The organism is Gammaproteobacteria bacterium (assembly GCA_029862005.1).
In the GTDB taxonomy this organism is placed as follows: Bacteria; Pseudomonadota; Gammaproteobacteria.
In genome coordinates, this window is the sequence record JAOTYD010000001.1 from 173,015 (window position 1) to 230,685 (window position 57,671).

The window sequence follows — 57,671 nt, forward strand, 5'->3', positions numbered from 1 at the left end:
GAAACTCGATGCCGACTTCCTCGAGAATGGTGTCGGCGTTGTTTTCGATAACTTGCAACCCTTCCTCGTCGAGCACCTCGAAAACGGGGATCTTGCGTTTTATGTATGGCGCACTGACGCTTTCGGTCGTGACACCAGCCCGTCGCGCGTCACGCCCGCCGCGTCCGCGTCGATTCCTGGATGCCCGTCTTGCTTCGCTCATGGTTGGTTCCTCGTAATCCTGTCGAAGGAATTGCGAAATAAACAATCAAGTATGGTTTTTGACCATTTTAAGGGCTGATCTAAGCGCGACCCTGAACTGTTTGCCAGCGCCATATCGGTTTTTGGGAGGGCAGTGTTAGCAGTTGTGGATGCAGCTAATATCGCTAGAATGAGGTTCGAATCCAGAGAAATCAACGGAGGTTGCGGTTATCAGCGATGATCCCGAAATAATCGGTATCCTTTTGATCGAGGGTTACCCGATCATTCCTTTCAGCTGCGTGGTCGATGCTTTGCGTGCGGCCAATCGTTTATCGGGCAAGAAACTTTATCAATGTGAGTACTACGCACCCGATGCCGAACCGGTATCTGCATCCTGTGGTATTACCGTGCCTACCCGGGCACTCGCTGATGTAAAAAATTTGAAAACCCTGATCATTGTCGCACCCAACACCGCACAACATTTTGACGACGCCAATACGATTAAACTGTTGAAGACGATGGATCGGCAGAAAGTGAACCTGGGTTCGGCAAGCTCAGGCAGCTTCATCCTCGCGCGCGCCGGCCTGCTCGATGGATGTCGTTGCACAATACACTGGGAAAACATTCCGGTTTTCAAGGAACTGTACCCCCAGCTCGATGTTAGCTTCACACTTTACGAAATTGCCGAGCGCCGCTTCACTTGTTCCGGGGGTATCGCGGCACTCGATATGACGCTCAAGTTGATTGAAAATCAGTACGGGCGGAAACTCGCCCAGCAGATTTCACAGCAGTTTCAACACGACCGTATCCGTACCGAGATCGATTCGCAGCAAATGGCAGATCGCATGGACCTGGCAATGAATGCGCCGAAACTTATCGATGTTATCAACCTGATGGAAAATAATATTGAAGTGCCGCTGCCGCTGCCTGCAATTGCCGCAAAGTGTAAGCTTTCGCTGCGCCAGATAGAACGCCTGTTTCACAAGTACCGTAATGTAACGCCGAGCCAGTATTATCTGTCGTTGCGCTTGATGCATGCCAAGCAGCTTTTACTCAATACCAATCATAGCGTGATCGATATTTCGCTAGCCACAGGATTTGAAACCCAGTCCTATTTCACTGCTTGCTACCGCAAGCATTTCGGGAGTTCACCGCGTAACCATCGGTCACAGGTGGCTACCGAAATAAAAGATTAGTCACACTGAAATGACCCAGCCCGTCCTAGTACTAGGTGCCGGTATTGTCGGAATCAGCTGTGCGCTCGAGTTGCAGCGGCGCGGTTACCGCGTAACACTCATCGACCGCCGGGGCCCCGGGGAGGAAACATCTTCGGGCAATGCAGGTATTTTAAGTTACAGCAATATCACACCACTGGCTGATCCTTCGCTACTGCCGCGGTTACATCGACTGATCCTGAATCTTGATGCCGATTTTTTGATGCACTATCCCCATCTGATCTCACTGTTTCCGTGGTTGCTGAGATTCGTTTTACGCTGTCGACGGAAAACCTTTTTACACGATGGAGATGCAATGGCCGCTTTGACCCTGGCATCGATAGATCTGCATAAACAATGGATTGCAGAGGCGAATGCACAGGATTTGCTAAATCAGGTCGGCGGCCTGAAACTATATCGACATCAAGTGACTTTTCTGCGCGATGAGTTAGAGCGTGAGTTACTGGAACGTTGTGCGGTAAAGCATACATTACTCAACGCTGATGAGGTCTACGCGCTAGAGCCGTATCTGAAACCTGTTTTCGCACGCGGTGTTTTGATCGATGAATCGGTTTCGATTCGCAATCCCGAGAAACTTTGCAAGGCTTATGCACAAATGTTTGTCGCAGCGGGCGGGCAGATCAGGCGCGCCAATATTCAAACGCTGCGTCAACAGCCCAAGGGCTGGGAGCTGACCAACGACCAGGGTATTGAAACTGTTACCCGGCTGGTTGTCTGTATGGGTGCGTGGACTCCCGAACTGATCGGTCAGCTCGGTTACTCTAATCCACTCGCAATTGAACGCGGATACCACACGGTTTTTGCAGCGGCAGGATCGGCCAGCTTATCCCGCCCAATCTTCGATGTTGATGCGAGCTATGTCATGGCACCGATGGATATGGGTTTTCGGGTCACAACCGGAACCAATCTGACGCGACGTGAAACAGCACCAGACCCGCGCCAGGTCGCGCTGGTTATTCCACGAGTGCGCGAGGCCTTTCCGGTGGGTGACGTCATCATGCGGGATCCGTGGATGGGAAGACGCCCGACGGTACCCGATACCCTGCCGCTGATCGGACCGGCGCCGCATCATGAAAACCTGTGGCTTGCATTCGGGCATTCACACATGGGACTGACGATGGGTCCGGTCACGGGACAGTTAATTGCCAACTTTATCGACGGATGCGATCAACCGATTTCGCCACGAGCCTGTGATCCGGCACGATACCTCCAGGGCTAGTTGAACTTGCTCAAACTTCTGATCGCCGAAGAGCGTCCGAGCATCTGCCGAAACTTCCCGATATCCTCGCGCTTGTAGGCTGTGGCTTCCTCCAGTGCTGCCTGAAATTCTTCGGATTTCAGGATTGAAACATATCGATCCACGACGCGCGAGGCGGGTTCATAAGGTAATTCGCAGGCATGTCTGTACTGGTTAGTCGCTTCACCTGCGATATCCGCGGTCGTTGGGGTATTGTCAACCAGGTCGAATGACATGTGCAGGCTGAAAGGGGCACTCGTTATGCAGCGATGTGGCACACCTGCGCGAAGATAAAGCGCATCGCCCGGTCGCATCGGAATTTCCTGCATCACGGGCCCTAGTTGTTGATCGTTCAGGTCCTGTATCTCGGCATAGCGCCGCTGCTGCGGTTGAAACAATTGCCAGTTCTTTTTACCGGCGAGCTGAACCACGAGAACATCGTCGGCATCGCAGTGACCCTCGTAGGCTTCATTATCCTGCTGTGAAAAAAACACCTCGGCAGTGGTCAGCACACAGGGCAGGGAATTATCGAGCCGGGCGGCAAAATCGTTGATGTTAGAATCGAGCACATCGATCCCTTCAAGTACAACCGCTGCACCTTTGTTGATTTCGTTATTCAGCAGTTCCTTGTCCATGAAATACAATTTCCTGCTCTGCACGGTTTTGTAAAAACAACTCTTTTCCAGTTCCACGCGAATCCCGTCAAGCTTGACGTGTACCCACTCGGGTTTTAGCAATGGATTGTTCAGATGGCGTTGCAGGTCTTCCACTTTAAAAAAACTGGGATTGTTAATAACCCCGGAACGATGAGTGAAGGCTTCGGGCAGGTTATTGCGTTGTTGCAGGTAAAAATCGAGCAATGCCTGAAGTTCTTTATGTAGCTTTTGTTTCATACTGTAAATCTCGCCAGTTTCTAATCACCGATTTGAGGGCTCATCCCGAATTTTGACACCGACAGCCTTGTTTTGCTATTTCTGAAAATGAAAACTTGCCTGTTCGGGCTCCAGTGACTTCTTGCCGAGAATAAAATCCGCGGCACGGGCCGCGATCATTTGTATAGGCGCGTTGAGATTACCGCTGACTATATCGGGCATCACCGAGGCGTCTACCACGCGCAATCCTTCGATGCCATGCACCTTCATCTCCCGATCAACGACAGAATTGTTATCGTCGCCCATGCGACAGCTGCAACTGGGATGAAAATCAGTGGATGCCGTTGCCCGAATCCAGTTCTCGATGTCGGAATGAGACCTGGCCTTGGCGTGGGGCTCTGTGCGTTCACCGCGAAAAGCAATGAATGCGGATTGGGAAATCAGTTCATTAATCTTGTGATAGCCCTCGACCAGTTCACGCAGGTCAGATTCCTCGCCCAGGTAGTTGAAATTTACCGCTGGCTTGTCAGCCGGATTAGCCGAATGCAGCGAAATATGACCCCTGCTGGCCGGCCTTAGCTGGTCGGCTTGCAGCGTGAATCCCTGCGAAAGCCTGATTTTTCGGCCTTCGTAGGTCGCCGCGATCGGTGCAAAATGATATTGCAGGTTTGGATAGTCGACGTCCTGATTGCCTCGAATCAGGCCCCCGGCCTCCCAGATGTTGGAGGCGCCGAAGCCATCTTGAGTCCTAAGCCAACGTAAACCAATCTTGAGCTTGTTCCAGGGACGGGCGACGTGTTGATAAGTGATCGGCCGTGTACATCTCCAGGTGCAGTGAATCTTGAGGTGGTCCTGCAGGTTTTGACCCACCCCCGGCATTACTTGCCGGATTACAATATCGTGTCTCTTTAACTCTTCTGCCGGACCCAGACCCGAAAGCATCAGCAGCTGGGGTGATTTTATCGCGCCGCAGGAAACGATGACTTCGCGGCTGGCACGAATAATCTGTATCTTGCCTCGATGCTGAAACTTGACACCGATAGCACGCTGCTTGTCGAGTAACACCTGATCAACCAGGGCGCATATGACGAGATCCAGATTGGGCCGTGAAAGTGCCGGCTTCAGATGAGCGACCGCGGCGCTGCAGCGACGACCATCGCGGATCGTGCTATCCAGACGCGCCAGTCCCTCCGGTTTATAACCATTGAGGTCGTCCGATTTACCCTGGCCCGAGGTCGAACCCGCTTCCAGGAAAGCGTCGAATAAAGGATTTTCCAGCTTGGCGGTTGATACGCTCAGCGGTCCACTGTCACCACGCCAGGCGCTGGCGCCGCGCTCCGAAGTTTCACCGGCTTTGAAATAAGGCAGGCAGTCGGCGTAGCTCCAGCCGGTCAATCCCAGCGTGTCATTCCAGCGGTCGTAATCTTTAGGATGGCCTCGCATGTAGACCATCGAGTTGATCGATGACGAACCGCCAAGCACTTTACCTCGCGGCAGCTCGACCTGGCGTTGTTGCAGATTCGCCTCGGGCTCAGTTTGGTAATTCCAGTTGATGCTGGGATCCTTGTATACGCTGCTCACGCCGGCTGGAATGTGGATCATTAGCTTGCGATCCATCGGACCGGCCTCGACGATTAACACCGAATACTCGCCACTCTCGCTCAAGCGATTAGCGAGCACACACCCAGCTGATCCCGCACCGAGGATGATGTAGTCATATTCGGGTTTCATGCGCAGAGCATCGCAACTGTTTTACTTGAGGTCAAACCAAATTGATCAATTTGCTTGGATGGCGGAGGGGCTTGTCATATGATCGAAGCGTTCTTAAAAATGCAGGGATAAACATGACTGAAGTGTTTGATTTCGATCGTGAAATCGATCGAAGCGGGAGTCATAGCGCCAAGTGGGAGAAATACCGCAACCGGGATATCCTGCCAATGTGGGTTGCGGACACCGATTTCGCGGTTGCTCCCGAAATTCAACAGGCCTTGCATAAAAGGGCGGATCACCCTGTTTTCGGATACACCGAGACACCTGCACACCTGATAGAGCTTCTCGTTGCGCGCATGCAGCGACTCTATAACTGGACGGTCGATCCCGAGTGGCTGGTGTCTTTGCCAGGTATTGTCGGCGCGCTCTACCTTGCCTGTCGGGCCAACGGTAAAGCCGGAGATCCGGTATACCTCCCTGCCGTCATCTATCCCCCGTTCGCCAAGGCCCCGGGCTTTAACGCCATGGTTAACCAGCCAATCCCGATGTGTCACCGCGAACAGCGCATGATCATCGACATGGACTGGCTTGAGCAGCAACCGCGTCGCCCCGGAGAATTATTGCTGTTTTGCAACCCCCAGAATCCCGGCGCCTCGGTCTACCGAAAGGAGGAACTGCAGCGGCTTGCGGACATCGTTGAACGACAGGCGTTAACCCTGGTGTCGGATGAAATACACTGCGACCTGATTCTCGACAGGGACAAATCGCATATTCCGATTGCCTCGCTCGGTCCGAGTATTGAGCAACACAGCATCACCCTGATGGCGCCGAGCAAGACCTTCAACCTCGCGGGTCTGGGTTGCGCTTTTGCGATTATTCCGAATCCGCGTCTGCGCCGGGGCATGAAGGTAAATCCGTACATCGTTCCGCACGTGAATTTGATGGGTCTCGCCGCAGCAGAAGCGGCTTACGAATTCGGCGACGAATGGAATCGGCAGCAATGTGAATACCTCGCCGCCAACCGGGATTACCTGATCGATGCGATCAACCGCATCCCCGGATTGCAGCTGGGTCCGATCGAGGCAACTTACCTGGCCTGGATCGATGTGTCGGCACTCGGATTGGAGGATCCGATGAAATTCTTCGAAAATGCCGGAGTTGGGATGTCGCCCGGTCGCGATTTTGGTGATGTGAACTACATGCGGCTTAATTTCGGTTGTCCACGGCAGCGCGTGGAGCAGGCCGTCGAACGCATTCGCAAGGCCGTCGAGGCGCTTGTCTAGAAGCGATCATTTTCCTGCTGCGGACTTGATTGGTCATGTCGTTATTGTCTTTTCCGAGGTCGTTCTAGTGCGGCGTTAAACGATCTAATTCGGATAACCTTTGATTAATTAAGCGGAGTACGGCAGCGGTGCTCTATTCGAGCTGGCAACAACAAATACAGCAGGTCAAGTAATGGCAATTCCGACACATGTTAAATATCTCATTATTGGGGCGGGCATCCACGGTCTTAGTACCGCCTATCACCTGGCACAGCAGTTAAGAGCCCAGGGTAAGGGCGACGGAAAGGATATCCTGGTTGTCGACAAGAGTGGTATTGCTGCTGGTGCTTCCGGCATCGCTTGCGGCGTGGTACGGAACAATTACTTTCAACCGGCAATGCGCGAATTGATGGCGCACAGCGTCAGCATCTGGGAAACCGATCCAGAAGGCTATAGCTACCACCCGGTGGGCTATATGCAAATCAGTCCGGAAAGTATGCATGCCGATGTGGCTACCATTGCGCAGCAGCAAAAGGATATCGGTTATGAGTCTGTCTTCATTGAGGGTGAAAAGGAATCGGCGGACTATATGAAGAACATGTTCCATGACTGGCAGGCCCAGGGTATCACCTCGGTACTGCACGAAAAGCGCGGCGGTTATGCCAACAACACCAGGGCGATCTATGCGCTGGCGACCAGGGCCGAGAACGAGGGCGTACGCATCTTGACCGGCTGTACCGTTACTGGTTTCAAGAGTGATTCGGCCGGTGGCGCGATCATGGCGGTCGCGACTGACAAGGGTGAAATAGGTTGCGACCAGGTTGTCATTGGCGCCGGACCCTGGGCCAAGACCGTCTGGGATATGCTCGAACTCCCAAAAGCAATCAGCATCAAGGGCGCGGACGGTCAAATGCACAACAATATACCGATGTGGATTTACTGGTCATTGCAGGAAGGCACGCTCGGCGTCGATCCCGAGCTGCAGAAAACCAACGATGGTCAGTTCCCGCCGGTTATCCATGTCGACAGCAACGCGCCGCTGTATTCGACGTACGATGGCAGCCTGATCACCGACAAGATGTGGGGCATCTATTACAAGCCTGATTTTCACTTCGGCGGCATCCAGGGTGGTGCTGCACCGTACGCGATTGATACCGACCCGGATGATGTCGCGGTCGATCCCTACGGCGTCGATTCCCCCGATTTCGTGGTTGGCGAAGACTTTGCCCACATGTGGGTTTCGGCGCTCGCGCATTGCCAGAAGCGTTTCGAGGGCAAGTTCGAGTTCTACAAGAATGAGCCTTCCGGTGGTATCGGTTCTTTCACCCCGGATAGTTTCCCGGTGTTCGATGTGTTCCGCGAAAACTGCTACCTGATCGCCGATTCCAATCACGGCTATAAGATGCTCGGCGTTGGCAAACTGGTAGCCGAAGAGCTGTGCGGTCAGAAAAGCAGGTTACTGGAACCGTTTCGCTTCTCGCGTTACGCTGAGGGCAGGTTGCACCCGGTATCGAGTAGCCCGTTTCCCTGGAGCTGACGGGTACAGAGGATAGCGGGCAGGATTCAGGCGAAATGCAGCCGGGTACGATTGGCGAAGGCCACCAGCGATAACATGACCGGCACTTCGACCAGCACGCCGACGACGGTGGCAAGCGCGGCGCCCGAGTTCAGGCCGAACAGGCTGATCGCAACCGCCACAGCGAGCTCGAAGAAATTTGAGGTACCGATCAGCGCGGCCGGCGCCGCGGTGTTAAATGGTACCCGCCACAGGTAAGCCCAGCCGTAGGCAACGGCGAAGATTGCGTAACTCTGGATCAATAGCGGGATTGCGATCAGCAGGATAACCATCGGCTTGTCGATGATGGTCTGCGCCTGGAATCCGAACAACAACACGACGGTAGCCAGTAGCCCCATGACCGAGAAGGGTTTGATCTTCGCGGTGAAATCCGCGATGTGCTCGTGGTTACCCGTATTATCCAGCATCTTGCGAGTCATGTATCCTGCCGCCAGGGGGATAACCACGTACAAGATTACCGATAGCAGCAGCGTCTCCCAGGGCACGACTATATCGGTCACGCCGAGTAGCAGGGCCGCGATCGGCGCGAACGCGAACACCATGATGATGTCGTTGATCGAAACCTGTACCAGCGTATAGTTAGCGTCCCCGCGCACCAGTTGGCTCCAGACAAACACCATCGCGGTGCAGGGGGCAACGCCCAGCAGGATCATGCCAGCGATGTATTCCCTGCCGGTTTGGGGATCGACCAGTCCGGCGAAGACATGCTCGAAGAACAGCACGCCGAGTGCGGCCATGGTAAAAGGCTTGATCAGCCAGTTGACCACCAGCGTGATACACAGTCCACGTGGTTTCTTGCCAACACCCTTGATCGACGCGAAATCGACATTCACCATCATCGGGTAAATCATGATCCAGATGAGCACCGCCACCACCAGGTTGACGCTGGCGTACTCGATACCGGCAACCAGTTGAAAAAGTTGCGGTAGCGCAACGCCACAGGCCACACCGGCCGCGATGCAAAGTGCCACCCAGACTGACAGGTAACGTTCGAAGATGCCCATTATTTTTTGGCCGTAAGTCGTGTCGTATTGGTTGAAATCGTTGTTAGCAGCAACTGGAACCGGATTTGTCTTGCGGGCGACCGCAGCAGGCCGAATCAGCATTGGCATTCTTGATGATATCGGTGCCGTAAACCGGGCTTTCACCCAGCGTCAGGAAAGTCTCCCAGGCAATGCTGTCGGGATCGAAGATCCAGCTCTTCTCCGAGTTGGCATAGCAGCAGGTCGTTGCGCCTTCCTCGATCATCGGCGCGCCGGCGGTTTTCAGGCGCGCGTAGACTTCACCGAGTTCGCTGTTGTTCTCGACCTGGATGCCAAGGTGATCGAGGCCCTTGCGCTCACCACGGGTAGTGATGGCAAAGTTGACGCGCGGGTCGTCCAGCATCCACTTGGCATAATCTTCCTTGAGCACGGTGGGCTCGGCGTCGAATAACGAGTTGTAAAAACCGACCGAGGAATCGAGATCGGAAACCGAAATATTAACGTGCAGGCGTTTCATGAGTTTACTCCATTGAGGTTGGTTGGGTCGCAGCAGCGGGGTAGCAGGCTCTCGAGTACCGGCAAGCAGACCTCGGGATTACCCTCGCAGCATTCTTCCATCAGGAACGAAAACAGCGCGCGGGTGCCATCGAAGTCGATGCTGTAGATAATCGAGCGGCTTTCGCGCCTGGAGTTGACCAGGCCCGCGTTGACCAGGGTCGACAGGTGTGTCGACAGGGTGTTATGCGGGATTTCCAGCGCATCGGCAATGCGGCCGGCGGCCAAGCCCTCGCTGCCGCTGCGTACCAGCAGCCGGAAAGCCTTCAGCCTGGATTCCTGCGACAGTGCATTGAGCGCCTTTGCTGCATTAGATATGTCCATATGTCGACGATAATCGACATATGGTTGTAAGTCAAGAATATTTTGATGATCGGGTCGGCTTGTTATTGAAGGCTCGTCCCGCCTACAGTTATAAAGAAAGATTTGCAAATAATGAGCGGCCATTCAAAATAGGATCTCCAGAAATCGCTTAATTCAGACAGCAATTTATGGCACTAACTTTCGATTACATCATCGTCGGCGCGGGCTCGGCCGGTTGCGTACTCGCTAATCGTCTCAGCGAAGACCCGGCGGTCACGGTCGCATTGCTCGAATTTGGAGGTAGCGATAACAGTATCTTTATCCAGATGCCGACCGCGTTGTCGATCCCGATGAATATGGCGAAGTACAACTGGGGTTACAAGTCCGAGCCCGAACCCTATCTCGATAACCGTCGCATGGATTGCCCGCGCGGCAAGGTGCTTGGTGGGTCGTCATCGATAAACGGCATGGTCTACGTGCGCGGCCACGCGCAGGACTTTGACGAATGGGAAAGCCAGGGCGCGAAAGACTGGGGCTATCGCCATTGCCTACCCTATTTCAGGAAAGCCGATAACTGGGCCTTCGGTAGTGACGAATATCGATCCCAGGATGGTCCACTGGCAGTCTGCAATGGCAATAATATGCAGAATCCCCTGTACCGGGCATTCATTGAAGCGGGTGAACAGGCCGGCTACATGAAAACCGCGGATTACAACGGTCGCCAGCAGGAAGGTTTCGGTCCGATGCACATGACGGTAAAGGACGGCGTGCGCTGGTCAACGGCAAATGCTTATTTAAAGCCGGCACGGGAGCGACCCAACCTGGAAGTTATCACCGGTGCCCTGACCCAGCGCATTGTGCGCGACGGCAAGCGCGCTACTGGAGTCGAGTTCATCCGCGCAGGTGGCAAGCAGACCTTGAATGCCGGTCGCGAGGTGATACTCAGCGCCGGCCCGATTGCGTCACCCCATTTGCTGCAACTATCTGGCATTGGCCCGGCCGCGGTATTACAAACGGCCGGTATCGAGGTTGCCCACGATCTGCCGGGTGTCGGTGAAAACCTGCAGGACCACCTCGAATTCTACTTCCAGTTTCGCTGTAACCAGCCCATTACGCTGAACGCCGAACTCAGCCCATGGCGCAAGTTTTTAATCGGTTCCCGCTGGTTGCTGACCAAAAAGGGCCTGGGCGCGACTAACCATTTTGAATCCTGTGCGTTTATTCGCTCGAAGGCCGGGGTGAAATGGCCCGACATCCAGTATCACTTTCTGCCGGGGGCGATGCGCTACGATGGCAATGCCGCCTTCGATGGACACGGTTTCCAGGTACATGTCGGCCATAACAAGCCCAATAGTCGTGGCACCATCAAGGCACGCACGCCGAGTGTTCAGGACAAGCCCGAGATTATTTTTAATTATCTGCAACGCCAGGAGGATATCGAGGCCTATCGTGCCTGCGTGCGCTTAACGCGCGAGATCATTGGTCAGCCGGCGATGGATGCCTATCGTGGCCCCGAAATTCAACCCGGCGAATCGATTCAAACTGATGAAGAAATCGATGCCTTCGTGCGTAGCGCGGTCGAATCGGCCTATCATCCCTCCTGTGCCTGCCGCATGGGTGAAGACGATATGGCCGTGGTCGATTCGAAAACCCGGGTGCGCGGAATCGATGCCTTGCGCGTGGTGGACTCGTCGATTTTTCCAACCATTCCGAACGGCAACCTGAACGCACCGACGATTATGCTGGCCGAGCGTGCGGCGGATATCATCAAGGGCAAGGGCATGCTCGAAGCCTCCGACGCCAATGTCGGTCTTGGCCAGGACTGGGAAACGCTGCAGCGCTCCACCACGACCTAGCAATTCGGGCGTTTATTTAGAGTCGTTTCGGTAAATGAGAACGAATGTCGTCAATACTGTGGTTGACCAGGTCCTTGCTTATCTCGCCCTCGAGCAGCGCGCTGCATTGTTTGTTCATAGAAGAGCGCAGCAAACCCAGGAATTTCGGTGATGCGACAAGGTAAACCCTGCGCAGGTCGCTGCCTTGTCGAAGCCTGTCAATTTCAACACATAATTCATCGGCAAAATTTTTCATCTCCTTGTCGTGAGCCGTTCTTTCATGCCCCATGGAATGTTTACCATATCCCCCTGCATCGGATTCGCTACCGGTTCCATCGCTGACAAGGTCCTGCTCGCGCAGGCGGCTCTCCGGATGAATGAAATCCCTGTCATCGATCAACGGGCTTTGCCCGCTCTCAGCCACCAGAATTCTTGCCTTACTGCCGTCTGCGACCACAACACATATGGACATTTTCGTACCCCCTAGATATTGGATAAATAAATTGACTCTACTATGAAATCGGGAAACGGCTATCGACGCAGATCAATAAAATCCGCGTAAATCCCGGTTTAAGTCCGGCCGACATCAGCCGATAAGGTCTAATATATTCTATGGTCCTTGAATAATCTGATTCTTCCCCGGGGAAGCATAAGCATGCAAAGCAATACTGCAACACTCGACCATTCGGCTCTGAAACGGATTCGAAGTCTGGCGCTATTCAACGATAAACAACTCGACAACCTGGCCGCCAGGCTTGAACTAAAAACTGCCCAGCCGAAGCAGCGCATCATCGGCTTGGGTGATACGGGCGACTACGGTCTGTACCTGTTGAGTGGCGAAGCAATCAGCCAGGACCGGGAAGGCACCCGGTGCAAGGTGGTATCCGAAAGCGATGGTCAGCTACAGCCGATCGCGCAGATTCGGCCGAGTCTTTATGATATCGAAACGCTTTCACCGGTTGTATATCTCGAGATTCCCAACGAACTGCTCACCCAGATGTCATTGCTCGAGGAAACCGCCAGCGCCGGCATGGAAGTCGATATCATAGAGCAATCGGAAGAAGCGAATCGTCTTACCATCAGCCTGTGCCAGGATATCAGCAGCGGCAGCATTTCACTGCCGACGATGCCAGAAGTGGTTCACAAGATCAAGCAGGAATTTGCCGGCGATGACTTTGATGTAGCTAAGATAACGGGGCTGATCCAGTCTGATCCGTCGATAACAGCCAAGCTGCTGAAAGCGGCCAACAGCCCGCTGTATCGAGGTAGCGAACCTATCGAGACCTTGCAGCAAGCCATCCTGCGCATGGGAATGGACGTGATTCGAAAGCAGATCATGATTTACGCGGCGTCGGAACTGTTCCAGTCAAAATCAGCAGGCATGAGAAACCGAATGCAGTCACTATGGAAAAACAGTCGTAAAGTCTCTGCATTCAGCCGTATTCTTGCAGTCAGGTCGGGACATTTCGATCCTGAAATGGCCCAGATGGCGGGATTGATATGCGACCTCGGGATAGTCGCAATACTGGATTATGCGCAAACGCATGGCGATCTCTACGACGATGATGAGGCCCTCGACCAGACCATCCGCGCGATGCATTCCCCTATCAATGGCATGTTCCTTTACCAGTGGAAGTTGGGTGACGATATCGTCACCGTTGGCGAGGAATCCCGTAAATGGTTTCGAAACCATCGCGACGCCGCCGACCTTTGTGACCTCGTGCTTGTTGCTCGCTATTACAGTCTCATCGGTACCCGTGCCCAGAAAGGTCTGCCGGCGCTTGCAAAGATGCCGGCATTTTTAAAACTGCAGCTGGAATTCAGCGCCGAGGACAGTGCCAGCTTTGTCCAGGAGTCCCGAACTGAAGTCGCCGCCATCGAAAGCATGCTTGGATCGGTTTGACAGGTTTGTTTTTCGAAGCTTGATCCAGATAATTTCAACAATTCGCTTTCCGGGTAACCGGCTCCCGTATTTCTTCAGCGAGTGGAAAACAACAACCTCTCCGGATTGACCTTCGGTTCAGCCGACAATCGCGAGCAACACGCCTGCCGCAACGGCCGAGCCGATGACCCCTGCCACATTCGGGCCCATCGCGTGCATTAACAGAAAGTTTTGTGGGTTTGCCTGCAAGCCGATCTTGTTGGCGACACGTGCTGCCATCGGTACCGCTGAAACCCCGGCGGCGCCAATCAGGGGATTAACCGCCTTGCCTGTGACCCGGTACATGATTTTACCCATGATGACACCGGCCGCGGTTCCAATTGAAAATGCGATCATGCCCAATAGCAGAATGCCGAGGGTTTCGGCACTTAAAAACTTGTCGGCAGCTAGCTTGGAGCCAACCGAGAGCCCAAGGAATATAGTCACGATATTGATTAACTCGTTTTGCGCGGTATTGCTCAAACGATCGACCACGCCGCTTTCCTTGAGCAGGTTACCGAAGCAGAGCATCCCGACCAGTGGGGTCGCCGACGGTAACAGCAGCAGCGTTACCAGCAGCAGGATCAGGGGAAATAAAATCCGCTCCAGTTTCGAAACCTTGCGCAGTTGCGTCATTCTGGTCTTGCGTTCTTCCTTGGTGGTCAGCAACTTCATGATCGGCGGCTGTATGATCGGCACCAGCGCCATGTAGGAGTAAGCCGCAACCGCTATCGCGCCGAGCAGGTCCGGTGCCAGGCGCGAACCGACATAAATCGCGGTCGGTCCGTCGGCGCCACCAATAATTGCGATCGCGGCCGCGTCGGCGAGGCTGAACTCGATACCCGGAATCAGGTTCATCGCGATCGCGCCAAACAGCGTAAAGAAAATCCCAAACTGCGCTGCGGCACCCAGTATCATCAGGCTGGGTCTCGCCAGCAACGGGCCGAAGTCGGTCATCGCGCCAACACCCATGAAAATCAGCAAGGGGAACACGCCGGTCTCGATGCCTGCCTGGTAAAGAATACCGAGCAATCCGTCGGGGCCAGCAATGGCGGCGACCGGGATATTGGCGAGAATGCCACCGAAGCCGATTGGAATCAGCAACAGGGGTTCGAAGCCCTTATGGATTGCGAGGAAGATGAGCAAACCACCCACCAGGATCATGATCACCTGGCCGAAGGTGAAATTGTACAACCCGGTCGAAGCCCAGAGTTGCAGTAGGCCTTGCTCCATCTGGTTTAGCCTATGGTCATCAGGGATTGATCGGCCTGGATCGCATCACTCTTCTTGATCGCGATCGAAACAATCTTGCCGCTCGCGTTGGCACGAATCTCGGTTTCCATTTTCATCGCTTCGACGAGGATCACCGGATCACCTTCATTGACGGTGTCCCCGACCGCGACCAGGATATCGATAACGCTGCCGGCCAGTGGTGCCCTGATTTCGGTTCCACCCGCGCTGACGGGTGCTGCAGTTGCCACTGGAGCCGCGGCAGCGGCTGTCGCGACCGGGGTGACTTGGCTGATATCGCCATCTCCTGGGCCCACGACGACGTCGTACTGGGTTCCGTTTACGCTGACACGGTAACTCTCGGTTGTTGCGTCAGCGACAGGCGCTGGCGCCGCCGCGATAGCGGCTGGTGCCGGTGCCGCCACCGGTTCGCTTCCCGGTGCGGGCTCGAAGGCGTCTGGATTGCCGCGATTTTTAAGGAAGTTAATGCCAACCTGCTGAAACAGCGCGTAAATTAAAACATCATCAATTTCGTCTGCGGCCAGCTTGATGTTTTCGGCCTTGGCGATTTCGCGTAGCTCCGCGCTGAGCTTATCTATCTCGGGTTCGATTAAATCGGCAGGTCGGCAGGTTATCGGCTCCTTGCCATCGAGTACGCGCGCCTGCAGTTCCTTGTTTACCGGCGCCGCGGTAGCGCCATATTCCCCGCGCAGCACGCCCGCGGTTTCCTTGCTGATCGACTTGTAGCGTTCGCCGCTGAGGACGTTGATCACGGATTGAGTACCGACAATTTGCGAAGTCGGCGTAACCAGTGGCACGTATCCCAGGTCTTTACGCACCGTCGGGATTTCCTTCAGTACTTCGTCAAGCTTGTCACTGGCGTTTTGATCGCGCAGTTGATGCTCGAGATTGGTCAGCATTCCGCCTGGAACCTGCGCGGTCAGAATGCGTGGATCGACGCCTTTTAATGCGCCTTCGAATTTTGCATACTTTTTCCGTACCTCCCGGAAATAGAGCGAGATCTCTTCAAGCAGGTCGAGATCGAGTCCCGTGGCGCGCTCGCTGTCTTCCATGATCGCAACAAAGGTTTCGGTGGGTGAGTGGCAGTAGGTCAGGCTCATCGACGAGATTGACGTGTCGATAATATCGACGCCGGCATCGATCGCCTTCATCAGGGTCGCAGTCGACAGGCCTGTGGTTGCGTGGCTGTGTATAGCCAACGGAATCTCGCAACTCTCCTTGATACGGGTAACCATTTCTTCGGCGGTATAGGGCTTGAGCAGGCCAGCCATGTCCTTGATGCAGATTGAATGACAGCCCATGTCTTCCAGCTTCTTCGCCATGTCGACCCAGAGATCGACGTTGTGCACCGGGCTCAAGGTGTAGGACAGTGCACCCTGGGCGTGCTTGCCGACGGCGATAGTTGCCTTGACCGCGGTTTCGAAATTACGCATGTCGTTCATCGCATCGAAGATGCGGAATACGTCCATGCCATTTACCGCACAGCGCTCGACAAATTTTTCGATCACGTCATCGGCGTAGTGACGGTAGCCCAGAGCGTTCTGTCCGCGCAGCAACATTTGCATCGGCGTGTTGGGCATTGCGGCCTTGAGCTGCCGCAGGCGCTCCCAGGGGTCTTCACCGAGAAAGCGAATGCAGGCGTCAAAGGTTGCGCCCCCCCAGGTTTCGAGCGACCAGAAGCCAACCCGGTCGAGCTTCTCGGTGATGGGTAGCATGTCTTCGATGCGCACCCGCGTGGCCAGTAACGACTGCGAGGCATCGCGTAATACCAGGTCGGTAATCAATAGTGGGTTCGACATATTTGGCTACCTGTTCTTTTTATGTAGATGGATTGCTGCGGATATTGCGGCGATATGTTTATTGTCGACAGTGCTTTTTATGACCTCAGGTGGCTTTACAATCTCTTCGGGGACTATTTTTGACACCATGGAAATAATCGCGATCAGCAAAATCAGAATGATAAACACCGTGCCCATACCCAGGCCCAGTAACTGCAAGCTCTGCGTCAAAAGTGCTTCAATTTCCATTGCAACTCGTTCGGTATGCGCAAAGACGGCGAATTATACTATATGAAGCGGTCATTTTAAGCGTTGTAAATTAGCAGTTTGGCAGCCCAAGGGTCTCGCTGTACGCTGTTCACTTTGCCTGGGCACGCAAACTATCGACGGTCGTAGTCGGGGTCAGGATACCGGGGTCGAGCATCACCTCGATCAGGGTCGGTCTGTCAGTTGCCAGGCAGCGTTCGAAGGCCGCTTCAAATTCACCGGTATTTTCGACTCGCTCGCCATGTGCGCCGTAGGCCTTGGCCAGCGCAACGAAATCGGGATTGACCATGTCGGTGCCGATCACGCGACCCGGGTATTCACGCTCCTGGTGCATGCGAATAGTCGCGTAGATGCCGTTATTAACGACGATCACGATGATATTGGCGCGGTACTGCATCGCGGTGGCAAGTTCCTGGCCGTTCATCATGAAGTCTCCATCGCCGGTAAAGGCCACCACGCAACGACCGGGGTAGCGCAATTTTGCCGCGATCGCAGCAGGCAGACCATAGCCCATGGTGCCGCTGGTAGCTGCCAGTTGGGTGCGAAATTGCCGATAGCGAAAAAACCGGTGCAACCAGCTGGTATTGTTGCCTGCACCATTGCATATAATCGCGTCGTTGTCGGTGCGGTCACGAATCTGATGAATGATATCGGATAGCTGGACCTTGCTGTCGATGCTGATGCTGCGATTCCAGTCGAGATAATTTTGGTGCGCCTGCGTAACCTGTTCCCGCCAGGTATCGGCGTTTGCCGGTTTAAGCCTGGTGTCGGCTATAGCCGATACAAAGGGGCCGGCGCTGGCATTAATCGCCAGGTCGGGCTGGTAGATATGTCCGAGCTCATCGGCACCCGGATGGACATGAATCATGCTTTGCCGCGGGCAGGGAATATCGATTAATGTAAAACCACCGGTGGTCATCTCGCCCAGTCTGGCACCGATAACCAGCAGGCAATCAGCGGCCTTGATGCGCTGGACCAGCGCCGGATTGACGCCAATCCCGAGGTCACCAATATAATTTGGATGCTGGTTGTCGATAAAATCCTGGCAGCGAAACGAGTTGACGAGTGGAAGATTATTGGCTGTGCAAAAATCCTGCAGCTGCAGGCGTATATCCTCGCTCCAGCCACTGCCACCAACAATGACCAGCGGTTGTGCGGTAGATTCCAGCAGCTCTGCCATATGCGAAATATCGGCCGCAGCGGGACTGGTTGTGACGATTTGCGTGGGTCTTGCATCCGTGGCCTCGGTTTGATCGGTCAGCATATCTTCAGGCAACGCCAGCACGACCGGGCCGGGGCGACCACCGGTAGCGATGCTGAAGGCGCGATTCATATACTCCGGGATGCGATCCGCGTCGTCGATTTGCGCGACCCACTTGGCCACCTCGGAAAACATCCGGCGGTAATCGATTTCCTGAAAGGCCTCGCGGTCCAGGTCCTTGCGTGAGATTTGTCCCACCAGCAGGATCATCGGGGTTGAATCCTGCATGGCGACATGCAGACCGCCACTGGCATTGGTGGCGCCGGGCCCGCGCGTCACGAAACAGATGCCGGGTTTACCCGTGAGCTTGCCTTCGGCTTCGGCCATGTAAGCCGCACCACCTTCGTTGCGGCACACGATCAGTGAAATTTCGCTGCGGTCAAATAGCGCGTCCAGCGCGGCCAGGTAGCTTTCACCGGGGATACAGAAAATACGCTCGACCGAGTTTATTTTCAAGGCGTCGATCAAAACTTCGGCTCCACTGCGGAACTTGTCTGGTGTCGTCACAACAACTATCGCCAATATAAATGAATCGGGCTGTACCCCATTTATGCCGGCGTCGGATTTTGTTTTTTAGCGTCCGGGAACGAGGAACTCGTATCTTCGCCATGATCCCGATAAAAAGCAATGCCTGTCAAAGATTGAAGTTGTTGCGATCGGTTGGCCGAAAATCCCCCGCTCTCGCGCGAAAAAATGGATAGGCGAAGATAGCAGAAGAACTTAGAATCTCACGCATGAAGTCGACACATTTGAAAGGCTTGCTGATCACAGCATGTGGGGTCCTGGTGATTTCTCCCGATGGGCTGCTGACGCGCCTGATCGTGACGGATCACTGGACCATGATTTTCTGGCGCGCGCTGTTTCTGTCCTTTGGCATGTGGCTGGTAATCAGTTTTGCCTACCCCAACCGGGTATGGCAGCAGTATAGAACGGTCAAGGGCCCCGGGTTATGGATGGTCACAGCCTATTCACTGGGTACGATTTCTTTTATTTTTGCGATTACGCATACCAGTGTCGCCAACACGTTAATCATCCTCAGTACCACACCTCTGTTCGCGGCTATTATCGGGCGCCTTTTGCTGCATGAGAAAATCCAGCCACGAACCATCATCGCCATTTTGCTGGTGGCGACCGGGATAACGATTATGACGTCGGGCAGTGTTAATCAGCAGAACGGGTTGCTGGGGGACCTCGCGGCAATTCTGGGCTCGTTTTTTCTGGCCTGCGGCTTTAGCTTCGTGCGCCGTTTTCCGCAGGTTTCGGCATTTTCGGCAATATCCTGCAGCGGCCTGTTAACGGCATTGGTAATACTGCCTTTCGCCGCACCGCTGTCGGTCTCCCAGGCGGACCTGGGGTACCTGATGGTCATGGGTTTATACATGTTGCCCATCGGCACCGCGCTAATGTTTCTCGGACCACGCTATATCCCCGCGCCTGAAGTGGGCCTGCTGTTATTGCTGGAATCGATCCTGGGGCCGGTCTGGGTCTGGTTGGCGCTCGGGGAAGAGCCCGGGGCCAGTACCTTGCTGGGCGGGGCCATCGTCATATCAACACTCGTGGTCAATACTATCTGGGCGTTAAAGTTTCCGCGACTTGAGCCCGCCGCAATTTAAACGTAGCAGTTTTATATGGTATCGGAGCCAGCTTCAGCGATGTTTCGAGCGGCGGTTGAATTTCAAAGCGCCGCGCGCGCGCAGTTCAAGTGAACGCAGGCTGTAAAGGATGAAACGATTGACCGGGGTATCGAGATCGACTTCGTAGGCCAGGCGCACCACCGCTCCGTTTTGAGCATCAAGCTCCGACGGCCGGCCTGCAACCAGGTCGCGCTGCATCGATGTAGTCGAATTTGGCGGGATGTCTCCCAGGGTGGCGAGGGTCTTGTCAACGCTGTCTGCCGGCAGGTCGATGCCCTTGGCACGCCCGAGCCGTAACACTTCTTCGATTGCTTCGGTGAGCAGGTCACGTGTTTCCGGCTGGTCGAGTAGCACACCGATCGGTGCTCGCGACACCGCACCGAGGCCACTCCAGGGTGCTATCAACATGAATTTCTGCCACATCGCGACCTGGATATTTTCGGGAATGCTCGACTTGACGCCGCTGCAATGATTGAAGATCTCGGATAACGCGTTAACGCGGGGATCGGGCCGATTGTCGAGGTGGCCGAAACGAATCAGGGGATTGCCACCACTATGCTTGATGTGCCCGGCGCTCGCCTGGAAGGCGACAATGGCGCAAAGCCCACCCAGCACGTTTTCCGCATCGAGAATACCGGCAAGCTGCTCGGGTGCCTCGACACCGTTTTGCAGCGGGATAACCAGGGTGTCCGGGCCCACCATGGGCTTCATCGCGCGCGCGGCTGATGGTACCTGCCAGGCCTTTACGCAACACAGCACGTAATCGACGATACCGACTTCTGCGGGATTATTGGTAACGTTGATCTTGTCGATGCTGAAATCACCGGCGATGCTGCCGACCTTGAGGCCGCTCGAGCGCAACGCCGATAGATTTTGGTTACGCGCGATAAAGACGACATCCTGGCCCAGCTGGGCCAGTCTTCCACCGAAATATGCTCCTACGCCGCCACTGCCGTAGACCGCTATACGCATTTTGTCTCCACTGAAAAAGATAGATTTATCCAGACATTATGGCGCAGTGTCATTGTTTTGTAAGAAAAATTCCGGAACCGGCGTCACGCAAAATGAATATTTGACCGCAAGCTGCCGGTTGATTGGCCGGAGATCGTTCGCTGTGGGGCAGTAAAATTGTCCGAGCAATAACAAGTTAACTAAAAAATGGTAATATTTTTCATTACTTAAAAGATACCTAATTTTCAAATAATAGTTAATAAATTCAAAGAATTATAAAAATATATATAATCAACTTACCTATTTTGGAATATATTTTTAAAAGATAAATGTCGTTTTTGGATATGTTCCATTAACTGCTGGCTGGTAAATTACGCGCCATGACAAACCAGGTTGCCAATATTACGCGCAAACGCGGCAGACCCCCGGGACCGAATAGTCGTGCCGGCGACGGCAAGAACCAGTCATTAATCCGGGCATTAACCTTGTTGGAACGTTTGTCCGAGACGCCTTGGGGATTGAATTTGACCGATCTGTCGTATCAGCTCGGTATGCCGACCGCGACCGTGCATCGCTTGCTCAACACCTTTGAGGAGTTCAATTTTGTCGAGCAGGACGCCGAGCGGGGTTTGTGGTTCGTGGGTTTGAAGGCGTTTACCGTCGGCAATGCATTTTTAAATCGACGTGACCTGGTATCCAGCGCCAGGCCGCACATGCATGCACTGGTCGATTTGTGCGGTGAAACAGTCAACCTGGGCGTGATCGATGATGGCGAAGTGGTATTTATCAGCCAGGTGGAATCGCGGGAAGTCATGCGCATGATCGCTAGTCTGGGCAGCCGGTCGCCCATTCACGCCTCGGGCGTTGGTAAGGCGCTGTTGGCGAACATGACGGAACAGTGGGTCGCGGGCATTTTGCAGCGTCGGGGCCTGGCACGCTATACCGATCACACGATTGATAATCCAACCCAGCTGCGTGAGGAACTCAAACAGGTAAGAAAACTGGGTTACGCACTGGATGACGAAGAACACGCGGTTGGTTTGCGCTGCGTGGCCGCGGCCATTTTTGATGAGAACGGCCAGCCACTCGCCGCGATTTCGATATCGGGACCAAAAGTGCGGATAATGGATGGCCGCCTGAGCGAACTCGGCCATGCAGTTCAGCAGGCAGCCGATGAAATTACCCAGGCACTGGGTGGTTATCGACCAGCCTGAGCCATAAATGCCATGTCGCCGGCTTGGAAGACACGGCTTAACAATTATTAGAGAAACGAGAGACAAGCAAATGTCAGCACAACCAGACTCTAAGCAGAAATTAGCAGAGGGCAATGAAATGTTCCCACAACTTGAAATTCCGCACACGCTAGCCGCGGGACCGGGACCTGGCAACACGGATCCACGCGTCCTCGCAAGATTTGCCGCGGCCGGGGTTGCCGACCATATGCAAGCCGACGTGGTGCGGGGTATGAGAGAAGCCAAGATTATGTTGCGTGAAGTGTTCGGTACCAAAAATGTGTACACCTTCGCGGTCTGTGGTACCGGTTGGGATGGCCTTGATTGCGCCTTCTCGCCCATTCTTCCCGGCGACACCGTGGTTACATTCGTCAACGGTACCTTCAGCGGTATCGATGATTTCAATATCCGCTTGAAAGCATCAACCCCGCAAGATCTTGCGGCGGATCCGCTGAATCCGAAACCTGCCAATGTTATAACTATTAATGTGCCACACGGTGAGTCGGTTACTGGCGACATCGTCGAGGCGGCGCTCGCCGAGCACAAACCGATGTGGGCATTCATGGCGCATTGGGAAACTGGTAGCGGTCGTATCAACGACATCCAGGGTTTCAACGATGCCTGTGCTAAACACGGTGCAATGGGTATCGTCGACGCGGTTTCCAGCCTCGGGATCGCTTACTTTAATATCGATGATTACCCGGCGGTAACCACCTGGGCCTCCTGTCCACAAAAAGGGATACTCGGTTTGCCCTTGACTTACGCACCGATCAGTTTTAACGACAAGGTTATCGAATTACTCAAAAAACGCGGTTGCTACACCTATGTGCACCATCCGATTCTGGAAGCGCGTCACTGGTGTATCGCCGATGGCCAGGATGTCGAAACCGCCGCCTACCACCGTACGCATTCGGGTTATGCGGTTGCGTCTTTCCACGAAGCCCTGCGCCTGTTGCTGCGGCATGGCCGTGAGCAAAAAGCGGCCGATTATGCGTTTTTCGAAAAAGGATTGAGCAGCGCAATCGCGGCGATGGGATGCAAGGTCACCTCAAACATGACCAGCCTGGTGGTCTTTGATCTGCCCGAGGCTTTCGAGGGTAAGGAGAAAGAACTGGTTACCGGTTGCCGCGCGGCGGGTTTCGCAATCTGGAATACGTTGTCGGAACCAGCGCAGATACGGGTAGGGATTCTGAACCATCTGAATTTTGATACCATAAACGAAATCGTAGGCCGCTTTGCCGATGCGATGATCGACATGGGTGCCGAGGTGAATAAGGATCAGATTCTGGACGATCTGAATAGCTATCTTGCCAGCCGTTAGCCAGCAGATGTAAACCAAAAACGCCGGCTCATGCCGGCGTTTTTTTGTCTGCTCTGCGGAGCCGTCTAAAAGGCCATGCCACGTGCGCTAACCGGCCACAGGCATTCGACCTTATCGTTGCGAATCCCGACATACCAGTCATGTAAATTACAGGTTGGATCGCAGTGACCGGGCACCAGTTTAAGCCTGTCATTTAGCTTCAGTCGGTTATCCGGATCGGCGATGACCCCATGCTCATCCGAGCAACCGATATACTCAACATCGTCACGTCCGTAGACTACCGGTAGTCCCGAATCGACGCTCATCACCTTGAGACCAGCATCGCAAATGGCGTCATTTGATCGCGTTTTGGACATGATCGAAGTCCAGATGAAGAGGCTGTTTCCGAATTCAGAAATCTGTTCACCCTGACTGTCGAGCACACGCTGGTAGTCGGCATCCATAAAGATATAGGACCCGCACTGCATTTCGTTGTAGATGCCGGAAGCTGCTTCGAAGGAGTAACTGCCGGTACCGGCGCCGGCAACGATAGTGCAATCGAGGTCGTTGCGCTTGAGCAAGGCCAGTGTATCGGTAGTCATTCGCGTGGCCAGGTCGATTTTGTCGCGACGCTCGGCATAATCGCGAACGTGTTGTGCCGCTCCCTGGTAGGACTGCAGACCGGCAAAGCTCAATCCAGTGGAAGATTCGATTTTTTGCGCGATCCCTAGCGCCGCCTCACCTGGCTGAACGCCACATCGCCCGGCACCGCAATCGATTTCGACCAGGCATTCGATGATGACATCGTGGGCTTTCGCGGCGGCAGACAGGTCGTCAACGTTATGCAAATCATCGACACAGACCAGCACGCGTGCGGTTTTCGCCAATTGCGCGAGTCGTGCAATCTTTCGCGGATCTACGACCTGGTTTGAAACCATGACGTCGGTAATGCCTCCCGCGACCATAACCTCCGCCTCGGCAACTTTCTGGCAGCAAATACCACTGGCACCACCGTGATCGATTTGATAGCGGGCGATATCGACCGATTTATGTGTCTTGGAATGTGCGCGTAAACGTACCCCTGCACCCGCAAGGCGATCGCGTAACATGGCAACGTTATGCTCGAACGCGTCCAGGTCGATGATCAGTGCCGGCGTGGCGACATCGCTTAGATCCATGCCGACAGCCGCGGGGATGTCCAGTCCCACCACCAGCTGTTCTTGATCGGTGCCCTTTTTCATGTTCATTTGGCGCTCGGCTATTTGCAACCCGGGCAGTGTTTCAGGTCGACATTACCCCCGGTAATGATGACACCGACGCGTTGCCCTTCGAACAATTGCCTGTTTTTAAGCATCACCGCCAACGGCACTGCGGACGACGGTTCGATAATGATTTTCATGCGCCCCCAGGTCAGGTACATCGCATCGAGAATTTCATTCTCGCTGGCGAGCAGTACATCGCTGACATATTTCGAAACAAAGTACCAGGTGCGTGGTCGCAGGTTGGTTTTCAAACCATCGGCAACGGATTGTTGCGCATCTCGAGTAATAATTTCCCCCGCCCGAAAGGAACGGTAGGCGTCATCGGCATTGGCAGGTTCGGCTGCATATATCTTCGTTTGCGGTGATAGCGTCGATAGTGTCAGGCAGGTTCCGGAGATCAATCCGCCCCCGCCGATAGGCGCGACCACGGCGTCGAGGCCTTCGATCTCCTGCTGCAGTTCCAGCGCGCAGGTCGCCTGTCCGGCGATGACGCGTGGGTCATCGTAAGGGTGCACCATATCAGCGCCTGATTTTGCAATCACCTGCTCCAGCGTGGCCTCGCGCGATGCCTGCGTGGGTTCACATTCAATTATATTGCCACCGTAACTGCGCACCGCGGCCTTCTTTGTCGCGGGCGCGTTATGGGGCATGACCACGGTTGCATCGATGCCGCGCAGCGCGGCAGCGAAGCTGAGTGCCCCTGCGTGATTACCCGAGGAATGCGTGGCGACTCCCTTTGCCGCATCAGCATCGCTCAGGCCAAACACGGCGTTAGTCGCGCCACGTGCCTTGAAGGCGCCGACCTTTTGCAGGTTTTCACATTTAAAGAAGATTTCAGCGCCGGTTAACTGGTTGAGGTAGCTCGAGGTCAGCACCGGGGTGCGATGAATATAGGGGGCGATACGCTCATGCGCCTCAACTACATCGTCAAATGTCGGAATGTTCATGCTGGCAGCCTTACCGGTCCGTAAACTCGCAAGCCGTAATAATGCCACAGAATCTAGACTAGCTTGATATTCGAGACACGAATTCGGAAGCGGTTGTCATTTTCGATTGAAGCATTCAGCTTGAGATTCATGAGGTCAGCGTAAGATTTAACCAGTGAGAACCGGGCCAAAGGCCCATCGTAGCCATCATTGTTATTGCCGTTATAGAAATCCTTGAACATTGTTTTCAGCTCGTCGCTGGTGAGCGACTTCGACATTGGGTTTTCGATTTCAACCGCACAGTATTCAGCCCCTGCTTGAACCTCGATCCTGATTTCCGATCCCGCGGGGCTGTGCGAAATCGCATTCATAATCAGGTTCGCGAGTAAATGCTCCATCCATTTTGCATCCACCAACAGGGTTGGCAGCTTTTCTGCAGGCAACTGCAGCGAAATTTCATTTTGTTCTGCATCTTTCCTAAGCTTTGAGGATACTCTGTTAAGCAGTTTGGAGAATTTAATTTCGCTAATCACCAGCTCGATTTCCCCATGATCACAGTGACATTGCTGCAGCAGATTCTGGATCAATCGATTCAGGTGGGTTGTGGGGTCGATGCCCTCCTCGCGATCGTCCGCGGGTAATTTTGGATTGACCCTGCGTCTCACCAGGGATTGAATTCGTGCATGCAGATCATCGCAGGAAAACGGTTTCACCAGGTAGTCATCGGCACCCTGGATCAGTGCGGTTACCCGGTCATGGATTTGATCACGCGCCGACAGAATCAGAATATCAACCTCGCGATCCAGTTCACGAATTTCATGCAGAACCAGCAGGCTGGATTCTTTCGGCAACATCAAATCAAGAATAATAACGTCGTAGTCGTGGTTCGATGCATAGCTGATTGCCTTGGTACCCTCATCGACCACGTCGACCGCGTAACCAAAGGCCTGCAATCCGGCGCTCATCGAATCTTGCAACCTGGCGGAATCTTCTACCACGAGAACTTTCATGGTTTCGTTGTAGCGGACGAATCTGAAGATTGGCTTAAGATAACTCGTAAATCGATTGATACTTATCAAATTCGCCATTAATTCCTAAGCTAGAATTCAGGTTGCCAGGTTACTCTTTATAATCTGGCAATTGATACTCAGGAAATGTTATGAAATTCTTGCAGAATTTATCGATAGCTACCGTATTAACTTCGTTCTTATTTACTCTTCCAGGTGGGCTAAAAGCCGATTCTAGGAATCAGTATGAACTATCGGGTCACCTGAATATAGTCGGGGCCAATGGCACGCCTTCCAATGACATACTGGGATTTGGGATTATCCTGCACCGTAAACTATCCGATGACTGGTATCTGGGTTTCAGCCTCGAAAATGCGACCGATTTCGATGTGGAAAGACCGAACGAAGAGCTTAGCATCGATAGTGTTAGCGAAACCGATGCCCTGGGCACAATGAATATGTTTACGGTGGTAGCCGAGCGTCGTTACGCACTTGACTCGGAGGGTTGGGTCGGATTCTGGAATCTGGGTGTCGGCATCGCCGACATAGATGTCGATGATGCGGATGGCGATGTCAAAGGCGGGGGCAGGTTTGATATCAAAGTCGACGCCGATACCGAGACTGTTCTAATCGGCAGTGTCGGCGCGTTGCAGCGATTAGGCGAACACTGGTCGGCGCGCTACGAGGCTACGCTCGAACAGCACATTGCCGACTGGGAAATAGAGGACAGGGTTAGCGGCAGAACCGATTCGTACGATGATTATCTGGTATATGGTCTTCGGATTGGAATGAACTATCGATTCTGAAAATCCTCAACTGACTGTTGCGTGCTTTTGCAGAACCCGCAGTTCGGCAAACAATTGCAGCATGTCGGGATTATCGATGAACGAAATATTGTAAGGATGCTCGCAAACCAGCTTGTCGTATTCCCCGCTAGCAGGCATGTCCTCTAATAGCTTCGCAATCCGGCCCCACAGCAGCAAGGTAATGCGCTCGGTGGAATTTTTTGCGATCAGGGCTAACAGGCGAATGAGGAATTCCTGCCAATGGCGCGCTTCCCAGGCGGGTTTGCGCCCGGGGTGCAGCACCGGGGTCGCGTTGAGCATAAGAAACCCGGCGCGTTCAAGGTTCGCGAACAACTCGATCAGTGTCTGGATCAAGCCTCCCTTGTCGAGCCCTGCGATCGACTCCTGCGTTATTTTACCTGCGCTGTCCTTCTGTAGATGTCCCTCGGCAACCAGGGCTGTTTTGACGATGTTGCGCAGCGAGGTGGCGCGGTTAACTGCCTTGCTCAAGCCCTTTTCACTCCACAGGTTGCCGACCGCGGCGTCGTAGAATGCGATCCCATTCGCCGACTCAGGGCGCGGGTAGGGCGATTCGCCGATTAGCAGGTAACCTACCCCGGTTCGGTCACGCCGAAACGCGGCCAGCAGTCGGTCGATACCGGGCAGCCAGCTGTCGTCCTGTAACAGGGATTCGAGGTAATCCGGGTCCAGGGTCAAAAGCGATTCGACGAGGATTTGTTGCCAGTCATCGTGCACCCCTGAGCGTTCGATCAGGGTATCGATTCTACTCATCTATAAGGGCGTCGATACGAATGCGCGCTATCTTCTCGACCTCGCCAAGCGCCGTCTCAAATTCCTGGTCTTCGGTATTTTTAAGTCGATTTTTCATCGCGGCGATAATCTGATGCTTGTCAAGGCCGGTCACCGCAATGATAAACGGAAACCCGAATTTCGCATGATAAGCCTGGTTGAGTGACCCGATTTTCTCGAGTTCTGCAGCGCTGCACTGGCTCAATCCGGCCCCGGCCTGTTCGTCCTTCGATGCATCGGTCAGGGTGCCCTCGCTGGCCTCCTTGCCTGCCAGTTCGGGGTGACTGCAGAGTAAATCCATGCGATGTACCTCCGGTGCGCGCCTGACCGCTGCTGCCATCGCTCGATGTAGCGCCACAGGCGATTCAAAGGGGCGGTCGGGGTACACCAGCTCCGGAACCCACGGAGAATGTTCGAAAATCCCGCCCAGCAATTCGACGAAGCGCTTGGCGCTGCTGCGATTGATTTCATCGATGCTGATGCCCATGGCGGTAATTATGGAGTTCGTGGCGGGTGCCTGTCTATCCAGTGGCGGGCGATATCGATGCGGCGGCATATCCAGACCTTGTCGTGCGTTTGCACGTAATCGAGAAATCGTTGCAGCGCGCGGAAGCGTCCCGGTCTGCCGACCAGGCGACAATGCAGTCCAACCGACATCATTTTGGGCATATCGTCGCCCTCGGCATAAAGCACGTCGAAATTGTCGCGCAGGTACTCGTAGAATTGTTCGCCACTGTTAAACCCTTGCGTGGTTGCAAAGCGCATATCGTTAACATCGAGCGTATAGGGTATGACCAGGTGTGCCCTGTCTTCACCGTTGCTGGTTTTGACTGGCATCCATAGCGGCAGGTCATCGCCGTAATAGTCCGAGTCGTACAGCAGCTCGCCCTGTTCGACCACGAGGCGGCGGGTGTTGGGGCTGTCGCGCCCGGTATACCAGCCAAGCGGTGTGCGCCCGGTCAGTTGGGTAATGATGCCGAGCGCCTGTTGCATATGCTCGCGTTCGGTCGCTTCGTCGATGTCCTGGTAGTGAATCCAGCGCAGCCCGTGGCAGGCAATTTCATGATCCAGTCTGACCAGCTCGGTTGCCAGCTCCGGGTGACGCTCGAGCGCCATGGCCACGGCGAATACGGTTAGCGGCAGTGCGCGTGTTTCAAACTCTCGCAGCAGTCGCCAGACGCCGGCACGTGAGCCGTACTCGTATATCGATTCCATGCTCATGTGGCGTGCCGGGTAACTTTTTGCACCGATTATTTCCGATAAAAACTGTTCTGAGCCCCGGTCACCGTGCAAGACAGAACTTTCGCCGCCTTCCTCGTAGTTAAGCACGAACTGCAGCGCGACACGCGCCTCGCCGGGCCAATGGGCATGGGGTGGATTACGTCCATACCCGACCATGTCGCGCGGGTAGGCGCTCACGCGGGCTCCTCGACCTTTTGCGGGCGCAACAAAGTGGCCAGGTCGGCCGGTGGTTTCTCGGGTTTGTGCTTGATCTTGCTTTCGATATGCAGCAGATGCTGGTTCATGACCTTTTTTGCAGTCCTGACATCGCGTTTTGCAATGGCGTCAACAATCGCCTCGTGCTCCTGGTTACGGCAACGATTCTGTTCATCAATCCCGAGATGGGTCAGGATGACCAGCGGTGTACGGCGAATGATATCGTTGAGGTATTCTTCAAGCACAGAGTTACCTGCCATGTGTGCAAGCTCGCGGTGAAAATCGACCGACAGCGACAGTGCGCGTTCGCTATCGCCGCGCAGGTAGGCCTTTTGTTCCTGGTCCAGCATCTTGCCAAGCTGCTGGATATGCTTTTCCTCCACACGACCGATCAGGGTTTCGAGGATTGCCGATTCGATTACCCTGCGAGTGGCGAATAAATCCTGTCCTTCCTTGACCGATGGCTTCGCCACGGTTGCGCCCCGGTTGGGCGTCTGATCCACCAGGCGCGAATGCGCCAGGCGCGTGAGTACCTTGCGTATCAGGCCGCGCTTGACGCCGAAAAGGTTGGCAAGTTGTACCTCTTTCAGCTTGGTTCCCGGCGCCAGTCGATGGTCAAGTACCGCCTGCTCGATCTGCCGCAAGACGTCATCTTCGCTGATCCCGGTTTGGCTGGGTTTGTTTTTTTGTACTGCCATCTTTGTTCGAGTCGCTTGTCGCATTAGTCTGCGAGTGTAGCATGATAATAAAATTGTTAACAATAATTTATCAAAGTGTTGACAATATTATCATTTAATGCGACTTTAGCACGTCTGCTACTGAGGGGTGTAGATATGGGGAGGCTGACAACGCATGTTCTGGATACCGCGCACGGCTGTCCGGCTGGTGGCGTTGAAATCGTAATTTACCGGGTCAATCCAGAGCGGCAGGAACTGGGTCGCGACAGTACCAATGCCGATGGGCGACTGGATAAGCCGATCCTCGAAGCCGATGCATTTGTTCCCGGTATCTACGAACTGGTTTTCCACGCCGGGCAGTACTTTCGAAATCGGAATGCTGATTTACCTGAGCCGCCCTTCGTCGATGAAGTGGTGCTTCGTTTTGGTATTGCCGATTCCGGGCAGCACTACCACGTACCCTTGCTGGTTTCCCCGTGGGCTTACTCGACTTACCGGGGATCCTAGTGGATTCGGTCCGTTTTTTTCTCGATGGCAAGTTGATCGAAATCGATGAGATCGAACCGACGCGCACGGTACTGCAGTATCTGCGCGAAGACTTGCGGCGCACGGGCAGCAAGGAAGGCTGTGCCGAGGGGGATTGTGGTGCCTGCACCGTCGTGGTTGCTGAACTGATAGACGATGAACTTAATTACCGCGCGGTCAATGCCTGCATTCAGTTTTTACCAACCCTTGACGGTAAGGCCCTGTTTACAGTCGAGTCGTTGAAGGCGGCGGATGGCAGCCTGCATCCCGTGCAGCAGAGCATGGTCGATTGCCACGGTTCGCAGTGCGGTTTCTGCACGCCGGGCTTCATCATGTCGATGTTTGCGTTGTACAAAAATAATGCCAGTCCCAGCCGCGATGAAATCGACGATGCATTGTCCGGTAACCTTTGCCGATGTACCGGTTATCGGCCCATCGTCGAGGCCTGTGTGCGCATGTACGTCTACCCGACGCCGCGAAACCAGGATCGGCAGCTGCGTAAACAGCTGCTTGGTATGCGGCGCAAAGCCGGCCTGTCTCTGGAACTCGAACAGGCGCAGTATCATGCGCCGGCCAGCCTGGATGAGCTCGCAAACCTTTACCAGCAAACGCCCGAGGCCCTGATTCTCGCCGGCGGCACCGATGTCGGTCTGTGGGTAACCAAGCAGCTGCGGGAATTGCCGGTGGTTATCTACCTCGGTAATGTCGCGGAGCTCAGGCAGGTCAGGTCAGACCAGGGCAACCTCGAGGTGGGCGCTGCGGTGACACTGAGCGATGCCGGTGATGCTATTTGCGCGCAATACCCGGAATTTACCGAAATGTTCCGTCGCTTTGCGTCGGTGCCGGTGCGCAATGCGGGCACCCTGGTTGGCAATATCGCCAACGGTTCGCCGATCGGCGATTCGATGCCGGCGCTGATCACGATTAAAACCTGGGTCAGGTTGCGCCACGGTAAAGCAGTGCGTGAAATGGCGCTCGAAGACCTGTATGTCGATTACATGCAAAACGCGTTGCAGCCGGGTGAATTTATCGAGGCCATCGAGATTCCACCGCGGGATGATCAGCTCAAGCTACGCTGTTACAAGCTCAGCAAACGTTTCGACCAGGATATATCGGCGGTCTGTGCTGCTTTCGCACTGCGACTCGATGGTGATACCGTTAGCGAAATTCGCATCGCCCTGGGCGGCATGGCCGCGATCCCGAAACGCGCCCTGTTAACCGAAAAACTACTCACTGGTGGAAACTGGGACGAGCCATCGGTACGCGCGGCGATGCAGAAGTTCGCCGAGGATTTTGCGCCGTTGTCAGACATGCGCGCAAGCGCCGGCTATCGCGGTCGTGCCACGGCCAACCTGCTGTACCGGTTTTACCTCGAAACCCGATCGCAGCAGGCGCTCGAGCCTTCTGCAGTTAACGTTTTCGCGGTGACGGGTTAATGGAAGACCGGGTCATACAGCAGGCCAGGGAAACCGCGCCTGGCATTTCCATTCCGCACGAATCGGCGGCGCTGCATGTTGCCGGTGAAGCTACTTACGTCGACGATATCCCGGAACTTGCAGGTACCCGTTATATTGCGCTGGGTTTGAGCTCGCAGGCGCATGCCAGGATCAAATCCATCGACCTGGAGGCGGTGCAATCGGCACCCGGTGTGGTTGCGGTCATCGTTGCCGACGATATTCCCGGTCACAACGACTGTGGCCCCATTATTCACGATGACCCGATTCTCGCCGATGGCCTGGTGCAGTTTATCGGGCAACCGATATTTGCCGCGGTAGCGACTTCGTACATCGAGGCGCGCAAGGCGGTCGGCCTGGCCAGTATCGAGTACGAGCCTTTGCCGGCGGTGCTCGATGTCGCCACGGGCAAACAACAGCAATCCTGGGTGCTGCCACCGATGCGGTTACGACGCGGTGATGCCGAACAGGCATTGAAGTCGGCGCCGCACCGGATGCAGGGCCAGATTTCAGTTGGCGGCCAGGAACAGTTTTATCTCGAGGGACAGATTTCCTACGTCGCCCCGAAAGAGGACGGTTGTTTCCATTTGTGGTGCTCGACGCAACACCCCACCGAAATGCAGCAGGTTGTCGCCCATGCGCTCGACATCGATTTTAACCAGGTGGTGGTCGAAATGCGCCGCATGGGTGGCGGATTCGGCGGCAAGGAATCGCAGTCGGCGATCTTTGCCTGCATTGCCTCGGTCGCTGCTTATCGTCTTCATTGCCCGATAAAGCTGCGTCTTGATCGTGATGACGACATGTTGATAACCGGGAAACGCCATGGCTTCGAGTTTGAATACGACGTGGGTTACGACGATGATGGCCTGATCCACGGGGCTAAAGTCGAAATGGCGGCACAGGCCGGGTTTTCGGCAGACCTGACCGGGCCGGTCGTCACGCGCGCGGTGTGTCATTTTGACAATGCTTACTACCTCGGCGATGTCGCCATCGATGCTTACAGCGTTAAAACCAATACCCAGTCCAATACCGCGTTTCGCGGTTTCGGCGGCCCGCAGGGTGCGATCGCGATCGAATATATCATCGATAATATTGCGCGTGAGCTTGGCCAGGATCCGCAGGCAGTGCGCAAGGTCAATTTTTACGGGCAGGATGAGCGTAACACCACGCCCTACGGCCAACTGGTCAGGGATAACGTTATCCATGAACTGGTTGCCGAGCTCGAAACCAGCAGCGATTATGATGCGCGCCGCGAGGCGGTAGCCATGTTTAACCGCGGCAGCCCGGTGCTGCGTAAAGGCCTCGCGTTATCGCCGGTTAAATTCGGTATTTCGTTTAACGTGGTCCACTTCAACCAGGCGGGTGCGCTGGTTCATATCTATACCGACGGTACCGTGCTGGTCAATCATGGCGGTACCGAAATGGGACAGGGCCTGCACACCAAGGTGTCACAGGTGGTCGCGCTCGAGCTTGGCATCGATATCGAGCGGGTACGCGCCACCGCCAACGATACCAGCAAGGTGGCCAATACCTCGGCCACCGCTGCCTCGACTGGCAGCGATCTCAACGGCAAGGCGGCGCAGAACGCCGCCCGCCAGATTCGTAACCGCCTGGCCGGATTTGTCGCCGAACAGCATGGGGCCAACTTATCCGAAGTCGAGTTTGCCGATAACATCGTCAGCTGGGGCTCCGGGCAGATTTCGTTCCAGGAACTGGTGGTACAGGCCTACCAGAATCGGGTGCAGCTCTGGTCCGACGGATTTTACAAGACGCCCGGACTTAACTGGGACCGAGACGCGATGCAGGGCAGCCCGTTTTATTACTTTGCATACGGCGCTGCGGTTTCGGAAGTGATTGTCGATACGCTGACCGGCGAATGGAAGTTGCTGCAGGCCGATATTCTGCACGACGCCGGTAACTCGATAAACCCGGCAATCGATATCGGCCAGATCGAAGGCGCCTATATCCAGGGCATGGGCTGGCTGACCAGCGAAGAACTCTGCTGGAACGAACAGGGCAGGCTCACGACGCATGCACCTTCCACTTACAAGATTCCAACTATCACCGATTGCCCGCAAAATTTCACTACAAGGCTGTACCAGAACCACAACGTCGAAGACACGATACTGCGCTCCAAGGCGGTGGGTGAACCGCCGCTGCTGCTGCCTTTCTCGGTGTTTTTCGCGATTCGCGATGCGATCGCAAGCCTCGCCGATAACCGCATCAATCCGCCGCTACGGGCGCCCGCGACCCCGGAAGCAATTCTTGATGCAATCGATGCGGTTCGCTCGGAGGCGAAATGACCGACTGGCAGGATAGCGTGATCGAACTGCAGCTCAATCAGACCCCGGCGGTGCTGGTGAGTGTCGATTCGATTGTCGGTTCGGCGCCGCGCGAACCGGGCGCAAAAATGATCGTCACGGCCGAACGCCTGTACGGCACGATTGGCGGCGGTAATCTCGAATTTCAGGCCTGTCGTATTGCACGAGATCAACTCCAGCGCGGCGCCGATGACGGAGTCCAGCGCTTTCCGCTCGGTGCGGGCCTCGGGCAGTGTTGCGGTGGACTGGTAAACCTGATGTTCGAGTGGCTCACCGAAAACAGTGACTGGGACAGCATCGCGAGCGAGGAAGAACCTGTTGAACTTTACCTGTTCGGTGGGGGACACGTCGGACAGGCAGTGGTCCGGGCGCTACAAGATCTGCCGATAAAGATCAGCTGGATCGATACTCGCGACGATGTGCTGCCGCAGCAGGCGCAGCGGGGCATCACCACGATCTGTACCGATACCCCGGAAGCGGAAATCGATGCCGCGGCAGCGGGAAGTTATTTCCTGGTGATGACGCACGATCATGGGCTCGATCAGCGTCTGTGCGAGCAGATTCTCAAGCGTGACGATTTTACCTACTTTGGATTAATCGGTTCCCGGTCGAAACGTCGCAACTTCGAAACCCGCCTGCAGCGTCGTGGAATTTCTGATGAAAAGTTAAAACGTATGACCTGCCCGATCGGTGTTGACGGAATCAGCAGCAAGCAACCGGCCCAGATCGCGATTTCGGTTGCTGCCGAAATCCTGCAGGTATACGATCGTGCGCATAACGATAAGCAAACCAATAATAAATCATCCTACCAGGCAGGGGGGAGAGCATGACGTCCAGCACGGATGCCGATCACACACCAAGGCTCGAGCTGCACGGGATTACCAAGATCTATCCGTCGGTAATCGCCAATGAAGACGTGTCCCTGGCGGTAAAACGTGGCGAGATTCATGCGGTGCTGGGCGAAAATGGCGCGGGCAAATCGACATTGATGAAAATGATTTACGGCGTTGCCAAGCCCGACGCCGGCGAAATGAAATGGGAAGGCGAAGTGGTTCAGGTCGAGAACCCGGCGCATGCCAGGAGTCTTGGCATTGGTATGGTGTTCCAGCATTTCTCGCTGTTCGAAACCCTGAACGTGGTAGAGAACGTGGCCCTGGCATTACCCGGTAATCCTGATTTGAAGCAGCTTGCCGGGCAGATTACCGAGGTCTCCAATCGTTACGGTCTGCCGGTCGATCCCCAGCGCCTGGTGCACGCGCTTTCGGTAGGTGAGCGGCAACGGGTCGAGATCATCCGTTGCCTGCTGCAGAATCCGAAGTTGCTGATCATGGACGAACCCACTTCAGTATTAACGCCGCAGGCGGTACGTAAACTGTTCGATACCCTGCGACAACTGGCCGCCGAGGGCTGCAGTATTCTCTATATCAGCCATAAGCTGGACGAAATTCAGGAGCTCTGCCACGTGGCCACGGTATTACGCGATGGCAAGGTAACCGGCGACTGTATTCCGTCCGAGGAAACTCCGAAATCGATGGCGAGCCTGATGATCGGCAAGGAACTGCCGGTTCCCGAGCATAGTGCGCCGACGGAACTCGGTGAAATCCGCCTGCAGCTAAGCCGCTTGTCGAAGACATCGGACGATCCTTTCGGTACCGATTTACAGGATATCAATCTCGAGGTGCGCTCGGGGGAAATCCTCGGTATCGCCGGGGTATCGGGTAACGGGCAACAGGAGTTGCTGTACGCACTCTCGGGCGAGGAGCCGGTTAGCGATGCGGGTGCGATCACGATTTGTGGTAAGCCATCGGGTCGGGATCTACCCGACCTGCGTCGCAGCAGTGGCATGGGTTTCGTTCCCGAAGAGCGTCTTGGGAGAGGCGCGGTACCCCGCATGTCGCTGACCGAGAATGCGTTACTGACCGCGCATCGCTCGGGAATGCTGAGACACGGCATGATCCAGTTCGACAAGATCTCGGCATTTGCCGGCAAATGCATCGATGGCTTCAACGTCAAGTGTGGTGGTGTCGAACATGCCGCAAACTCGCTTTCAGGCGGTAATCTGCAGAAATTCATCATGGGTCGCGAGATCTTGTTAACCCCGAAACTGCTGGTAGTGGCGCAACCGACCTGGGGTGTCGATGTCGGTGCCGCCGCGTTTATACGCCAGGCATTAATCGACCTGCGCAACGAGGGCACGGCGATCCTCGTCATTTCGGAAGAACTCGAGGAACTGTTCGAAATTTCGGATCGCATCGCGGTCATCGCCAATGGCCGCCTCTCGCCGGTAAAGAAACTCGCCGATACCAACATCGATGAAATCGGGGTCTGGATGAGCGGCATGTGGGATCAGTCGACAGCCGTGGGGGCCGTGGCACGTGATTAGGCTCGAGCGGCGTCCGGAGGCTTCGCAGATGATGTCGTATGCCTCACCGTTAATCGCAATCGTGCTGATGCTGATCGGTGGTTTGCTGCTGTTTACTTTCCTTGGCAAAAACCCGCTCGAGGGATTCAAGGTCTTCTTCATCAATCCCATCAGTGATTTGTATGGAATATCAGAACTGCTGCTCAAGGCGACACCGTTGATGTTAATCGCTGTCGGGCTCGCGGTCGGATTTCGCGCCAATGTCTGGAACATCGGCGCCGAGGGTCAGCTCATTTTAGGCGGCGTTGCGGCCAGCGCCGTGGCGCTTTACTTTCACGAGTCGGAAGGTGCGCACGTGTTGATCCTGATGGTGATCGCGGGCGCTATCGGCGGGATGCTGTGGGCAGCGATTCCGGCTTTTTTGAAAACAAGGTTCAATACCAATGAAATCCTGGTGTCATTAATGCTGGTGTACGTCGCCCAGCTGCTGGTTTCGTGGCTGGTGCACGGACCGATGATGGACCCGGACGGATTTAATTTTCCGCAGTCCCGAATGTTTGAAGATCCGGCCCTGTTGCCACTGCTGAGTGACGAAAACAGGCTCAATCTTGCCTTCGTTTTTGCCATCGGCGCCTTACTGGCGGGATATATATTCATGTATCGCAGCTTCACCGGCTTCCAGATGCAGGTCGCGGGCTACGCGAAAGATGCAGCGCGCTACGCCGGATTTTCGGCCAGGCGCATGGTCTGGATCGGCTTGTTAAGTGGTGGCGGGATGGCCGGACTCGCCGGTATGTCCGAAGTCGCCGGCCCGATGGGGCAGCTCACCGAGCACGTATCGAATGATTACGGCTTTGCCGCAATTATCGTTGCCTTCGTCGCGCGCCTGAACCCCGTCGGCATATTCTTCGCAAGCCTGTTAATGGCCCTGCTCTACCTCGGTGGTGAACAGGCACAGCAATATCTGGCCCTGCCGTCATCGATATCCAACGTATTCCAGGGCATGTTGCTGATGTTCCTGCTGGGTTCGGACGTCTTCATCAACTACCGCGTACGCTGGACGGAGGCCCCGGCCTGATGGATGGCTCAATCATCAGTTCGATCCTGTTCGCGACCATCGTTGCCGGAACGCCGTTGATTATCGTTGCGCTGGGGCAGCTGATCGCCGAGAAGTCCGGGGTATTGAACCTGGGTGCGGAAGGCATGATGGCGATGGGTGCGATTGCGGGATTCGCGGTGACCCTGCACAGCGGCAATCCGTGGCTGGGTGTGCTTGCCGGCATGGCCGCCGGAGCCGCCATGTCGTTCATTTTTGCCGTTGTGGTGTTGAGCCTGATGGCTAACCAGGTTGCCAGCGGGCTGGCGTTGTCGATTCTTGGCGTCGGTCTCTCGGCCTTTATCGGTAAACCCTACGAGTCAGAAATTTTGCCGACCGTGGGGGCCATTCGTATTCCGCTGCTCGCCGACCTGCCGATTATCGGCGAACCGTTGTTTAATCAGCAGGCACTGGTTTACTTTTCCTGGGCGTTATTCGCCGGGATTGCCTGGTTTCTGTATCGCAGCCGTCCCGGCCTGGTGTTGCGCGCGGTAGGTGAATCACCGTCGTCGGCACACTCGATCGGTTACCACGCGATTAAAATTCGTTACCTGGCAACGCTTTTCGGAGGCGCGATGGCGGGTATCGGTGGCGCCTTCCTGTCGGTGTTTTACACGCCGCTGTGGGTCGAGGGCATGGTATCGGGCCGTGGCTGGATTGCGATAGCGCTGGTCGTGTTTGCCACCTGGCGCCCGTTCCGGGTACTGGTCGGGGCCTACCTTTTTGGTGGCGTCATGGTGGCGCAGCTATTCGTGCAGGGTTCGGGGCTCGAGATCAACATTCCGTCGCAATTTCTATCGGCGCTGCCTTATCTGGCGACGATCGTGGTACTGGTAATCATTTCGCGCGACCGGAACACGGTGCGCCTGAACGCGCCGGTATCCCTGGGGCAGCCCTATAGACCGGAGGCCTGAGAGTTCGCCTTCAGCATGCGTTAATTAATGAAAGATTATAAACAGGGGTTGCAAAACCCGAAAACATCAACCTTAAACAAGTAACCCCGGGAGGGTTTGGAAATGACACTAACAAAGATAACCATTAAACAAATCGCCATTGCGGTGCTCGCATTTGCAATGACGACTGCGAGCCAGGCAGCCGACAACAATATCGGTTTTGTTTACGTGAGTCCGATCGGTGATGCCGGCTGGACTTACCAGCATGATCTCGGGCGATTGCAGCTCGAAAAGGAAATGGGCGTCACTACCAGTTACGTCGAGAACGTGGCCGAGGGGGCCGACGCCGAACGCGTGATTCGTGAAATGGCCAAACGCGGTGACAAGGTCATCTTTGCGACCAGCTTCGGCTACATGAATTATGCGCTCAAGGTATCCAAGCAATTCAAGAATACCGCTTTCGTGCACGCCACCGGCTACAAGCTCGGTAAAAACATGGGCCTGGTCAATGCGCGGTTTTACGAGGGCCGTTACCTGACCGGCGTCATTGCCGGTGAAATGACCCGGTCGAACGTGCTGGGTTACGTTGCCGCATTTCCGATTCCGGAAGTACTGCAAGGCATTAACGCGTTCATCAAGGGTGCGCGTAGCGTTAATCCCGAGGCCGAACTGCGTGTGATCTGGGTGAATTCATGGTACGACCCCGGCAAGGAGCGCCAGGCGGCGATTACCCTGATTTCGCAGGGTGTCGATGTCGTCACCCACCATACCGATTCGACCGCGGTGGTGCAGGCAGCTGAAGAGGAGGGCGTGTATGCCTTTGGTTATCACTCTGATATGTCCAAGTATGGTCCCAAGGCACACCTGACCGCGACCACCCACCATTGGGGTGACTTTTATGTCGACACGGTCAAGCAGGTGCTTGCCGGAACCTGGGCTCCCGTCAGTATCTGGGGCGGATATCCGCGCGGCATGATAAAACTGGCGCCATTAAATGACGCTATCCCGGAGCCTTTACAAAACCGTATCAGGAACATGGAAAGGGCTTTGGAGGCGCGCACCTTGCATCCCTTTGCCGGCCCGGTGGTCGACCAGGGCGGAAAAACCATCGTTCCCGAGGGGAGGAACATGACCGATGAAGAACTCAACAAAATGAATTATTACCTCCAGGGAGTGGTCAGCACGATCCCGAACTAGGCGGTACCGGGTAGTGATGTCTTTGTATCACTACCCGGCTTCATCCGGGCTGAAATTCGTTTATGGAAGCATATCTCCTCGACTGGGCTAACCTGTTGCTGCGCTGGCTGCATTTCATCGCCGGCGTTGCCTGGATCGGCGCATCTTTTTACTTTGTCATGCTCGACAGCTCGCTGAGCAAACCGGCGCGCAAACAGGATGAGGAACGCGGGGTCAGCGGTGAGCTGTGGGCGGTACATGGCGGAGGTGTGTACCAGAGCCAGAAGTTCCTGCTCGGGCCGGTGGGCGAGCCGCTGGCGGAAAACCTGCACTGGTCAAAATGGGAAGCTTATACGACCTGGCTGTCGGGCATGGGGTTGCTCGCGGTGGTTTACTGGTTCGGGGCTAAAACCTACCTGATCGATCAACAGGTGATGGCATTGTCGCCAGCCTCGGCGGTCGCAATCAGCATTGGCGTGCTTGGCGGTGGCTGGATTGTTTACAACCTTTTATGCAATGCGCTACGAGGTAAAGACTCGTTACTCGCGGCGATCATATTCGTTTTAGTATCACTGTCGGCCTGGCTGTTGTTTCAACTGTTCAGTGCCAGGGGCGCCTTTCTGCACGTGGGTGCGATGATGGGCACCATCATGGCGGCCAACGTGTTCTTCCAGATTATCCCGGGCCAGAAGCAAGTCGTTGCGCAAATACGCGCGGGTGAAACCCCCGATGCCGAGCCGGGGATCATCGGCAAGCAGCGTTCGGTGCATAACACCTACTTCACGCTACCGGTATTGTTCATCATGATCAGCAATCATTACCCGGTGACCTACAGTCATGAGCATGGCTGGCTGGTGCTGATCACAATCATGTTAGCCGGCGTATTGATCCGACAGTATTTCGTACTGCGTCACAGCCACCAGGCAAGCCTCGCACTGCCGACGATCGCGGTGGTCCTGCTGCTGTCGGTGATCTGGTATCTCAGGCCCGAGGCAATCGAAAGTGACGACTCGAACCGCGTCAGCGAGGCGCAGATCTCGCAGATTATCGACGCCCGCTGCGTCTCCTGCCACGCCAGCCAACCGACCCAGTCGGGATTCGTTGCCGCACCCCTGGGGATCGTGCTGGAATCGCCCGACCTGATCTTGAACCAGGCCGAGCGGATCGCATTCACGGTGCAGACCAGGTATATGCCGATCGGCAACCTGACTGGAATGACCGATCAGGAACGTGCCACGGTTGCCCGCTGGTACGTGCAGATCCAGCAACCATAATTCTCGGGAGGAGAATATGACTGTGGTACCCTCCGCCCTCGACAATGACTCCTGCGATACCGCTATCCGTGCTAGTTTTCTGCATTTCATATCCGATCCGGACAAGTCAGGTGATGCCTTCGAATACCTCGATGACGGCCTGCTGATCCTGAAGCAGGGACGGGTGCAGATGCTGGTCGAGGCGGCCGAATGGATCGATTATTTGCCCGACGGCTCGAACTTTTACGACTATAGCGGCCTGCTTGTCATGCCGGGATTTATCGATACCCATACCCACTATCCGCAAACCGAAATGATTGCAAGTCAAGGTCTGCAGTTACTTGACTGGCTCGAGCAGTACACTTTTCCGACCGAAACCAAGTTCTCTGATCGCGAATATGCCGATAAGATTGCCGGATTCTTCTGCAAAGAAATACTGCGCAACGGCACCACCACGAGCGCGGTATTCGCTACCGTTCACAGCGAATCGGTCGATGCGATATTCGAGGCGGCACAATCCCTGGACCTGTGCCTGATCGCGGGCAAGGTGATGATGGATCGCAATGCCCCTGACAATCTCTGTGATAATGCCGAGGAAAGCTACCGGCAGTGTTCTGAGCTGATAAAACGCTGGCACCTGAACGGGCGCGCATACTATGCCGTTACGCCTCGCTTTGCCCCCTGTTCCAGCCCGGAACAACTGGCGCTTTGCGGACAGTTGCTGGGTGAACATCCCGACCTGTACCTGCAATCGCATGTCGCTGAAAATCGAGACGAGGTCCGCTGGGTTAGCGAACTGTTTCCGCAAAGCCGCAGTTACCTGGACGTTTACGACAGTTTCGGATTGTTGGGTCCGCGCTCGGTTTTTGCGCACTGCATACACCTGGATGAAGCGGACCGTCAACGCATGGGGAGCAGCGGTGCGGCGATTGCCTTTTGCCCCACTTCCAACCTGTTTCTCGGTAGTGGTTTGTTCAGTCTCGATGCGGCCTGTGAACACGATATTCGCGTCGGGGTCGCGACCGATGTCGGCGCTGGCACCAGCTTCAGCATGTTGCAGACCCTCAATGAAGCCTACAAGGTCTGCCAGCTGTCGGGCCAGGATCTGACACCGCTAAAGGCTTTTTACCTGGTGACGTTGGGTGGCGCTGAATCGCTTTATCTTGATCACAGGATTGGTAATTTCAATGCCGGCAAGGAGGCGGATTTCGTCGTCATCGATCTGCGGGCGACCGAGCTGATGCAAAAACGCATGGAGTCCGCGCTGTCGCTGGAAGAGCGCCTGTTTGCTTTGATGATGCTGGGTGACGATCGTTGCATCCAGGCGACCCATGTCCTGGGACAGCGCCGGTACTCGAAGGCCGGGTAATGTCCGTGGTATTGATCGACAATGCGAAGGTCCTGGTTACCATGGACGATGAACGCCGTGAAATAAAAAACGGGGCCATAGTCATTCGTGACAGGATTGTCGATATGCTCGGATCGTCCGGGGAAGTCAGGCGGGAGCTCGAGTCAAAGGGATTGCAGCCGCAACAGTATATCGATGCCAGTGGTTGCATACTCGTGCCGGGACTGGTGAATTGTCATCATCACCTCTACCAGACCCTCACCCGCGGTATTGGAACGGCGGCCGGTAAATCACTGTTTGACTGGCTGCAGACCCTGTACCCGATCTGGGGGGAGATGGATGCCGAGGCAGTTTACCTCAGCGCGAAACTGGGCCTCGCCGAATTGATGTTATCGGGGGCGACCACGGTAGCGGACCACCTGTACCTGTTCCCCAATGATGCCAGGCTCGACGACGAGATTCGCGCCGCGCGCGAACTCGGGGTTCGCTTTCACCCCACCCGCGGCAGTATGAGCCTGGGTCAAAGCCAGGGCGGTCTGCCACCGGATAACGTTTGTGAAGACGAAGCGGATATACTCGCCGATTGCGAGCGTGTTATCCGCGAATTTCACGATCCCGCACCCTGTTCGATGCTGCGTATCGGGCTTGCGCCCTGTTCGCCGTTCAGCGTTACCCCGGAACTGTTGCGTAAAACCGCTGATTTGGCGCGCCGGCATGCGGGCGTCAATCTGCATACGCATCTCGCAGAAACCATCGATGAGAACCGGTTTTGCGAGCAACAGCTCGGCTTGCGCCCGCTGGAATACATGCAGAGTCTCGGCTGGACCGGTGACGATGTCTGGTTTGCCCACATGGTGCATCCGAACCGGGCCGAGATCGAGTTACTGGCCGCGACCGCGAGCGGTGTTTGCCATTGTCCGAGCAGTAACATGATCCTGGCTTCGGGTATCGCGCCGGTGCGTGACCTTTGTGATGCCGGCGTGCGCGTCGGTATCGGCGTCGATGGTTCGGCGAGTAACGATTCCAACCAGCTGCTTGGCGAAGCGCGCCAGGCGATGCTGTTACAGCGCGTCGGCTGGCCCGGTTTCGAATCCAGTGCCGACCGTTTCTCGGCGCGCGAGGCCCTCGAACTTGCAACCCGGGGCGGTGCGGCGGTGCTCGGGCGTGACGATATCGGCAGCCTCGAACCGGGCAAGGCGGCCGATCTCGTGGCATACCGTGTCGATGGTATCCAGCACGCCGGAGCGGGTGGTGACCCGGTGGCGGGTTTACTGACTTGTGCACCGGTACCGGCCTGGCTGGTGGTGATCAATGGCAGGGTGGTGCTCGAGCAGGGCAAAATCACCGGTCTTGATCTGCAATCCCTGGTTTCACAACATAATGCAAAGGCCGAGCAGTTACTGCGAAAGGCCGCCTTTAAAGGTAATCAAGATGACTGAAAAAACACCTGAATATATCAGCCAGTGGATCAACCTGGCGCAACCGCGACTGGGTGCCGAGGTTGTTTCCTGCAGCGATGACTTTTTCGCCGACTGCAGTCGCATGCTGAGCCCGGAGGCACCGGTATTCATCGAAGGCAAGTTTGACGATAACGGCAAGTGGATGGATGGCTGGGAATCCCGCCGCCGCCGTGACGGTGGCTATGACTATGCCGTGGTCAAGCTTGGACTTGCCGGCGAAATCAAGGGTATCGATATCGACACCACGCATTTTACCGGTAACTATCCGCCGGCGGCGTCACTCGATGCCTGTTTCAGCGAAACGGCCCCGGATGAAACCAGTGAATGGATCACGCTGATACCGTCAACCAGCCTGAACGGCGACAGCCACCATTATTTCGAAATAACGAATAGCGAGTGCTTTACACACGTACGCATTAATATCTATCCCGATGGCGGCATTGCGAGGCTGCGGGTGCACGGCAGGGTCATCAGCGACCCGGCACTACTCGATAAATCAGCCATCCATAACCTTGCCGCGGTCGAGCTCGGTGCGCGCGCAATCGCCTGTAACGATGCCCATTTCGGCGCCGTCGAAAACCTGTTGAATCCGGGTAAGGGAGCCAACATGGGCGATGGCTGGGAAACCCGACGTCGGCGCGAACCGGGCAACGACTGGTGTATTATAGAGCTCGGGCATCCCGGCAGCGTGGAACAGGTCATCATCGATACCGCTTTTTTCAAGGGCAATTACCCCGATCGTTGCTCGATCCAGGCGGCGATGGTGGGTACGGATACCGCCATTTCTATCATTACTCAGAGCCAGACCTGGCAAGAGCTATTGCCACCACAGAAACTGGAAATGGACAAGGTGCACGAGTTTGCCGACGAGCTGCAGGCGATTGGACCGGTCAGCCATATCCGCATTAATATATTCCCGGACGGCGGCCTCAGCCGGGTCAGGATTCTCGGTAGAATCGATGCCTGAAGCGCTCACGATTAAGCCCCTGACGAGTGCCGAATTTTCACCTTTCGGCGACGTTGTCGAATTCGAAGGGCACGAATCCTACCCCATCAACGCAGGTATGGCTGACCGTTATCATGCGTTGGCCGATGTCGAACTCAGCGGTGACCAGGCACGCGCGACCATCAGCCTGGTGGAGAGTCGGAAATATGATATGCCGCGCAAGGTCGATCATCTCGAGTATCATCCACTCGGAAGCCAGGCTTTTCTGCCGCTCGATGCCAGTCCTTTCATCGTGGTCGTCACGGCGGCCGCAAGTGAACCGGACCTAGGCAAGCTTGAAGCTTTCGTCACCAACGGACGCCAGGGTATCAACTATCGACGCGGCACCTGGCATCATGTGTTGCTGACTCCTTATGCAGCCATGCGCTTTATCTGCGTCGACCGCAGTGGCCCCGGTAACAACTGCATCGACTTTCACATCCCCGAACCCGAACAGCTCCTGCTCCCCTGACCACCACATTGGTTCCCTGTCGACGTAGAAAGGTAACTATGATCAGGGGCGGAATCGAATTTAACAAATAAGCTGCTGATTTTAGTGATTTATTTGATTCTAGAATACGGATAGTAACAACATATATACCAACAATATTGGGTGGTATTAGCGGACAGCATAGCCTTCGCAGACATCTGTAAGGACCTAATAGAAGTTGTAAAAGCAATGGGATGGACTCCTTCTTCTCGTTAACTGTTAAAGACACTATCAGTTTGGCACATCGATGCCGGTAGAGTGAGGAGGCGTCCATCCCATTGCTTCTGGCCGAAGATTGCCTCCCGCCTGGGTTTGTTGAGCGTCTCCTTTGGAGAGAGAAGGATGTTACCTAATCAACCAGAAATCGTAGCCGTTCATCAGATTTTGCTGGCGTGATCTCAAGAATTTCAGTACTTACTACCCTGTGAGCCACAAACGGATCATCATTTACTCTAGTTTCAAGATCTTTCAACGATGTATTATGAGCCACTATCCCTCCACCTAGTCCAGGCTGAAGACTACCGACTAACAAAAACACGCCATCATCAAACCCGCGTTTTATCCATTCGTTGTGGCCCTCCATAAATTCACCAGCTTGACCTTTATTGTCAGAAAACTTTAGTAGTACGATAAACATCGGATTGGTTCTCCTTTTAATTTGATAGGATGTGTCTACAGCTCTCGTTACGAAACAGAGATAAAAGATTTTTAACCTCGCTAAACATAATATCATTTAATCGCTAGGGTTCCGTTTTTGGCCGTTAGTTGAAGTTTTTTGATTACGATCGAGTGTCCGTTTTCAGACTATACTAGGTAGTATGCGTATGGTACTTATGTTGGCCTCGATTCTGATTGTCGCCACTTTGATATTTAAGGGGTACTCAAGTAGTTTGAGCACCAATCCTGAGAGTCAGGCTGAGACAAATCTAATTGATCCGCGCGATAAAGCCCGCGAAGTTAACCAGGTCATTCTGGATGCCGCGAATACCCAAAAAAGAGAACTAGATAAGCAATTGCAGCAATAAGCGTACCGGGTGAAGTGATTCCTACAATCACAATAAATAGTTTTTAGATTTACCTTATATGGGCGATGCGTTATACGGGATCAGTTTGATATATTTGATTTGGGTATGCCCAAATTTGGAAGATGGACAATATAGAACAAATTCTTGGGGGATTGCCATGCCACTCATCATTAGAATTTTATAATTCGCATTTGCCCACAGAACAACCAAAACTGGGGCTTCATCGATAACAAGTAGCGATATTTAAACACTCGAACACAGACCCAAGATATTTCCAAATTGGAACAAATGTTATTTCTGTAATGAAGTTACACGCCGGCCCGAATTAGTTTTACGTCTGAAAATAAATCTGAAAATGGAGGATGTGATCATGGCTCTACATGCAGAAGACCGAAGCTGCATCACGCAATTTGAACTAGGTGAAATGTTTGAGAAGAATGATTGGGCGCGTGACCACAGGTCAGCGTTTAAATGGTACTTGCACTCAGCTAAACATGGTTACCGCAAGGCACAGCATCGACTGGGCACTATGTATGCGCGTGGTGCTGGCGTAGCAAGAAATTATATCGAGGCTTATGCGTGGTGCAAGGTATCAGCGGCGCAACACTCTCGAAGAGCGCTATTAAAGCTAAAGAAAATTGAACCACATTTGTCGGCGGAACAAATGTCTTTGGCAAGGAAGTTATCGAGACGATACTACGAACTGTATGTAGCGCCTTGGGCTAATCAGTCGTTACCCAGGTAATAGGGTGCTCTGTTGGAGGTGACTAGCGAATTTTTTCCTGAAACTGAAGATGTTTTTATAGAAAGTGACGGGCATTACGAGTTGGAAGTGATCGAAGAATCGCAGTACCAAAGGCATCTTAAAGTTCTATCTGAACGCTACTCGAAAAATGGTGGCGATAGAGAGTTGATAGCAAAATTGCATTATGAAAACACTAATCCGCACGACAAAGAGGCGATTAGGGTTGTGATAGATGGTAGGACTGTCGGTTACCTTTCGAGTAAGGGTGCAAGATTATTCAGGAAGCGAATTGAAAAAGTGAGACCGGAAGGAATAATTATTTCCTGTAACGCCGAGATCGTTGGTGGTAAAAGAGTCGGGCTTTTTAAAAAAACAGATTTCGGTGTATGGCTCGACTTGCCGATTAGGAAATTGTAGTAGAAGAACGAATACATCGCCATTCGACTACTAGTCTTTGTAGGGATTGGAAATCAAGCCCTCCCGAAGGGAATAATTAATTCTTGCGAAAGTCCCTGATTGGCCGAAGATTGCCTCTCGTCTGGGCTTTGTGAGGGTGTGCTTACGAGAAAGCAGAACCTTGGAATCCAGGTAATCAGCGGCAATTTACGACCCGAAATGGGCGCCCGTAATTCTAGATGTCATGGTTTATCCTCTTGTACGCTTGCATTATTGCCGGGGTAGCTCAGATGGTAGAGCAACGCATTCGTAATGCGTGGGTCGGAGGTTCGAATCCTCTCTCCGGCACCAAAAATTCAATGGAAAATTTTGCTAATTAGCAGGTAAACTGGGTAGCCTGCCCCGCCAAATATCTAGTAATTTTTCCCATACTTTGCGGGTGTCACAGCAGACACTCGATTTTCGCTACTGAGGGTCTGTAACCGACGGCAATTCAAAAGGATCAGAACACCACGTTGAAGGTCTGCAGCATCGAGCGCCACGAAGCCACGTCGGCGGCCTCGTCGTACTTGAGGTTATCGATGCCGAAACTGCCCGCGTCGGGATTGGTGAAGCCGTGGCGCGCGCCGTCGTGGCCGTGGAAGACGAGATCCACGCCAGCATCGTTCATCGCCGCCGTGAAGGCTTCGACGCGCTCAGCTGGGACAAAGGCATCGGCATTGCCGTGCTCGATCAGCACCCGCCCCTTGAAGCTCTGCGCTTCACTGCCGTTCGGCAGGGGCAGCGACCCGTGGAAACTGACCACAGCATCGAGATCGGCTCCGGTATAGGCGAGCTGCATCACCGTGGCGCCACCGAAGCAGTAGCCGATCGCCGCCAGGCGGCTGTCGTCCGTGATCGCCAGCGAGCTTAGCTTCTCGAGGCCCTTTTGGGCGCGGCGGCGCCAGCCGTCCAGGTTAGAAACCGTTGCTTTCATCCACTCCCCGGCTTGTGCGGGATGGCTGGTGACCTTGTCGCCGCCGTACATGTCCACCGCGAAGGCCACATAGCCCAGTTCAGCGAGCTGTTCCGCACGTCTCTTGGCATAGTCGTTGAGCCCCCACCATTCGTGAACGACCAGCACGCCGGGACGTTTGCCCTCGACCGCATCGTTCCAATACAGGTAGCCGGTCAGGTTGTCACCGCCGTCCTTGTAGGCAACGGCCGCACTGCGGACTTCCGCCATCGCACCCGAAAACGACAGGCAGGCGACTAGCGTAACGGTCAACATGGAAAGAAATTTCATGGTTGGTCCTCCTCAGGTTGTTGGTCCCCAAACCGGGGATTGCAATTTTAACCCAAAATCTCCGGCAGGCCAGCCCAGAATATCGACGACCTCTCAGCCAACTACAGGGACCGGGCTTGCAGCAATCTTAGCTCTCGATAGTGTCCCCTCCTTCAGAAGACAGGCGATGCCCAGATCGGATGCGGCATCAATTGCCTACAAAATCGCTTGCAGATTTTCCCAGGATGGGGGGTTCTCCCTCGTGCAGGTGTCTGCTTCTGGCCGAGGATCGAGGCTCGGCATCCTTGTTTCAGTGTCTGTTTTGGAGATATAAAGGAAACTAAGCGCGGGTTCTTTGTTCGACAGCATGCGTTTGTTAGCCATCTAAATTGCGTCATTGAATTCGTCACGATATCGCACCACGCTACCAGCCCCGGGTAAGACACCCTTGTCGTAAATAACCACCATGAATGCCTCATCAGGAACGCTCTCCCACTGACTGGAAAGTCGATACTTTGATGCGGGCTCGAAACCAAAGCGTGGGTAATACTCCGGGTGTCCCAGGACGATAACGAACGGACAACCTGAACTGTGCAGGTGAGCAAGTCCGTGGTGGACAAGCTGCGAACCAATACCTTTCTGCTGGTAGGCCGGTAAGACTGCCATTGGCGCCAGACCCATACCGATGACTCCACAGCCATCAACAGTTACCGGGGTAAACAGTATGTGACCTACAACGATTCCATCTTCGACCGCGACAAATGCGAGATAGTCTTCACAGGAGCCACGCAGCTTGTCTACGAGTGCTGCTTCAGGGCCGTTATCAAATGCGGCCATATTCACGCTGCGAACAGAGTCTTGATCTCCCGGTTCCTCTTTGCGAATTTCGGCCATCGGTGAATGTTCCGTTTTCGAGGGGTTAGCTGCAGGATAAAATTATTCTTAACCAGATAACATATTAGCACTGATACCGATCGCCCGTTCCTGGCCGATAGCGAACTCTGTTTGCGAACAATGCTGTGTACGCTTTATATAGTAGGAGATGATGGCTATATAAGGCTAACCGGTGACTGGAAACTGGTGGTGACTGGGGGGTTGTGACAGAATTGGAGCTCGATACTGGCAGGTGGGTTGGCGTGGACAAGGTATATATTACGGCGCAGGAGCTGCTCGAGGATTCGTTCCGGCTTGCGCACCAGATTTATGAAGATGGCTTCCATCCGGAGTTTATCGTCGGTATCTGGCGCGGTGGCACGCCGGTTGGTATCGCGGTACAGGAGTACTTTGAATTCAAGAATGTCGAGACCGATCATATCTCGGTGCGCACCTCGTCTTACTATGGCATTAACAAGCAGGCCAAGAAAATCCGGGTTCACGGATTACACTACCTGATTGAAAACGCCAATGCCGATGATCGCCTGTTGATCGTCGATGACGTGTTTGACTCCGGTCGCAGCGTCGATGCTCTGGTCAAGGCGATTCGGAAGCAGTCCCGACTGAATGCACCGGGCGATATCCGGGTTGCCTGTCCCTGGTACAAGCCGAGCAAAAATAGTGTCGGATTCGAACCGGATTATTACTTGCACGAAAGTGCTGACTGGCTGGTGTTTCCACATGAACTGTCAGGGCTCGATGTCGCCGAAATTGCGTCCGGCAAAAAAGATCTTGAGAATATTCTTGACTTATTCGAGTAGTCGCGTTTTGCTATAGAGATGCCCAATTCAACAAGAATAGTAACCACTGGTGCATGTTTTTTAGCTTTTCTCGTCTTCGGACTGATCTGGTCCAGTGCCGACCGTGTTGAATTAACTGGCGCTCAACGCCTGGCGATATTCGTAGCGCTGGGATTATTCGCTTCGATCGGGCTGTTTTATTACCTCAAGCAGCAGAGCGCCCTCAAGGAGTCCCGGCAATCCCTGCAGCAGTCGGATCTCTCACGGGAAAAGTTCAAGGTCACTATCAGCCACGAGGTTCGCACGCCGCTGAGTGGTATCGTCGGCGTGATGCACCTTTTGAAACGAACCGAGCTTGACCGCAACCAACAGCGATATGTCGACATGGCCGCCAATTCAGCCGACATGCTGCTGGAAATAATCAACGATTCCCTTTCCCAGTCGCGCATGGACACGGCTTTTCTGTCGATCGAGGCTGAAAAACTCGTTCTCGCGGAAGTGATTGAAGACGTTACCAGTATTCTCGCGCCCGAGGCCATAAACAAGGGACTCGAGCTGGTGTGTGACATTGACCCCGATATCCCGTATCGAACAAAAGGTGATGCCATACGCTTGCGCCAGGTATTAAACAATTTGCTCAGTAACGCCATCAGGTATACCGAAACAGGTAACATCACGATCTATGCTGTCAAAAAAGATGATCGGATCGAGATTGGCGTCAAGGATACGGGTATCGGGATCGATGCCGAGCAGCGGGAAATATTGCTGCGACCCTGTCAAAAGGACGGGAATTTTGGCCCGCAGGTCGACTGGCCAGGGCTTGGTTTGAAAAGTAGTCGCCGCCTGATAAAAGCCATGGGCAGCTTGCTGCAAATCGAAAGTAGTCCCGGAGTGGGAAGTCGCTTTTACTTTGAAATGGCGATTGATGCTGGACTGAGTGCTACCTATGACTGGAAACCGCCACGTTCCTTACAGGAAATGAGCGTTGCCATTTTAAGCCCGTTAAAATCGCAGCGTGACTCGATAGGGAAGATGCTGAAGTACTGGAATATCAGCAGAATCCAGAAAATGGAATTCGACGCCGATCGGCGGCGGGACTTGCCGAAACTGGATCCCTGTGACCTGTTAATTATCGATCAGTCCGAATCTGAACAGGGGGTCAATGATTTGATCGAGCGTCTGCGCAATAACAGTGAATGGCGAGACACCCGCTTTGTGCACCTGGTTCCCCTGAACCGGCAAAACGAAGGTGGCAGTGCCGATGTCAGGCTGCACAAGCCCCTGTCGCATTCGCGTTTATACGCAACCTTGCTCGACGTTGTCTATAAACTCGCGTTCAGTGCGGAGCGCGTTTCTGAGCAGTTTGCAACTGCCGGTGAAAATAACGGCCTACTGACGGGTCACCGGATTTTACTGGTCGAAGACGATGACATCAGCAAAATGATTACACTGGAAATGCTCGACGGCACCGGGCTCGAAGTTGACGTTGCGAACAACGGCGCCGATGCGATCGAGCAGGTTCAGCAGCAGCAATACGACCTGATCCTGATGGATATTCAAATGCCGGTTATGGACGGCTACGAGGCAACGCGAAATATTCGGGCCCTGGGTGGGCAGTTCGAATCGATCCCGATCATCGCCATAACCGCCCATGCATTCGAGGGAGACAGCAGTAAAAGCCTGGATGCAGGTATGAACTACTATATCTCGAAGCCGTTCGAACCGGAAATTCTGGTACTTACGATCAACCGGTTTATCGGCAAGCAGGGGCAGAGTACTGACTCTGGCCCCATTGATTTAGTGCTGCAGTAACTCCATCATCCGCGTCACGCTGGTGCTTTCGAAAACTTGGTGATCGGCGCAAATGGCGAGTATCTGGTCCGCTTTCCTGGCACTGATGTGGCCCCGCAGGTAACGTTCGAACTTGGCCTTCAGCAAGGGGATTCCCTCGTCGCGACGGCGGCGATGGCCAACCGGGTAGTCGACCACGATCTCGTCGCTCTCACTGCCATCGTTATAGAAAACCTGTAACGAATTCCCGATGGCACGCTTATCCGGTTCGAGGTATTCGCGCGTAAAACGTTCTTCCTCGCTGACTTCCATTTTTTCGCGCAGGGCATCGACCCGCGGATCACTGGCAACGTCGTCTTCGTAATGTTCCGCCTGCAGGTCACCTTTCAGCAGGCCTATCGCGACCATGTACTGAATGCAGTGATCGCGGTCCGCGGGATTATCCAGCGGCCCCGTTTTATTGATGATGCGATCACCCGACTCCTGGGTTTTAATGACGATACGGTCAATGTCGTCGAGACGGTTGACGACTTCCGGGTGCAGTTTCACCGCGGCTTCGACGGCAGTTTGGGCATGGAATTCTGCGGGGAAGGATATCTTGAAAAGGATATTTTCCATCGTGTAGCTGCCATAACCCTGGCTGAACTCGAGCGGTTTTTTACCAAAAGACACATCTTGGAATCCCCAGGTAGGCGCCGTAATCGCGGATGGATAACCCATTTCACCACGCAGCGCGGTGAACGCGAGAAACAGCCCGCGCGACGATGCATCGCCAGCGGCCCAGGATTTGCGCGAGCCGGTGTTGGGCGCGTGACGGTAGGTCCGCAGCGAGGATCCATCCAGCCAGGCATGCGATACCGCGTTCAGGCACTCGTCACGACTGCAGCCGAGCATCTGTGCACTGACCGCGGCCGAGGCGATGCGTACCAGCATAACGTGACACAGGCCGACACGGTTAAACGAGTTCTCCAGCGCGATCACGCCCTGGATTTCGTGTGCCTTGATCATCGCGATCATGACGTCGCGCATCGATAATGGTGCTTCGCCTTCACTGATGCGCTTGCGTGACAGGTAATCGGCCAGCGCCAGGATGGCCCCGAGATTATCCGACGGGTGGCCCCACTCTGCCGCCAGCCAGGTGTCGTTGTAATCCAGCCAGCGCACCATGGCGCCGATGTTCCATGCAGCGCGAATCGGGTCGAGCTCGTAGGCGGTGCCGGGAACGCGCGCACCGTGTCCCGGCATGTCGGCACCCGGAACAATCGGTCCCAGTAACTTGGTGCAGGCCGGGTACTTCAATGCCAGCAATGCACAACCCATGCTGTCCATCCAGTCGTAGCGTGCGGTTTGCATCGCTTCTTCCGAGCGGGTGACATCGTATTCGAACACGTAGTCGACGATATCCTGGATGACCTGGTCAAAATCGGGACGACTCGCGTCCAGAACTGCAGCTTTGCTCATTATCTATTTCCTTTCACTAATCGGGACAAAGTCCAGGTCTTCTGGACCGGTGTAATTGGCAGACGGCCGGATGATCTTGCCGTCGATGCGTTGCTCCACCACGTGGGCACCCCAGCCGGAGGTGCGGGAAATGACGAACAGCGGCGTGAACATGTCGGTGGGTACGCCCATCTGGTTGTAGGAAACCGCGGAAAACCAGTCCAGGTTCGGGAACATGTTTTTCAAATCCCTCATCACCGTCTCGAGGCGTTCGGCCACTTCGAACATCAGCAAATCGTCATTTTCCTCGGCCAGGTTTCTGGCAACCCGCTTTATAACCTCGTTACGCGGATCACTGACGGTGTAAACCGGGTGTCCGAAACCGATGACGATTTCCTTGTTGGCGACCCGCTCGCGGATATCGGCCTCGGCCTCGTCTGCCGAGCTGTAACGCGACTGGATTTCAAATGCTGCTTCGTTGGCGCCGCCGTGCTTGGGTCCGCGCAGCGCGCCAATGGCGGCGGTAATGCAGGAGTACATGTCTGAACCGGTACCGGCGACGACGCGCCCGGTAAAAGTTGACGCGTTGAACTCGTGCTCGGCGTAAAGAATCAGTGAAATATGCATCGCCTTTACCCAGGACTCGCGTGGTGGCTCGCCGTGCAGCAGGTGCAGGAAATGGGCGCCGATGGAATCATCATCGGTGACGAGCTCGATACGCTTGCCGTGATGGCTGAAGTGGTACCAGTAAACCAGCATCGAACCGAAGCAGGCCATCAGCCGGTCGATGATGTCGCGCGCGCCGTCAACATTTTGATCAGAATCTTCCGGCATCTGGCAACCCAGTGCCGAACAACCGGTACGCATGACATCCATCGGGTGCGTGCTCGTGGGTAACTGTTCAAGCACCGTTTTTACCGATTTGGGCAGGTCGCGCATCGCCTTCAGCCGCGCCTTGTAGGCATCCAGTTCGTCCTGCGTGGGCAATTTTTCGTGTACGATCAGGTAGGCGATTTCTTCGAATTCACAGGTTTCCGCAATATCGAGAATATCGTAACCACGGTAGTGCAGATCATTACCGGTTCTGCCGACGGTGCAGATGGCGGTGTTACCAGCGGCTGTCCCTGACAGCGCGACCGATTTTTTGGGCTTGAACCCGGGTGTGTCACTCATGATGTCTCCTCGCTAAATAGTTGGTCCAGTTTTTGTTCGTAATCGTGATAATCGAGAAAGTCGTACAACTCCATGCGGGTCTGCATGCTGTCGACCACGTTTTGTTGGGTGCCATCGCTCAGAATATGCCGGTACACGTTTAGTGCAGCCTGGCTCGCGGCCCGAAATGCGCTCAGCGGGTAAAGCACAAGCTTGACCCCGACCGAGGCTAACTGCTCGGTGGTGAATAACGGCGTGGCACCGAATTCGGTAATGTTAGCCAGTACCGGTACTTTTACCGCGTCAACAAACCGCTGGTATTGCTCGAGTTCGGTCATGGCTTCCGGAAAGATCATGTCCGCGCCGGCTGCAACACAGGCCTGGGCGCGTTCGATCGCGGCCTCCATGCCTTCCACTGCGAGCGCGTCAGTGCGCGCCATGATGACAAAATCGGCGTCGCTGCGAGCGTCAACGGCGGCCTTGACACGATCGACCATTTCGGCACTCGGGACGATGGCCTTGTTGGGTCGATGACCGCAACGCTTTTGCATCACCTGGTCTTCGATATGAATGCCGGCGACGTTCGCGCGGATCATCTCGCGCACACAACGCGCGATATTGAACGCACCACCCCAGCCCACGTCAACGTCGACCAGCAACGGCAGGCTGCTGGCATCGGTAATACGGCGCGCGTCTTCGAGCACATCGGCCAGCGTGCTGATACCGAGGTCCGGAGTGCCGAGCGAGCAGGCTGCGACTCCACCGCCTGAAAGGTATAGCGCTTGGTGGCCGCATTTCTGCGCCATGATGGCGCTGTAGGCGTTAACGGCACCGACAACCTGCAGTGGATTGTTGGCGGCGGTGACCTGGCGTAATTTTTTACCCGGCGAGATGGCTTCAGTCATATTGATCCTCGAGAATTTGTTTAACAATTTGCCAGGCGCCACTGATGTGGCGACGCATCAGTAACTCGGCCAGTTCCTCGTCACGGCTTGCGATCGCTGCGGCGATCTGGCGATGCTGGTCTAGCGCAGTTTGTGCGCGTGCCGGGAACTGCCCGGATTGACGGCGACACATCCGTATCAGCTGGTACAATTCGCCATTCAACTTTTCCAGTATCCACTGGTTCTGGCTGGCAACCGCGATGCGAAAATGAAAATCGATGTCACCCTCGCGCTGAAAATACGCCCTGCCATCGGTTTCGCTGATCGCGGTTTCGTGCTGATCGAGTAACGTCGACAGCGACGCGATTTCGCCATCGGTCATCAAGCGCGCGGCGAGTCGTGCAGCCATCCCTTCGATGGCTTCGCGCGCGCTGTAGATATCTTCCATCATCTTGGTGTCCAGCGTCACCACGCGAGATCCCGCGTGGGGAATGCGCACAATCAGCTTGATCCTTTCGAGGCGATGGATAGCCTCACGTAATGGCCCACGACTAATGCCGTATTTCAACGCCAGGTCCGATTCGACGATTTTCGAACCCTGCGCAAGCTCACCGCTGATGATGTCAGTCTTGATGCTGTCGAAGGTTCGACGCGCCAGCGTTGGGGATTCTGGTTTTTCTTCAGTAGCGGCAAGCAGGGATGTGTCAGTCATTAATTGTCAACAATTTAAGGTTAATTTTATGTAATTCGGTGCAAATATGCATATATTAATCGTAATTGTCAACAATGTTTTTTGACTGGAATCGAATCCTCAAAGCACGGCGCGGAGCAAAACCAGTTTTAATGCGGGCGCGAAGAATTAATTCTCAGGATAAATTTACTTAATAGTGGTCAACACCGTTAGCGGGATAATCCAATAATGGGTATATTGAGCGCTTGCCATTGACCAACCTTCCTGACCGCAAGGGCCGGGATGGTACCCGCTGACACCAATTACTAAAACAGCCGAGCGGGAATCGCTGACTATTGAGGAACAACTATGAGTGAAGAAACCGTAACCATTATCGACGATGCCACCGGTAAAGAGATCAAGTTACCGCTTTACACGCCAACCGCGGGGCCCAAGGTGATTGATATCGGCAAGCTTTACAAGGAACTGGGTTATTTCACCTACGATCCCGGGTTTATGTCCACCGCGAGCTGCTCCAGTGCAATTACCTTTCTTGATGGCGATAAGGGTGTGTTGCAGTACCGGGGTTACCCGATCGATCAACTCGCCGAGCACAGCTCGTACCTCGAAGTCTGCTTCCTGTTACTGAATAACCGCCTGCCGAGCAAAGACGAGCTCGACTACTTTCAGACCACCGTAACTAATCACACCATGCTACACGAGGCGATGATACGTTTCTTCAGTGGCTTCAGGCGCGACGCCCATCCTATGGCGATCATGGTTGGCGTCGTCGGGGCGCTCGCCGCGTTCTACCATGACCACATGGATATCCACAACGAGGAGCATCGTATGATCACGGCCTATCGCCTGGTCGCCAAGATGCCGACGATAGCCGCGATGAGCTATCGTTATGCCAACGGCAAGCCGTTCGTTTATCCAAAAAATCATCTCAGCTATACCGAGAACTTTTTATACATGATGTTCTCGATGCCGTCGGAAGAATATACACCTGACCCGTTAC

Annotated in this window: 53 protein-coding genes and 1 tRNA gene (2 of these 54 running past the window's edge); 28 read left to right on the forward strand and 26 right to left on the reverse strand. The window is 54.6% G+C overall.

Annotated features, from left to right (window positions below):
• Positions 1–202, reverse strand: the 5' portion of a protein-coding gene (locus OES20_00860) for a trimethylamine methyltransferase family protein (GenBank protein ID MDH3633230.1). Its footprint begins 1,364 nt before the window's first position; only the first 202 of its 1,566 coding nucleotides appear in the window; the start codon lies at positions 200–202; its stop codon lies beyond the left edge, outside the window.
• 241 nt (positions 203–443) lie between these two features.
• On the opposite strand from OES20_00860, the gene OES20_00865 reads away from it, so the two are divergent.
• Positions 444–1,376 (forward strand): GlxA family transcriptional regulator, encoded by a 933-nt coding sequence (locus tag OES20_00865; protein ID MDH3633231.1) that lies wholly within the window; start codon positions 444–446, stop codon positions 1,374–1,376.
• 10 nt (positions 1,377–1,386) lie between these two features.
• Positions 1,387–2,634, forward strand: a complete 1,248-nt coding sequence (locus tag OES20_00870; protein MDH3633232.1) for an FAD-binding oxidoreductase — start codon at positions 1,387–1,389, stop codon at positions 2,632–2,634.
• Here the strand turns inward: OES20_00870 and OES20_00875 are convergent.
• The gene (locus OES20_00875; protein ID MDH3633233.1) at positions 2,631–3,545 is read right to left on the reverse strand and encodes a cupin domain-containing protein; all 915 of its coding nucleotides are present in this window, start codon (positions 3,543–3,545) and stop codon (positions 2,631–2,633) included. The genes OES20_00870 and OES20_00875 overlap by 4 nt on opposite strands.
• Before the next feature lie 75 nt (positions 3,546–3,620).
• The gene (locus tag OES20_00880) at positions 3,621–5,255 is read right to left on the reverse strand and encodes a choline dehydrogenase (protein MDH3633234.1); all 1,635 of its coding nucleotides are present in this window, start codon (positions 5,253–5,255) and stop codon (positions 3,621–3,623) included.
• A 122-nt stretch (positions 5,256–5,377) separates the two neighbouring features.
• Between OES20_00880 and OES20_00885 the strand changes: the two genes are divergently transcribed.
• Positions 5,378–6,517 carry a PatB family C-S lyase gene (locus OES20_00885; GenBank protein MDH3633235.1) on the forward strand — a complete coding sequence of 380 codons (1,140 nt, stop codon included), beginning with the start codon at positions 5,378–5,380 and terminating at the stop codon, positions 6,515–6,517.
• A 172-nt stretch (positions 6,518–6,689) separates the two neighbouring features.
• Positions 6,690–8,033: an FAD-binding oxidoreductase gene (locus OES20_00890; GenBank protein ID MDH3633236.1), complete on the forward strand. Its 1,344-nt coding sequence runs from the start codon at positions 6,690–6,692 to the stop codon at positions 8,031–8,033.
• Between the two features lie 26 nt (positions 8,034–8,059).
• Here OES20_00890 and arsB read toward each other — a convergent pair whose 3' ends face one another.
• The 3 genes from arsB to OES20_00905 are packed head-to-tail and all read right to left on the reverse strand — an operon-like array spanning position 8,060 to position 9,934.
• A complete protein-coding gene (arsB, locus tag OES20_00895; protein ID MDH3633237.1) occupies positions 8,060–9,076 on the reverse strand; it encodes an ACR3 family arsenite efflux transporter in 1,017 nt (338 codons plus the stop codon).
• A 43-nt stretch (positions 9,077–9,119) separates the two neighbouring features.
• Entirely contained in the window at positions 9,120–9,572 is a 453-nt protein-coding gene (locus OES20_00900; GenBank protein MDH3633238.1) for a VOC family protein, read from the reverse strand.
• Positions 9,569–9,934 carry a metalloregulator ArsR/SmtB family transcription factor gene (locus OES20_00905; GenBank protein MDH3633239.1) on the reverse strand — a complete coding sequence of 122 codons (366 nt, stop codon included), beginning with the start codon at positions 9,932–9,934 and terminating at the stop codon, positions 9,569–9,571. Before OES20_00905 ends, OES20_00900 begins: the two co-directional genes overlap by 4 nt.
• A gap of 167 nt (positions 9,935–10,101) precedes the next feature.
• On the opposite strand from OES20_00905, the gene betA reads away from it, so the two are divergent.
• A complete protein-coding gene (gene betA / locus OES20_00910; GenBank protein ID MDH3633240.1) occupies positions 10,102–11,769 on the forward strand; it encodes a choline dehydrogenase in 1,668 nt (555 codons plus the stop codon).
• A gap of 16 nt (positions 11,770–11,785) precedes the next feature.
• Here the strand turns inward: betA and OES20_00915 are convergent, their stop codons facing one another.
• Entirely contained in the window at positions 11,786–12,220 is a 435-nt protein-coding gene (locus OES20_00915; protein ID MDH3633241.1) for a host attachment protein, read from the reverse strand.
• A 183-nt stretch (positions 12,221–12,403) separates the two neighbouring features.
• Here OES20_00915 and OES20_00920 point away from each other — a divergent pair, with 183 nt between their 5' ends.
• A complete protein-coding gene (locus OES20_00920; protein MDH3633242.1) occupies positions 12,404–13,651 on the forward strand; it encodes an HDOD domain-containing protein in 1,248 nt (415 codons plus the stop codon).
• 117 nt (positions 13,652–13,768) lie between these two features.
• On the opposite strand, the gene OES20_00925 is transcribed toward OES20_00920, so the two are convergent.
• The 4 genes from OES20_00925 to OES20_00940 all read right to left on the reverse strand — a co-directional run bounded on the left by OES20_00925 (position 13,769) and on the right by OES20_00940 (position 18,733).
• Positions 13,769–14,902 carry a sodium ion-translocating decarboxylase subunit beta gene (locus OES20_00925; GenBank protein ID MDH3633243.1) on the reverse strand — a complete coding sequence of 378 codons (1,134 nt, stop codon included), beginning with the start codon at positions 14,900–14,902 and terminating at the stop codon, positions 13,769–13,771.
• Positions 14,903–14,907: 5 nt separating this feature from the next.
• Positions 14,908–16,719, reverse strand: coding sequence for a sodium-extruding oxaloacetate decarboxylase subunit alpha (gene oadA / locus OES20_00930; GenBank protein MDH3633244.1), 1,812 nt, complete (start codon positions 16,717–16,719; stop codon positions 14,908–14,910).
• Positions 16,720–16,725: 6 nt separating this feature from the next.
• A complete protein-coding gene (locus OES20_00935) occupies positions 16,726–16,947 on the reverse strand; it encodes an OadG family transporter subunit (protein ID MDH3633245.1) in 222 nt (73 codons plus the stop codon).
• Positions 16,948–17,056: 109 nt separating this feature from the next.
• Positions 17,057–18,733 (reverse strand): thiamine pyrophosphate-binding protein, encoded by a 1,677-nt coding sequence (locus OES20_00940; protein ID MDH3633246.1) that lies wholly within the window; start codon positions 18,731–18,733, stop codon positions 17,057–17,059.
• Positions 18,734–18,960: 227 nt separating this feature from the next.
• Between OES20_00940 and OES20_00945 the strand changes: the two genes are divergently transcribed.
• Complete coding sequence (locus tag OES20_00945; protein MDH3633247.1) at positions 18,961–19,839, forward strand: DMT family transporter; 879 nt, start codon at positions 18,961–18,963, stop codon at positions 19,837–19,839.
• Between the two features lie 33 nt (positions 19,840–19,872).
• Here OES20_00945 and OES20_00950 read toward each other — a convergent pair whose 3' ends face one another.
• Positions 19,873–20,832 (reverse strand): 2-dehydropantoate 2-reductase, encoded by a 960-nt coding sequence (locus OES20_00950; protein MDH3633248.1) that lies wholly within the window; start codon positions 20,830–20,832, stop codon positions 19,873–19,875.
• A 359-nt stretch (positions 20,833–21,191) separates the two neighbouring features.
• Between OES20_00950 and OES20_00955 the strand changes: the two genes are divergently transcribed.
• Complete coding sequence (locus tag OES20_00955; protein MDH3633249.1) at positions 21,192–22,025, forward strand: helix-turn-helix domain-containing protein; 834 nt, start codon at positions 21,192–21,194, stop codon at positions 22,023–22,025.
• 70 nt (positions 22,026–22,095) lie between these two features.
• Entirely contained in the window at positions 22,096–23,364 is a 1,269-nt protein-coding gene (locus OES20_00960; protein MDH3633250.1) for an aminotransferase, read from the forward strand.
• A 65-nt stretch (positions 23,365–23,429) separates the two neighbouring features.
• Here OES20_00960 and OES20_00965 read toward each other — a convergent pair whose 3' ends face one another.
• From OES20_00965 to OES20_00975, 3 genes are read right to left on the reverse strand one after another with little or no spacing between them, the layout of a single operon-like run.
• Positions 23,430–24,584: a DSD1 family PLP-dependent enzyme gene (locus OES20_00965; GenBank protein MDH3633251.1), complete on the reverse strand. Its 1,155-nt coding sequence runs from the start codon at positions 24,582–24,584 to the stop codon at positions 23,430–23,432.
• 17 nt (positions 24,585–24,601) lie between these two features.
• Positions 24,602–25,552: a pyridoxal-phosphate dependent enzyme gene (locus OES20_00970; GenBank protein MDH3633252.1), complete on the reverse strand. Its 951-nt coding sequence runs from the start codon at positions 25,550–25,552 to the stop codon at positions 24,602–24,604.
• 53 nt (positions 25,553–25,605) lie between these two features.
• Positions 25,606–26,619: a response regulator gene (locus tag OES20_00975; protein MDH3633253.1), complete on the reverse strand. Its 1,014-nt coding sequence runs from the start codon at positions 26,617–26,619 to the stop codon at positions 25,606–25,608.
• Between the two features lie 71 nt (positions 26,620–26,690).
• Here OES20_00975 and OES20_00980 point away from each other — a divergent pair, with 71 nt between their 5' ends.
• On the forward strand, positions 26,691–27,344 hold the full coding sequence (locus OES20_00980) for a hypothetical protein (GenBank protein MDH3633254.1): 654 nt from the start codon (positions 26,691–26,693) through the stop codon (positions 27,342–27,344).
• A gap of 6 nt (positions 27,345–27,350) precedes the next feature.
• Here OES20_00980 and OES20_00985 read toward each other — a convergent pair whose 3' ends face one another.
• Genes OES20_00985 through OES20_01000 form a run of 4 tightly spaced genes read right to left on the reverse strand, consistent with a single transcriptional unit; the run spans position 27,351 to position 30,268 of the window.
• Positions 27,351–28,115: a uracil-DNA glycosylase gene (locus OES20_00985; GenBank protein ID MDH3633255.1), complete on the reverse strand. Its 765-nt coding sequence runs from the start codon at positions 28,113–28,115 to the stop codon at positions 27,351–27,353.
• The gene (gene uraD, locus OES20_00990) at positions 28,108–28,620 is read right to left on the reverse strand and encodes a 2-oxo-4-hydroxy-4-carboxy-5-ureidoimidazoline decarboxylase (GenBank protein MDH3633256.1); all 513 of its coding nucleotides are present in this window, start codon (positions 28,618–28,620) and stop codon (positions 28,108–28,110) included. The genes OES20_00985 and uraD overlap by 8 nt, the downstream gene beginning before the upstream one ends.
• 8 nt (positions 28,621–28,628) lie before the next feature.
• A complete protein-coding gene (gene puuE / locus OES20_00995) occupies positions 28,629–29,531 on the reverse strand; it encodes an allantoinase PuuE (protein ID MDH3633257.1) in 903 nt (300 codons plus the stop codon).
• Positions 29,532–29,548: 17 nt separating this feature from the next.
• Entirely contained in the window at positions 29,549–30,268 is a 720-nt protein-coding gene (locus tag OES20_01000) for a GntR family transcriptional regulator (GenBank protein MDH3633258.1), read from the reverse strand.
• A gap of 135 nt (positions 30,269–30,403) precedes the next feature.
• Here OES20_01000 and uraH point away from each other — a divergent pair, with 135 nt between their 5' ends.
• The 13 genes from uraH (at position 30,404) to OES20_01065 (ending at position 45,592) form a co-directional block, all read left to right on the forward strand.
• Entirely contained in the window at positions 30,404–30,754 is a 351-nt protein-coding gene (gene uraH / locus OES20_01005; GenBank protein ID MDH3633259.1) for a hydroxyisourate hydrolase, read from the forward strand.
• Complete coding sequence (gene xdhA, locus OES20_01010; protein ID MDH3633260.1) at positions 30,754–32,208, forward strand: xanthine dehydrogenase small subunit; 1,455 nt, start codon at positions 30,754–30,756, stop codon at positions 32,206–32,208. Before uraH ends, xdhA begins: the two co-directional genes overlap by 1 nt.
• Positions 32,208–34,529 (forward strand): xanthine dehydrogenase molybdopterin binding subunit, encoded by a 2,322-nt coding sequence (xdhB, locus tag OES20_01015; protein MDH3633261.1) that lies wholly within the window; start codon positions 32,208–32,210, stop codon positions 34,527–34,529. The genes xdhA and xdhB overlap by 1 nt, the downstream gene beginning before the upstream one ends.
• Positions 34,526–35,377, forward strand: a complete 852-nt coding sequence (xdhC, locus tag OES20_01020; GenBank protein MDH3633262.1) for a xanthine dehydrogenase accessory protein XdhC — start codon at positions 34,526–34,528, stop codon at positions 35,375–35,377. Before xdhB ends, xdhC begins: the two co-directional genes overlap by 4 nt.
• Positions 35,374–36,930, forward strand: a complete 1,557-nt coding sequence (locus tag OES20_01025) for an ABC transporter ATP-binding protein (GenBank protein MDH3633263.1) — start codon at positions 35,374–35,376, stop codon at positions 36,928–36,930. The genes xdhC and OES20_01025 overlap by 4 nt, the downstream gene beginning before the upstream one ends.
• On the forward strand, positions 36,923–37,987 hold the full coding sequence (locus tag OES20_01030; protein ID MDH3633264.1) for an ABC transporter permease: 1,065 nt from the start codon (positions 36,923–36,925) through the stop codon (positions 37,985–37,987). Before OES20_01025 ends, OES20_01030 begins: the two co-directional genes overlap by 8 nt.
• On the forward strand, positions 37,987–38,919 hold the full coding sequence (locus tag OES20_01035; protein ID MDH3633265.1) for an ABC transporter permease: 933 nt from the start codon (positions 37,987–37,989) through the stop codon (positions 38,917–38,919). Before OES20_01030 ends, OES20_01035 begins: the two co-directional genes overlap by 1 nt.
• Positions 38,920–39,078: 159 nt before the next feature.
• Positions 39,079–40,095: a BMP family ABC transporter substrate-binding protein gene (locus OES20_01040; protein ID MDH3633266.1), complete on the forward strand. Its 1,017-nt coding sequence runs from the start codon at positions 39,079–39,081 to the stop codon at positions 40,093–40,095.
• 62 nt (positions 40,096–40,157) lie between these two features.
• Positions 40,158–41,348 carry a urate hydroxylase PuuD gene (locus OES20_01045; protein MDH3633267.1) on the forward strand — a complete coding sequence of 397 codons (1,191 nt, stop codon included), beginning with the start codon at positions 40,158–40,160 and terminating at the stop codon, positions 41,346–41,348.
• A 16-nt stretch (positions 41,349–41,364) separates the two neighbouring features.
• Positions 41,365–42,696 (forward strand): guanine deaminase, encoded by a 1,332-nt coding sequence (guaD, locus tag OES20_01050; protein ID MDH3633268.1) that lies wholly within the window; start codon positions 41,365–41,367, stop codon positions 42,694–42,696.
• Complete coding sequence (locus OES20_01055) at positions 42,696–44,114, forward strand: 8-oxoguanine deaminase (GenBank protein ID MDH3633269.1); 1,419 nt, start codon at positions 42,696–42,698, stop codon at positions 44,112–44,114. The genes guaD and OES20_01055 overlap by 1 nt, the downstream gene beginning before the upstream one ends.
• Positions 44,107–45,102 carry an allantoicase gene (gene alc, locus OES20_01060; protein ID MDH3633270.1) on the forward strand — a complete coding sequence of 332 codons (996 nt, stop codon included), beginning with the start codon at positions 44,107–44,109 and terminating at the stop codon, positions 45,100–45,102. The genes OES20_01055 and alc overlap by 8 nt, the downstream gene beginning before the upstream one ends.
• Entirely contained in the window at positions 45,095–45,592 is a 498-nt protein-coding gene (locus OES20_01065) for an ureidoglycolate lyase (protein MDH3633271.1), read from the forward strand. Before alc ends, OES20_01065 begins: the two co-directional genes overlap by 8 nt.
• A gap of 367 nt (positions 45,593–45,959) precedes the next feature.
• Here OES20_01065 and OES20_01070 read toward each other — a convergent pair whose 3' ends face one another.
• Positions 45,960–46,247, reverse strand: coding sequence for a hypothetical protein (locus OES20_01070; protein MDH3633272.1), 288 nt, complete (start codon positions 46,245–46,247; stop codon positions 45,960–45,962).
• 1,145 nt (positions 46,248–47,392) lie between these two features.
• Between OES20_01070 and OES20_01075 the strand changes: the two genes are divergently transcribed.
• Complete coding sequence (locus OES20_01075; protein MDH3633273.1) at positions 47,393–47,797, forward strand: HIRAN domain-containing protein; 405 nt, start codon at positions 47,393–47,395, stop codon at positions 47,795–47,797.
• Between the two features lie 254 nt (positions 47,798–48,051).
• Positions 48,052–48,127: transfer RNA gene (locus OES20_01080), tRNA-Thr, on the forward strand.
• Positions 48,128–48,278: 151 nt separating this feature from the next.
• On the opposite strand, the gene OES20_01085 is transcribed toward OES20_01080, so the two are convergent.
• Together OES20_01085 and OES20_01090 are read right to left on the reverse strand one after the other, a co-directional pair.
• Positions 48,279–49,061 (reverse strand): dienelactone hydrolase family protein, encoded by a 783-nt coding sequence (locus tag OES20_01085; GenBank protein ID MDH3633274.1) that lies wholly within the window; start codon positions 49,059–49,061, stop codon positions 48,279–48,281.
• 363 nt (positions 49,062–49,424) lie between these two features.
• Positions 49,425–49,934 carry an N-acetyltransferase gene (locus OES20_01090; GenBank protein MDH3633275.1) on the reverse strand — a complete coding sequence of 170 codons (510 nt, stop codon included), beginning with the start codon at positions 49,932–49,934 and terminating at the stop codon, positions 49,425–49,427.
• Positions 49,935–50,176: 242 nt separating this feature from the next.
• Here OES20_01090 and OES20_01095 point away from each other — a divergent pair, with 242 nt between their 5' ends.
• Both OES20_01095 and OES20_01100 read left to right on the forward strand, forming a co-directional pair.
• Positions 50,177–50,734: a phosphoribosyltransferase family protein gene (locus OES20_01095; protein MDH3633276.1), complete on the forward strand. Its 558-nt coding sequence runs from the start codon at positions 50,177–50,179 to the stop codon at positions 50,732–50,734.
• Between the two features lie 18 nt (positions 50,735–50,752).
• Positions 50,753–52,525: a response regulator gene (locus tag OES20_01100; protein ID MDH3633277.1), complete on the forward strand. Its 1,773-nt coding sequence runs from the start codon at positions 50,753–50,755 to the stop codon at positions 52,523–52,525.
• On the opposite strand, the gene OES20_01105 is transcribed toward OES20_01100, so the two are convergent.
• From OES20_01105 to OES20_01120, 4 genes are read right to left on the reverse strand one after another with little or no spacing between them, the layout of a single operon-like run.
• Complete coding sequence (locus OES20_01105) at positions 52,511–53,965, reverse strand: bifunctional 2-methylcitrate dehydratase/aconitate hydratase (protein MDH3633278.1); 1,455 nt, start codon at positions 53,963–53,965, stop codon at positions 52,511–52,513. The genes OES20_01100 and OES20_01105 overlap by 15 nt on opposite strands.
• A 3-nt stretch (positions 53,966–53,968) precedes the next feature.
• Positions 53,969–55,117, reverse strand: coding sequence for a 2-methylcitrate synthase (gene prpC, locus OES20_01110; GenBank protein ID MDH3633279.1), 1,149 nt, complete (start codon positions 55,115–55,117; stop codon positions 53,969–53,971).
• On the reverse strand, positions 55,114–56,001 hold the full coding sequence (gene prpB / locus OES20_01115) for a methylisocitrate lyase (protein ID MDH3633280.1): 888 nt from the start codon (positions 55,999–56,001) through the stop codon (positions 55,114–55,116). Before prpB ends, prpC begins: the two co-directional genes overlap by 4 nt.
• Entirely contained in the window at positions 55,994–56,692 is a 699-nt protein-coding gene (locus OES20_01120) for a GntR family transcriptional regulator (GenBank protein MDH3633281.1), read from the reverse strand. The genes prpB and OES20_01120 overlap by 8 nt, the downstream gene beginning before the upstream one ends.
• A gap of 327 nt (positions 56,693–57,019) precedes the next feature.
• Between OES20_01120 and OES20_01125 the strand changes: the two genes are divergently transcribed.
• Positions 57,020–57,671: the beginning of a citrate synthase gene (locus tag OES20_01125; GenBank protein ID MDH3633282.1), read on the forward strand. The gene runs 653 nt beyond the window's last position; the window shows 652 of its 1,305 coding nt (coding positions 1–652); the start codon lies at positions 57,020–57,022; the stop codon falls past the right edge of the window.

Bases quoted from the DNA above. Each gene is read 5' to 3' on its own strand.
- OES20_00975 (MDH3633253.1), bottom strand. From the start codon at position 26,619: ATGGCGAATTTGATAAGTATCAATCGATTTACGAGTTATCTTAAGCCA.
- OES20_01070 (MDH3633272.1), bottom strand. From the start codon at position 46,247: ATGTTTATCGTACTACTAAAGTTTTCTGACAATAAAGGTCAAGCTGGT.
- OES20_01065 (MDH3633271.1), top strand. From the start codon at position 45,095: ATGCCTGAAGCGCTCACGATTAAGCCCCTGACGAGTGCCGAATTTTCA.
- OES20_01090 (MDH3633275.1), bottom strand. From the start codon at position 49,934: ATGGCCGAAATTCGCAAAGAGGAACCGGGAGATCAAGACTCTGTTCGC.
- OES20_01100 (MDH3633277.1), top strand. From the start codon at position 50,753: ATGCCCAATTCAACAAGAATAGTAACCACTGGTGCATGTTTTTTAGCT.
- OES20_01085 (MDH3633274.1), bottom strand. From the start codon at position 49,061: ATGAAATTTCTTTCCATGTTGACCGTTACGCTAGTCGCCTGCCTGTCG.
- arsB (MDH3633237.1), bottom strand. From the start codon at position 9,076: ATGGGCATCTTCGAACGTTACCTGTCAGTCTGGGTGGCACTTTGCATC.
- OES20_00945 (MDH3633247.1), top strand. From the start codon at position 18,961: ATGAAGTCGACACATTTGAAAGGCTTGCTGATCACAGCATGTGGGGTC.
- xdhB (MDH3633261.1), top strand. From the start codon at position 32,208: ATGGAAGACCGGGTCATACAGCAGGCCAGGGAAACCGCGCCTGGCATT.
- OES20_00950 (MDH3633248.1), bottom strand. From the start codon at position 20,832: ATGCGTATAGCGGTCTACGGCAGTGGCGGCGTAGGAGCATATTTCGGT.
- OES20_00970 (MDH3633252.1), bottom strand. From the start codon at position 25,552: ATGAACATTCCGACATTTGACGATGTAGTTGAGGCGCATGAGCGTATC.
- guaD (MDH3633268.1), top strand. From the start codon at position 41,365: ATGACTGTGGTACCCTCCGCCCTCGACAATGACTCCTGCGATACCGCT.
- OES20_00875 (MDH3633233.1), bottom strand. From the start codon at position 3,545: ATGAAACAAAAGCTACATAAAGAACTTCAGGCATTGCTCGATTTTTAC.
- xdhC (MDH3633262.1), top strand. From the start codon at position 34,526: ATGACCGACTGGCAGGATAGCGTGATCGAACTGCAGCTCAATCAGACC.
- OES20_01045 (MDH3633267.1), top strand. From the start codon at position 40,158: ATGGAAGCATATCTCCTCGACTGGGCTAACCTGTTGCTGCGCTGGCTG.
- OES20_00890 (MDH3633236.1), top strand. From the start codon at position 6,690: ATGGCAATTCCGACACATGTTAAATATCTCATTATTGGGGCGGGCATC.
- OES20_00870 (MDH3633232.1), top strand. From the start codon at position 1,387: ATGACCCAGCCCGTCCTAGTACTAGGTGCCGGTATTGTCGGAATCAGC.
- OES20_01000 (MDH3633258.1), bottom strand. From the start codon at position 30,268: ATGGCAGTACAAAAAAACAAACCCAGCCAAACCGGGATCAGCGAAGAT.
- OES20_00960 (MDH3633250.1), top strand. From the start codon at position 22,096: ATGTCAGCACAACCAGACTCTAAGCAGAAATTAGCAGAGGGCAATGAA.
- OES20_00880 (MDH3633234.1), bottom strand. From the start codon at position 5,255: ATGAAACCCGAATATGACTACATCATCCTCGGTGCGGGATCAGCTGGG.
- OES20_01035 (MDH3633265.1), top strand. From the start codon at position 37,987: ATGGATGGCTCAATCATCAGTTCGATCCTGTTCGCGACCATCGTTGCC.
- OES20_00955 (MDH3633249.1), top strand. From the start codon at position 21,192: ATGACAAACCAGGTTGCCAATATTACGCGCAAACGCGGCAGACCCCCG.
- OES20_00915 (MDH3633241.1), bottom strand. From the start codon at position 12,220: ATGTCCATATGTGTTGTGGTCGCAGACGGCAGTAAGGCAAGAATTCTG.
- OES20_01055 (MDH3633269.1), top strand. From the start codon at position 42,696: ATGTCCGTGGTATTGATCGACAATGCGAAGGTCCTGGTTACCATGGAC.
- OES20_01105 (MDH3633278.1), bottom strand. From the start codon at position 53,965: ATGAGCAAAGCTGCAGTTCTGGACGCGAGTCGTCCCGATTTTGACCAG.
- OES20_00980 (MDH3633254.1), top strand. From the start codon at position 26,691: ATGAAATTCTTGCAGAATTTATCGATAGCTACCGTATTAACTTCGTTC.
- oadA (MDH3633244.1), bottom strand. From the start codon at position 16,719: ATGTCGAACCCACTATTGATTACCGACCTGGTATTACGCGATGCCTCG.
- OES20_00905 (MDH3633239.1), bottom strand. From the start codon at position 9,934: ATGGACATATCTAATGCAGCAAAGGCGCTCAATGCACTGTCGCAGGAA.
- OES20_01120 (MDH3633281.1), bottom strand. From the start codon at position 56,692: ATGACTGACACATCCCTGCTTGCCGCTACTGAAGAAAAACCAGAATCC.
- OES20_00900 (MDH3633238.1), bottom strand. From the start codon at position 9,572: ATGAAACGCCTGCACGTTAATATTTCGGTTTCCGATCTCGATTCCTCG.
- OES20_00965 (MDH3633251.1), bottom strand. From the start codon at position 24,584: ATGAAAAAGGGCACCGATCAAGAACAGCTGGTGGTGGGACTGGACATC.
- uraH (MDH3633259.1), top strand. From the start codon at position 30,404: ATGGGGAGGCTGACAACGCATGTTCTGGATACCGCGCACGGCTGTCCG.
- OES20_00925 (MDH3633243.1), bottom strand. From the start codon at position 14,902: ATGGAGCAAGGCCTACTGCAACTCTGGGCTTCGACCGGGTTGTACAAT.
- OES20_00920 (MDH3633242.1), top strand. From the start codon at position 12,404: ATGCAAAGCAATACTGCAACACTCGACCATTCGGCTCTGAAACGGATT.
- alc (MDH3633270.1), top strand. From the start codon at position 44,107: ATGACTGAAAAAACACCTGAATATATCAGCCAGTGGATCAACCTGGCG.
- prpC (MDH3633279.1), bottom strand. From the start codon at position 55,117: ATGAGTGACACACCCGGGTTCAAGCCCAAAAAATCGGTCGCGCTGTCA.
- OES20_00935 (MDH3633245.1), bottom strand. From the start codon at position 16,947: ATGGAAATTGAAGCACTTTTGACGCAGAGCTTGCAGTTACTGGGCCTG.
- OES20_01040 (MDH3633266.1), top strand. From the start codon at position 39,079: ATGACGACTGCGAGCCAGGCAGCCGACAACAATATCGGTTTTGTTTAC.
- OES20_00985 (MDH3633255.1), bottom strand. From the start codon at position 28,115: ATGAGTAGAATCGATACCCTGATCGAACGCTCAGGGGTGCACGATGAC.
- OES20_01025 (MDH3633263.1), top strand. From the start codon at position 35,374: ATGACGTCCAGCACGGATGCCGATCACACACCAAGGCTCGAGCTGCAC.
- uraD (MDH3633256.1), bottom strand. From the start codon at position 28,620: ATGGGCATCAGCATCGATGAAATCAATCGCAGCAGCGCCAAGCGCTTC.
- prpB (MDH3633280.1), bottom strand. From the start codon at position 56,001: ATGACTGAAGCCATCTCGCCGGGTAAAAAATTACGCCAGGTCACCGCC.
- puuE (MDH3633257.1), bottom strand. From the start codon at position 29,531: ATGGTCGGGTATGGACGTAATCCACCCCATGCCCATTGGCCCGGCGAG.
- betA (MDH3633240.1), top strand. From the start codon at position 10,102: ATGGCACTAACTTTCGATTACATCATCGTCGGCGCGGGCTCGGCCGGT.